This is a genomic window from Pseudaquabacterium pictum, assembly GCF_005403045.1.
Taxonomy (GTDB): Bacteria; Pseudomonadota; Gammaproteobacteria; order Burkholderiales; family Burkholderiaceae_C; genus Pseudaquabacterium; species Pseudaquabacterium pictum.
Window position 1 is genome coordinate 1 of record NZ_BJCL01000012.1, and the last position, 56,232, is coordinate 56,232.

51 protein-coding genes and 1 pseudogene (1 of these 52 only partly in view) are annotated in these 56,232 nt (G+C 71.3%); 36 read left to right on the plus strand and 16 right to left on the minus strand.

The window, feature by feature from the left end; genetic code table 11:
* Positions 1 to 390, plus strand: a pseudogene (locus FFT10_RS27805) (hypothetical protein); the annotation flags it as partial.
* A 21-nt stretch (positions 391 to 411) separates the two neighbouring features.
* On the opposite strand, the gene FFT10_RS19665 reads toward FFT10_RS27805, so the two are convergent.
* The 4 genes from FFT10_RS19665 to FFT10_RS19680 form a co-directional block, all read right to left on the minus strand.
* Positions 412 to 720: a high-potential iron-sulfur protein gene (locus FFT10_RS19665; RefSeq protein WP_228027197.1), complete on the minus strand. Its 309-nt coding sequence runs from the start codon at positions 718 to 720 to the stop codon at positions 412 to 414.
* 138 nt (positions 721 to 858) lie between these two features.
* Positions 859 to 2,052 carry an amidohydrolase family protein gene (locus tag FFT10_RS19670; RefSeq protein ID WP_137734575.1) on the minus strand — a complete coding sequence of 398 codons (1,194 nt, stop codon included), beginning with the start codon at positions 2,050 to 2,052 and terminating at the stop codon, positions 859 to 861.
* 61 nt (positions 2,053 to 2,113) lie between these two features.
* The gene (locus tag FFT10_RS19675; RefSeq protein WP_137734576.1) at positions 2,114 to 2,815 is read right to left on the minus strand and encodes a TetR family transcriptional regulator; all 702 of its coding nucleotides are present in this window, start codon (positions 2,813 to 2,815) and stop codon (positions 2,114 to 2,116) included.
* Positions 2,816 to 2,839: 24 nt separating this feature from the next.
* Positions 2,840 to 3,613 (minus strand): ferredoxin--NADP reductase, encoded by a 774-nt coding sequence (locus FFT10_RS19680; RefSeq protein ID WP_137734577.1) that lies wholly within the window; start codon positions 3,611 to 3,613, stop codon positions 2,840 to 2,842.
* 239 nt (positions 3,614 to 3,852) lie between these two features.
* Here FFT10_RS19680 and FFT10_RS19685 point away from each other — a divergent pair, with 239 nt between their 5' ends.
* From FFT10_RS19685 to FFT10_RS19735, 11 genes are all read left to right on the plus strand, one after another.
* On the plus strand, positions 3,853 to 5,460 hold the full coding sequence (locus tag FFT10_RS19685; protein ID WP_137734578.1) for a 6-hydroxynicotinate reductase: 1,608 nt from the start codon (positions 3,853 to 3,855) through the stop codon (positions 5,458 to 5,460).
* On the plus strand, positions 5,460 to 6,365 hold the full coding sequence (locus FFT10_RS19690; RefSeq protein WP_137734579.1) for a UPF0280 family protein: 906 nt from the start codon (positions 5,460 to 5,462) through the stop codon (positions 6,363 to 6,365). Before FFT10_RS19685 ends, FFT10_RS19690 begins: the two co-directional genes overlap by 1 nt.
* A gap of 23 nt (positions 6,366 to 6,388) precedes the next feature.
* Positions 6,389 to 7,030, plus strand: a complete 642-nt coding sequence (locus FFT10_RS19695) for an amino acid synthesis family protein (protein WP_137734580.1) — start codon at positions 6,389 to 6,391, stop codon at positions 7,028 to 7,030.
* A gap of 21 nt (positions 7,031 to 7,051) precedes the next feature.
* On the plus strand, positions 7,052 to 7,636 hold the full coding sequence (locus FFT10_RS19700; RefSeq protein WP_137734581.1) for an amino acid synthesis family protein: 585 nt from the start codon (positions 7,052 to 7,054) through the stop codon (positions 7,634 to 7,636).
* 43 nt (positions 7,637 to 7,679) lie between these two features.
* Positions 7,680 to 8,885, plus strand: a complete 1,206-nt coding sequence (locus FFT10_RS19705; RefSeq protein ID WP_137734582.1) for an ABC transporter substrate-binding protein — start codon at positions 7,680 to 7,682, stop codon at positions 8,883 to 8,885.
* 129 nt (positions 8,886 to 9,014) lie between these two features.
* Positions 9,015 to 10,898, plus strand: a complete 1,884-nt coding sequence (locus FFT10_RS19710) for an ABC transporter permease (RefSeq protein ID WP_137734583.1) — start codon at positions 9,015 to 9,017, stop codon at positions 10,896 to 10,898.
* Positions 10,898 to 11,665, plus strand: coding sequence for an ABC transporter ATP-binding protein (locus FFT10_RS19715; RefSeq protein WP_137734584.1), 768 nt, complete (start codon positions 10,898 to 10,900; stop codon positions 11,663 to 11,665). Before FFT10_RS19710 ends, FFT10_RS19715 begins: the two co-directional genes overlap by 1 nt.
* A complete protein-coding gene (locus FFT10_RS19720) occupies positions 11,662 to 12,390 on the plus strand; it encodes an ABC transporter ATP-binding protein (protein ID WP_137734585.1) in 729 nt (242 codons plus the stop codon). The genes FFT10_RS19715 and FFT10_RS19720 overlap by 4 nt, the downstream gene beginning before the upstream one ends.
* 17 nt (positions 12,391 to 12,407) lie before the next feature.
* A complete protein-coding gene (locus tag FFT10_RS19725; protein ID WP_137734586.1) occupies positions 12,408 to 12,890 on the plus strand; it encodes a (2Fe-2S)-binding protein in 483 nt (160 codons plus the stop codon).
* A complete protein-coding gene (locus FFT10_RS19730) occupies positions 12,887 to 16,513 on the plus strand; it encodes a molybdopterin cofactor-binding domain-containing protein (protein WP_137734587.1) in 3,627 nt (1,208 codons plus the stop codon). Before FFT10_RS19725 ends, FFT10_RS19730 begins: the two co-directional genes overlap by 4 nt.
* Positions 16,513 to 17,424, plus strand: coding sequence for a DMT family transporter (locus FFT10_RS19735; protein ID WP_137734588.1), 912 nt, complete (start codon positions 16,513 to 16,515; stop codon positions 17,422 to 17,424). The genes FFT10_RS19730 and FFT10_RS19735 overlap by 1 nt, the downstream gene beginning before the upstream one ends.
* A gap of 10 nt (positions 17,425 to 17,434) precedes the next feature.
* Here the strand turns inward: FFT10_RS19735 and FFT10_RS19740 are convergent, their stop codons facing one another.
* Complete coding sequence (locus tag FFT10_RS19740; protein ID WP_137734589.1) at positions 17,435 to 18,901, minus strand: hypothetical protein; 1,467 nt, start codon at positions 18,899 to 18,901, stop codon at positions 17,435 to 17,437.
* Positions 18,898 to 19,800 (minus strand): AEC family transporter, encoded by a 903-nt coding sequence (locus tag FFT10_RS19745; protein WP_137734590.1) that lies wholly within the window; start codon positions 19,798 to 19,800, stop codon positions 18,898 to 18,900. Before FFT10_RS19745 ends, FFT10_RS19740 begins: the two co-directional genes overlap by 4 nt.
* A 107-nt stretch (positions 19,801 to 19,907) precedes the next feature.
* Between FFT10_RS19745 and FFT10_RS19750 the strand changes: the two genes are divergently transcribed.
* Together FFT10_RS19750 and xerD are read left to right on the plus strand one after the other, a co-directional pair.
* On the plus strand, positions 19,908 to 20,873 hold the full coding sequence (locus FFT10_RS19750) for a tripartite tricarboxylate transporter substrate binding protein BugE (protein ID WP_137734717.1): 966 nt from the start codon (positions 19,908 to 19,910) through the stop codon (positions 20,871 to 20,873).
* 22 nt (positions 20,874 to 20,895) lie between these two features.
* Positions 20,896 to 21,822, plus strand: a complete 927-nt coding sequence (gene xerD, locus FFT10_RS19755; RefSeq protein ID WP_137734591.1) for a site-specific tyrosine recombinase XerD — start codon at positions 20,896 to 20,898, stop codon at positions 21,820 to 21,822.
* A gap of 80 nt (positions 21,823 to 21,902) precedes the next feature.
* On the opposite strand, the gene FFT10_RS19760 is transcribed toward xerD, so the two are convergent.
* The 4 genes from FFT10_RS19760 to FFT10_RS19775 all read right to left on the minus strand — a co-directional run bounded on the left by FFT10_RS19760 (position 21,903) and on the right by FFT10_RS19775 (position 27,519).
* On the minus strand, positions 21,903 to 24,110 hold the full coding sequence (locus FFT10_RS19760) for a PQQ-dependent sugar dehydrogenase (protein ID WP_162520854.1): 2,208 nt from the start codon (positions 24,108 to 24,110) through the stop codon (positions 21,903 to 21,905).
* A gap of 115 nt (positions 24,111 to 24,225) precedes the next feature.
* Positions 24,226 to 26,430, minus strand: coding sequence for a CHASE2 domain-containing protein (locus FFT10_RS19765; RefSeq protein WP_162520855.1), 2,205 nt, complete (start codon positions 26,428 to 26,430; stop codon positions 24,226 to 24,228).
* On the minus strand, positions 26,408 to 27,025 hold the full coding sequence (locus tag FFT10_RS19770; protein ID WP_137734594.1) for an OmpA family protein: 618 nt from the start codon (positions 27,023 to 27,025) through the stop codon (positions 26,408 to 26,410). Before FFT10_RS19770 ends, FFT10_RS19765 begins: the two co-directional genes overlap by 23 nt.
* The gene (locus FFT10_RS19775; RefSeq protein ID WP_137734595.1) at positions 27,022 to 27,519 is read right to left on the minus strand and encodes a FecR family protein; all 498 of its coding nucleotides are present in this window, start codon (positions 27,517 to 27,519) and stop codon (positions 27,022 to 27,024) included. The genes FFT10_RS19770 and FFT10_RS19775 overlap by 4 nt, the downstream gene beginning before the upstream one ends.
* Before the next feature lie 312 nt (positions 27,520 to 27,831).
* Here FFT10_RS19775 and FFT10_RS19780 point away from each other — a divergent pair, with 312 nt between their 5' ends.
* From FFT10_RS19780 to FFT10_RS19795, 4 genes are all read left to right on the plus strand, one after another.
* Entirely contained in the window at positions 27,832 to 28,671 is an 840-nt protein-coding gene (locus FFT10_RS19780; RefSeq protein WP_137734596.1) for a hypothetical protein, read from the plus strand.
* 78 nt (positions 28,672 to 28,749) lie between these two features.
* Positions 28,750 to 28,995, plus strand: a complete 246-nt coding sequence (locus FFT10_RS19785) for a hypothetical protein (RefSeq protein ID WP_137734597.1) — start codon at positions 28,750 to 28,752, stop codon at positions 28,993 to 28,995.
* Complete coding sequence (locus FFT10_RS19790) at positions 28,988 to 29,920, plus strand: HprK-related kinase A (protein ID WP_137734598.1); 933 nt, start codon at positions 28,988 to 28,990, stop codon at positions 29,918 to 29,920. Before FFT10_RS19785 ends, FFT10_RS19790 begins: the two co-directional genes overlap by 8 nt.
* A gap of 3 nt (positions 29,921 to 29,923) precedes the next feature.
* Positions 29,924 to 31,036, plus strand: coding sequence for a nucleotidyltransferase domain-containing protein (locus FFT10_RS19795; RefSeq protein ID WP_137734599.1), 1,113 nt, complete (start codon positions 29,924 to 29,926; stop codon positions 31,034 to 31,036).
* A gap of 36 nt (positions 31,037 to 31,072) precedes the next feature.
* Here the strand turns inward: FFT10_RS19795 and FFT10_RS19800 are convergent, their stop codons facing one another.
* The gene (locus tag FFT10_RS19800) at positions 31,073 to 31,882 is read right to left on the minus strand and encodes a ferritin-like domain-containing protein (protein WP_306446580.1); all 810 of its coding nucleotides are present in this window, start codon (positions 31,880 to 31,882) and stop codon (positions 31,073 to 31,075) included.
* Positions 31,883 to 31,928: 46 nt separating this feature from the next.
* Here FFT10_RS19800 and FFT10_RS19805 point away from each other — a divergent pair, with 46 nt between their 5' ends.
* Positions 31,929 to 32,453 carry a gamma carbonic anhydrase family protein gene (locus tag FFT10_RS19805; protein ID WP_137734601.1) on the plus strand — a complete coding sequence of 175 codons (525 nt, stop codon included), beginning with the start codon at positions 31,929 to 31,931 and terminating at the stop codon, positions 32,451 to 32,453.
* A 10-nt stretch (positions 32,454 to 32,463) separates the two neighbouring features.
* On the plus strand, positions 32,464 to 33,444 hold the full coding sequence (hslO, locus tag FFT10_RS19810) for an Hsp33 family molecular chaperone HslO (protein WP_137734602.1): 981 nt from the start codon (positions 32,464 to 32,466) through the stop codon (positions 33,442 to 33,444).
* A gap of 27 nt (positions 33,445 to 33,471) precedes the next feature.
* On the opposite strand, the gene FFT10_RS27685 is transcribed toward hslO, so the two are convergent.
* The 3 genes from FFT10_RS27685 to flgA all read right to left on the minus strand — a co-directional run bounded on the left by FFT10_RS27685 (position 33,472) and on the right by flgA (position 35,232).
* Positions 33,472 to 33,894: a hypothetical protein gene (locus tag FFT10_RS27685; protein WP_154694093.1), complete on the minus strand. Its 423-nt coding sequence runs from the start codon at positions 33,892 to 33,894 to the stop codon at positions 33,472 to 33,474.
* Between the two features lie 14 nt (positions 33,895 to 33,908).
* Entirely contained in the window at positions 33,909 to 34,211 is a 303-nt protein-coding gene (gene flgM / locus FFT10_RS19820) for a flagellar biosynthesis anti-sigma factor FlgM (RefSeq protein ID WP_137734603.1), read from the minus strand.
* 145 nt (positions 34,212 to 34,356) lie between these two features.
* Positions 34,357 to 35,232 carry a flagellar basal body P-ring formation chaperone FlgA gene (flgA, locus tag FFT10_RS19825; RefSeq protein ID WP_228027198.1) on the minus strand — a complete coding sequence of 292 codons (876 nt, stop codon included), beginning with the start codon at positions 35,230 to 35,232 and terminating at the stop codon, positions 34,357 to 34,359.
* A gap of 76 nt (positions 35,233 to 35,308) precedes the next feature.
* Here flgA and flgB point away from each other — a divergent pair, with 76 nt between their 5' ends.
* The 14 genes from flgB to FFT10_RS19895 all read left to right on the plus strand — a co-directional run bounded on the left by flgB (position 35,309) and on the right by FFT10_RS19895 (position 51,507).
* Positions 35,309 to 35,728: a flagellar basal body rod protein FlgB gene (gene flgB, locus FFT10_RS19830; RefSeq protein ID WP_137734604.1), complete on the plus strand. Its 420-nt coding sequence runs from the start codon at positions 35,309 to 35,311 to the stop codon at positions 35,726 to 35,728.
* Between the two features lie 37 nt (positions 35,729 to 35,765).
* Entirely contained in the window at positions 35,766 to 36,173 is a 408-nt protein-coding gene (gene flgC / locus FFT10_RS19835; RefSeq protein WP_137734605.1) for a flagellar basal body rod protein FlgC, read from the plus strand.
* A gap of 28 nt (positions 36,174 to 36,201) precedes the next feature.
* Positions 36,202 to 36,879, plus strand: a complete 678-nt coding sequence (locus FFT10_RS19840) for a flagellar hook assembly protein FlgD (RefSeq protein WP_137734606.1) — start codon at positions 36,202 to 36,204, stop codon at positions 36,877 to 36,879.
* Positions 36,880 to 36,955: 76 nt separating this feature from the next.
* Positions 36,956 to 38,239, plus strand: coding sequence for a flagellar hook protein FlgE (gene flgE, locus FFT10_RS19845; protein ID WP_137734607.1), 1,284 nt, complete (start codon positions 36,956 to 36,958; stop codon positions 38,237 to 38,239).
* Between the two features lie 20 nt (positions 38,240 to 38,259).
* A complete protein-coding gene (locus tag FFT10_RS19850; protein WP_137734608.1) occupies positions 38,260 to 38,988 on the plus strand; it encodes a flagellar basal body rod protein FlgF in 729 nt (242 codons plus the stop codon).
* A gap of 115 nt (positions 38,989 to 39,103) precedes the next feature.
* Complete coding sequence (gene flgG, locus FFT10_RS19855; protein WP_137734609.1) at positions 39,104 to 39,889, plus strand: flagellar basal-body rod protein FlgG; 786 nt, start codon at positions 39,104 to 39,106, stop codon at positions 39,887 to 39,889.
* Entirely contained in the window at positions 39,886 to 40,608 is a 723-nt protein-coding gene (locus FFT10_RS19860; RefSeq protein WP_137734610.1) for a flagellar basal body L-ring protein FlgH, read from the plus strand. Before flgG ends, FFT10_RS19860 begins: the two co-directional genes overlap by 4 nt.
* 10 nt (positions 40,609 to 40,618) lie before the next feature.
* The gene (locus FFT10_RS19865) at positions 40,619 to 41,767 is read left to right on the plus strand and encodes a flagellar basal body P-ring protein FlgI (RefSeq protein ID WP_137734611.1); all 1,149 of its coding nucleotides are present in this window, start codon (positions 40,619 to 40,621) and stop codon (positions 41,765 to 41,767) included.
* Positions 41,768 to 41,769: 2 nt separating this feature from the next.
* On the plus strand, positions 41,770 to 42,663 hold the full coding sequence (gene flgJ, locus FFT10_RS19870; RefSeq protein ID WP_228027199.1) for a flagellar assembly peptidoglycan hydrolase FlgJ: 894 nt from the start codon (positions 41,770 to 41,772) through the stop codon (positions 42,661 to 42,663).
* Positions 42,664 to 42,691: 28 nt separating this feature from the next.
* Positions 42,692 to 44,611, plus strand: a complete 1,920-nt coding sequence (gene flgK / locus FFT10_RS19875) for a flagellar hook-associated protein FlgK (protein WP_137734612.1) — start codon at positions 42,692 to 42,694, stop codon at positions 44,609 to 44,611.
* Between the two features lie 19 nt (positions 44,612 to 44,630).
* Positions 44,631 to 45,827: a flagellar hook-associated protein FlgL gene (gene flgL, locus FFT10_RS19880; protein ID WP_137734613.1), complete on the plus strand. Its 1,197-nt coding sequence runs from the start codon at positions 44,631 to 44,633 to the stop codon at positions 45,825 to 45,827.
* Between the two features lie 43 nt (positions 45,828 to 45,870).
* Entirely contained in the window at positions 45,871 to 47,070 is a 1,200-nt protein-coding gene (locus FFT10_RS19885; RefSeq protein ID WP_137734614.1) for an EAL and HDOD domain-containing protein, read from the plus strand.
* Positions 47,071 to 47,117: 47 nt separating this feature from the next.
* Positions 47,118 to 50,855, plus strand: coding sequence for a PAS domain S-box protein (locus FFT10_RS19890; RefSeq protein WP_137734615.1), 3,738 nt, complete (start codon positions 47,118 to 47,120; stop codon positions 50,853 to 50,855).
* Between the two features lie 49 nt (positions 50,856 to 50,904).
* Complete coding sequence (locus FFT10_RS19895; protein ID WP_137734616.1) at positions 50,905 to 51,507, plus strand: response regulator; 603 nt, start codon at positions 50,905 to 50,907, stop codon at positions 51,505 to 51,507.
* On the opposite strand, the gene FFT10_RS19900 is transcribed toward FFT10_RS19895, so the two are convergent.
* Together FFT10_RS19900 and FFT10_RS19905 are read right to left on the minus strand one after the other, a co-directional pair.
* Entirely contained in the window at positions 51,508 to 52,533 is a 1,026-nt protein-coding gene (locus tag FFT10_RS19900) for an alpha/beta hydrolase (protein ID WP_137734617.1), read from the minus strand.
* A gap of 52 nt (positions 52,534 to 52,585) precedes the next feature.
* Positions 52,586 to 54,208 (minus strand): sensor histidine kinase, encoded by a 1,623-nt coding sequence (locus tag FFT10_RS19905; protein ID WP_154694094.1) that lies wholly within the window; start codon positions 54,206 to 54,208, stop codon positions 52,586 to 52,588.
* A gap of 327 nt (positions 54,209 to 54,535) precedes the next feature.
* Between FFT10_RS19905 and FFT10_RS19915 the strand changes: the two genes are divergently transcribed.
* Together FFT10_RS19915 and FFT10_RS19920 are read left to right on the plus strand one after the other, a co-directional pair.
* Positions 54,536 to 55,012: an Hpt domain-containing protein gene (locus FFT10_RS19915; RefSeq protein WP_137734620.1), complete on the plus strand. Its 477-nt coding sequence runs from the start codon at positions 54,536 to 54,538 to the stop codon at positions 55,010 to 55,012.
* 12 nt (positions 55,013 to 55,024) lie between these two features.
* Positions 55,025 to 56,232, plus strand: the 5' portion of a protein-coding gene (locus tag FFT10_RS19920; RefSeq protein ID WP_137734621.1) for a two-component system response regulator. The gene runs 1,045 nt beyond the window's last position; the window shows 1,208 of its 2,253 coding nt (coding positions 1–1,208); it begins with the start codon at positions 55,025 to 55,027; the stop codon falls past the right edge of the window.

Sequence of the window (56,232 nt, forward strand, 5' to 3'; positions counted from 1 at the left end):
GCCGTGGCCGCCGCGCCGCCGCGCGCGCCGGCGCCGGCCAGCGGTCAGCCCGCGGCCGAGATCGCCGCCGCCACCGCCACGCTGGTGGCCGATGCCGACTGCATCCAGCTGGCGCTGGTGGCGCTGGAGAAGGGCAAGCCGGTGCCGGCGGCCGCGGCCGGCCAGCAGGTCACCGGCAGCGGACGGCTGCAGTTCCACGCCGCGCCCGATGCCAATTGCCGCATGCAGGGCGTGTTCATCCTGCCGGGCGAGCCGGTGGAGGCCGACCGTGAACTGGGTGGCTTCACGGCGGTGTGGTACCGCAACCCGCGCACTGGCGGCGAGGCCACCGGCTGGGTGCGCAGCAGCCGCCTCGCGGCAGGTGCGGCACCCGCCACCCAGCGGCCCTGAGCGCGGGCCGGCGGCGCTGGATCAGGTCTTGACGTAGGAGCTGCACCAGCCGCCATTGGCCACCAGGCGGTCGGCGGTCAGGTCGCACTCGGCCCAGGCATCCGTCGGCTTGCCCAGCCAGGCCATGCAGTTGTTGCACTTCTCCGCCGGCGTGTGCTTGGGGAAGCGGGCCTTGTCGACCTGCGCCGAATCATGCTTGTAGCCGAGCGACACGGCCTTGGCCTCGCTCTCCTCGAACCGCTTCGGGGCGGCCATGGCGCGGCCGCAGGCGAGGGCACCGCCGGCGGCGGCCACGTGGATGACGAAACTGCGACGACTGGATGGCTTCATGGACAGGGCTCCTGCAGAGGATGGGGCGCTGGCCGCTGCAGTCTCCGGTGGATCCGGCTGATCGCGACCATGCGGTGGGACTGCTGCAGGAGGTTTCGGCCCTGACGTGCCGAACTTGAGCGCCTGCCCGGCGCCCGGTCAGTGGCCGACCACCACCGGCACCTCCGCCGCTGGCGGCGTGTTGCGGCTGCGGCCGCAGCGCACGATGCCGTCGATCACCACCATGCCCACGCCCGGGATGTCGCCGAGCTGCACGCTCTCCAGCAGCGTGCGGCCGGCGGTGTGCTGGGCGCGGTCGAGGAAGACGAAATCGGCATCGCGGCCGGGCTCGATCAGGCCGCAGTTCAGGCTGCGCAGCCGGGCGGTGTTGCCGGTGGCGAAGCAGAACACCAGCTCGGCCGGGATGTTGCCCAGCGACGAGAGCAGGGCGATCATCCGCAGCATGCCCAGGGGCTGCACGCCCGAGCCGGCCGGCCCGTCGGTGCCCAGGATCACCCGGTGCGGGCATTTCAGCTGCATGGCGGCCTGGGCCGCGGCGATGGCCACCTTCTCGTTGCCGTTGTGCACGATCTCGATGGCGCGCGGGCTCTTCTCGCACAGGTCGCACACATCCCGCTCGGGCAGGCTGGTGTGGCCGCCGTTGATGTGGCCGATGACGTCGGCATCGGCCTCCAGCACCACGTCCTTGTCGATCAGGCCCGAGCCGGGGATGCTGGGCCCACCGGTGTGGATGGTGCTCTGGATGCCATGCTTGCGCGCCCAGGCCACCATCTCCTTCGCTTCGTAGCCGGCCTTGACCGAGCCCAGGCCCACTTCGCCCAGCAGCTTGACGCCGGCGGCGGCCAGCTCGGCGAAGTCGCCCTCGACCATGCCCTTCTCGATGACGGGCGCGCCGGCCAGCACCTTCACGCCGCCGGGGCGGAAGTTGTCGAAGGCGCGCTGGGCGGTGATGGCCAGGGCCTTCAGGCCGACGATGTCCTTGGGCCGACCGGGCAGGTGCACCTCACCGGCGGAGATCATCGTCGTCACGCCGCCGTGCATGGTGCTGTCGATCCAGCCGATCTGGTTCTGCCGCGGTGTCCAGTCGCCGAAGACCGGGTGCACATGGCTGTCGATCAGGCCCGGCGCCACACAGGTGCCGCGGGCGTCGATCAGGGTGGTGGGAAGGGCGGTGTCGCAGTCCTTCTCGCGGCCCACCTGGGTGATGATGCCGTCGACCACCACGATGGTGTCGGCGTCCAGGATCGGCCGCTCCAGATCACCTGACAGCAGCAGCCCGATGTTGCGGATCACCACCTTGCCCGACTTGCCACCTGCTGCCACATCTGCCATCGCTGCGCTCCGAAAGTTGATGTAGCAAAGGCTACATGAAGCGGCGTGCCTGCTCAAGCGCTCAGGTGGCAGGCGGCGACAGGCAGACGGCGCGGCGCACCGCGTCGATGACGAACGCCTCCCAGTGCGCCAGTGCGGTGGGCGCCTCCAGGTTCTCGCCCAGGAAGGAGCTCAGCGTGAAGCGGTTGCTGAGGTAGAAGTAGGCCATCGACGCGATCATCAGGTACACGTCGCGCGCGTTCAGCGTGGGCCGGAACAGGCCCTGGGCGATGCCGGCCTGCAGCACGCTGTCGGTGATGGCCAGGGCGGGGGACGAATAGTCCTTGGCCCGCACGCTCTTGGCGATGTGCTTGCCGCGCAGCAGGTTCTCGCTGTTGAGCAAGGTGATGAACTCGGGGTTCTTCTGGTAGTAGGTCCAGACGAAGCGGATCATCGCGTCCAGCGCGGCCAGCGGCTGCGTGGTGTCCAGCACCAGGCCCTGCTCGGCCTCGTTGAAGCGGCGGTAGGTGTCCTCGATGACCGCGATGAACAACCCTTCCTTGCTGCCGAAGTAGTAGTAGATCATCCGGTCGTAGGACTTGGCCGCCTTGCTGATCTGCTCGACGCGGCCACCGGCAAAGCCGTGGCGGGCGAACACCTTGGTGGCCGCGCGCAGGATGGCATCACGGGTGGCCTGCGCGGCCAGCGCACGCACGCCGGGTGCGCGGCTGCCATCGGCCCGGGCGGGCCGGGCAGCGGGCTTCTTCCGGGCGGCGGTGGCCATGCGGTCAGCGCGGGCCGGCGGGTCTCACTGCTCGACGAAGGCGCGCTCGATCACGTACTCGCCGGGCGTGGTGGTGTTGCCTTCCTTGAAGTGGCGGGCTTCCAGCAGGGCCTTCAGGTCCTTCAGCAGCGCCGGGCTGCCGCAGATCATCACCCGGTCTTCGGCCGGGTTGATGTTGGGCAGGCCGAGGTCGCTGAACATCTTGCCGCTGTCGAGCAGATCGGTGATGCGGCCCATGTTGCGGTAGGTCTCGCGGGTGACCGTGGGGTAGTACAGCAGCTGCTGGCTGATCATCTCGCCCAGGAACTCGTGCTTGGGCAGTTCCTGCGTGATGTAGTCGTGGTAGGCCAGCTCGTTGACCTGGCGCACGCCGTGCACCAGCACCACCTGCTCGAACTTCTCATAGGTCTCGGGGTCGCGGATGATGCTCATGAACGGCGCCAGGCCGGTGCCGCTGCCCATCAGGTACAGGCGCTTGGCCGGCAGCAGGTAGTCGATCAGCAGCGTGCCGGTGGGCTTGTTGCCGACGATGACCTTGTCGCCTGGCTGGATGTGCTGCAGCCGGCTGGTCAGCGGGCCGTCCTGCACCTTGATGCTGAGGAACTCCAGCGTCTCTTCGTAGTTGGCGCTGACCACGCTGTAGGCACGCAGCAGCGGCTTGCCGTCCACCCGCAGGCCGATCATCGTGAAATGGCCGTTCTTGAACCGCAGCGTGGTGCCGCGGGTGGTGGTGAAGCTGAACAACCGGTCGGTCCAGTGGTGGACGGTGAGGACGGTTTCTTCGTTGAAGGCGCTCATGGTGGTGCGGCAGTGTTCGGAAAGGGTGCGGTCCGGGCACCAGGCCGGCGCGGCGGTGGACGCCCCCCGCTGCGCTTGCATGGCCTGCGGCCTGAATGTAGCATCGGCTACACATTGGTTTAGCAGGCACTACATGAATTTCCGGCCTGCCGAGCTGGCCCGCATTGTGCCTCAGGCACCGGGTTGTCCCTGGGATGAAGGGTTGCAGGGGCTTGTCGTGGATCAGCCGGAGGGCAGGCATGTCGGAGCATGAGCACACCAAGACCGATGGTCTGGGTGAATCGTTGGCGGTGGCGCCGGCGGCCCCGGTGGCCGACTGGCGTGCCGCGCCACGCAACCAGCGCATGGCCGCGCACAAGATCGAATGCAATGCCTGCCCGGTGCTGTGCCAGATCAGCGAGGGCAAGGTGGGCGCCTGCGACCGCTATGCCAACCACGGCGGCACCCTGGTGCGCGTGGACCCGGTGCTGCTCGTGCGCCAGCGGTTGGATGCCGCGGCCGGTGATGCTGCTTCAGCCGATCTGGTGCCCTTCCTGCCGCAGGGCGCGCCGGCCGAGGCACTGGATGCCGATGCCCCGTCGCTGTTCGTCACCGCGGTGGGTGCCGGCACCACCTACCCCGACTACAAGCCGGCGCCGTTCATCGTGTCCAGCCAGCTGCAGGGTGTGGACATGGTGACCGTGGTCACCGAGGGCATCTTCAGCTACTGCAGCCTGAAGCTGAAGATCGACACCGACCGCTGGCTGGGCCCCGAGCAGGCCAACGTGCGCTGCAACGGCGAGGTGGTGGGCCATGTCACCACCGCCGAGTACGGCAGCCAGATGCTGAGCCTGGGCGGTGTGCACCACATCACCGGCGGCAGCAAGAAGGAAGGCCGCGTCACCGTCGACATGCTGTGCGCGATGGGCAACCACCAGGCGGTGGATCTCAGCATCGACGGCGGCGCCCAGGTGCGGGTGCAGGCCGGCCAGCCGCCCATCGTCAACGGCGTGCCCGAGCAGCGCATGCGGCTGGGTTGCGGCTCGGCCACCATCGGCATCTTCGCCCAGCAGTTCGCCGGGCTGGTGGACGAGGTGGTGGTGGTCGACGACCACATCACCGGCGTGCTCACCGAGCACCAGGCCGGCCGCTGCCTCAGCCTGAGGCCGTCGGGCCTGAAGATCCGTGGCCGCAAGAGCACGCCGGGCCGCTACTTCCAGGTGGCCAACCCCGGCACCGGCTGGGGCGGCACCGACATCGCCGACCCGCTGTCGATCCTGGAGCCCTGGGATGCCGACGAAGCCTGGCCGGGCCAGCGCCTGCTGATGGTCAGCACCACCGGCGAGCATGCGGCCTGGTTCGAGCTGGACGCGGCGCTGCAGCCGCAGCCCGCGGCCATGCCGGCGGCGGTGCAGGCCATCGTCGACCGCATCGGCGAGAACTGCGAGCCGGCGCTGTGCACCGTGCTGTTCCTCGCCGGCGCGGGCGGCAGCCTGCGCGCCGGCGTGACCGACAACCCGGTGCGCCTCACGCAAGCCATCAAGCAGAGCCTGGTCAACGTGACCTGCGGCGGCGCGCCGGCCTATGTGTGGCCCGGCGGCGGCATCACCGTGATGGTGGATGTGCTGCGCATGCCGGCCCACAGCTTCGGCACCGTGCCCACGCCGGCCATCGTGGCGCCGATCGAGTTCAGCATGCGGCTGGGCGACTACCAGCGCCTGGGCGGCCACATGGCCTATGTGCGCACGCTGGGACAGACGCTGGCCACCGGTGCGTGGCATGGCGATGGGGCACCCGTGGCCCGCCGCATCGCCGATGCGGCACCGGCCAACCCCTGGCCGCTGGGGCGCGCCCCGCTGCTGGGCTGATGCCGATGTGGCAGGCGCAACGCGCAGTGCTGCCAGGCGGGCGCTGGCACTTCCAGCATGGCCCGATCGACATCGTGATCGCCGCCGAAGGCGCCGCCGATGCGGTGGCCGCGGCGCATGCAGCTGCCTGGGCCTGCTTCCAGCCGCTGCTGACCGATCTGGTGGCCGAGCTGCCATTGCTGCGCCAGCCGGTGGCCGCAGCAGGCACCAACCCGTTGCAGGGTGCTGTGGCGCGGCGCATGTGGGCCGCCTGTGCGCCGCTGCGCGCTGCGGCCGACGGCTTCCTCACGCCGATGGCTGCCGTGGCCGGTGCGGTGGCGCAGGAATTGATCACCGCCTACCAGCGGCCGGGCATCACCCGCGCCTGGGTGAACAACGGCGGCGACATCGCGCTGCACCTGGCGCCCGGCCAGTCGGCCCGGGTGGGGCTGGTGGCTGACCTGTCGCGTTTTGATGCCGATGCCCTGGCGCGCACCGCGGCGGGGACGCTGCGCACCGATGCGGGCTTCACCGTGGCGCACGCCAGCCTGGTGCGGGGCGTGGCCACCAGCGGCTGGCGCGGCCGCAGCCACTCGCTGGGCATCGCCGACAGCGTGACGGTGCTGGCGGCCACCGCGGCGCAGGCCGATGCCGCCGCCACGGTGATCGCCAATGCGGTCAATCTGGACGATGCCCGCATCCAGCGTGCGCCCGCCAGCAGCCTGCGCGACGACAGCGACCTGGGCGAGCGGCTGGTCACCGTGGCCGTGCCGCCCTTGCCGGCCGCTGCGGTGCAGCAGGCCTTGCAGGCCGGCCTGCAACTGGCGCAGCGGCTGCAGGCGCAGGGCCTGGTGCAGGCGGCGCTGCTGGCCTGTCAGGGTTCTCTCGCTCGGCTGGCGCCGGTGGGCGCGCTAGAGTTGGTGTAGTAATTGCTAAACGAATTGCAGCCATGAACCTCATCGACATTCGACGTGTCTTCACCCAGGTGGAAGACATCCACCATGAAGGCGGTCCACGCGCCGCGCAGCCGCTGCGGCGCGGCGCCATCGCCGCGGTGCTGACCAACCCGTATGCCGGTCGCTACGAGCCCGACATCCTGCCGATGATGGAGGCGCTGAACCGCGTGGGCCTGGACATGGCGCGCCGCCTGCTGGCCGCCATGGCGGTGCCGGTGGAGGCGATCCAGGGCTACGGCAAGGGCGCGATCATCGGCGCCGCGGGTGAACTGGAGCACGGTGCGCTGTGGCATGTGCCCGGCGGCTATGCCATGCGCGAGCTGCTGGGCTGGAAGGGCGACGCCGCGGCCTACAAGCGTGGCGAAGGCAGCAGCGGCCAGAGCGGCAACGCGCTGGCCATCGTGCCCAGCACCAAGAAGGTGGGCGCGCCCGGCACCGCGCTGGACGTGCCGCTGACCCACATCAACGCCAGCTATGTGCGCAGCCATTTCGACGCGATGGAAGTGCGTGTGCCCGGCGCGCCCAAGCCCGACGAGCTGGTCGTGATCCTGGCGATGAGCTGCGGCGCGCGGGTGCATGCCCGGGTCGGCGGCCTGGCGGCCGACGCCATCGCCAAGTGGGATGGACAACGCTGAATATCACCAGGAGAGCAAGCCATGCCCGCCGAGATCCGCAAGCTGATTGTCCAGGTCGACGAAACCCGCCGCGAGATGGGCCGCGACGTGAACCCGCCCACCCGCCGCGCGCTGGCGATGGCGGTGATCACCAACCCGTTCGCTGGCCGCTATGAAGACAACCTCGATGCGCTGATCGCCATCGGCGAGGAACTGGGCGCGCTGCTGGGTGACAAATGCGTGCAGGCCCTGGGCATCCAGCCCGGCCAGGCGCAGAGCTACGGCAAGGCCGCCATCGTCGGCGAGGCCGGCGAGCTGGAGCATGCCGCCGCCATCCTGCACCCCAAGCTCGGCGCGCCGCTGCGCAAGGCGGTGGAGAAGGGCGCCGCCCTGGTGCCCAGCGCCAAGAAGCAGGGCGGCGTGGGCACCGCGGTGGACGTGCCGCTGGGCCACAAGGATGCCGCCTTCGTGCGCAGCCACTTCGATGCCATCGAGGCCCGCGTGGCCGATGCCCCCCGCGCCAACGAGATCGTGGTGGCGGTGGCTGTCACCGACAGCGGCCGGCCGCTGCCCCGCGTTGGTGGCCTGCAGGCGCATGAGGTCATCGGCCAGGACGGCCTGCGCTAGCCGTTATCGTTCCACCCGTTTCCACTCCGTCGAGGACCCCCGCATGAACCGCAAGCACTTCCTGGCTGCCCTGGCCACCCTGACCGCCGGCCTGGCGTCCACCGGCGCCCAGGCCCAGGGCGGACCGATCAAGATCGGCGAGGTCAACAGCTACAAGGTGCAGCCCGCCTTCCTGGAGCCCTACAAGAAGGGCATGGAGCTGGCCGTCGAGGAGATCAACGCCGCCGGCGGCCTGCTGGGCCGCAAGGTGGAACTGATCACCCGTGACGACAACGGCAACCCGGGTGATGCGGTGCGCGCCGCCGAAGAGCTGGTCTCGCGCGAGAAGGTGGACGTGCTGACCGGCGCGTTCCTCAGCAACATCGGCCTGGCGCTGACCGATTTCGCCAAGCAGAAGAAGTTCTTCTACCTGGCCAGCGAGCCGCTGACCGACAAGATCGTCTGGCAGAACGGCAACCGCTACACCTACCGGCTGCGGCCCAGCACCTACATGCAGTCGGCCATGCTGGTGCCTGAAGCTGCCAAACTGAAGAAGAAGCGCTGGGCCATCGTCTACCCCAACTACGAATACGGCCAGAGCGCCGCGGCCACCTTCAAGCAACTGCTGAAGGCGGCCCAGCCGGATGTGGAGTTCGTCGCCGAGCAGGCGCCGCCGCTGGGCAAGCTGGACGCCGGCAGCGTGGTGCAGGCCCTGGCCGACGCCAAGCCCGATGCGATCATGAACGTGCTGTTCGGCGCCGACCTGGCCAAGTTCGTGCGCGAGGGCAACACCCGCGGCCTGTTCCAGGGCCGCGAGGTGGTCAGCATGCTGACCGGTGAGCCGGAGTATCTGGATCCGCTGAAGGACGAGACACCCAATGGCTGGATCGTCACCGGCTACCCCTGGTACGGCATCCAGACGCCGGAGCACAAGGCCTTCTACCTGGCCTACCACCGCAAGTTCAACGACTACCCGCGCCTGGGCTCGGTGGTGGGCTATTCGGCCATCAAGAGCCTGGCCGCCGGCATCACCAAGGCCAAGAGCACCGACACCGAGAAGCTGATCGCCGCCTTCAAGGGCCTGGAGCTGATGACGCCGTTCGGCAAGGCGGTGTACCGCCCGCAGGACAACCAGAGCACCATGGGCGCCTTTGTCGGCAAGACCAAGAACGACAAGGGCCGCGGCACGATGGTCGACTACGTCTACCTCGACGGCGCCAAGTTCCAGCCGACGGATGCAGAGGTCAAGAAGCTCCGCCCGGCTGAATGACCCCCCCCGAAGCGCCTGCGGCGCTCCCCCCCAGGGGGGCGCACCCAGCGGCCCGGCGAAGCCGGTTCCGCGGCTGCCGCTGGGTTGGTCGGCATCCAGAAGTTCTGCCAACGTGATCACGCCGCGTTCATGACCTTTTCAGCTTTCATCGTCCAGCTGCTCAACGGGCTGGCCGGTGCCTCGTCGCTGTTCCTGGTGGCTGCGGGCCTGTCGCTGATCTTCGGCGTCACCCGCATCGTCAACTTCGCCCACGGCTCGTTCTTCATGCTGGGCGTGTACATCGCGTACACGCTGGTGGAGAAGCTGGGCGCTGGCCTGGGCTTCTGGCCGGCGCTGCTGCTGTCGGCGCTGGCGGTGGGCGCCATCGGCGCGGCGGTGGAGGTGTTGCTGCTGCGCCGCATCTACCGCGCGCCCGAGCTGTTCCAGCTGCTGGCCACCTTTGCCCTGGTGCTGGTGATCAAGGACGCGGCGCTGTGGCTGTGGGGGGCGGAAGACCTGCTGGGCCCTCGGGCGCCGGGCCTGCAGGGCTCGGTCGACATCCTGGGGCGGCGCTTCCCCACCTACGACCTGTTCCTGATCGTGGTGGGCCCGGCCGTGCTGGGCCTGCTGTGGCTGCTGCTCACCCGCACCCGCTGGGGCACGCTGGTGCGTGCCGCCACGCAGGACCGCGAGATGGTCGGCGCGCTGGGCGTCAACCAGGCCTGGCTGTTCACCAGCGTGTTCGCGCTGGGCGCGATGCTGGCCGGCCTGGGCGGCGCGCTGCAGCTGCCGCGTGAGCCGGCCTCGCTCAACCTGGATCTGCTGACCATCGGCGATGCCTTCGTGGTGGTGGTGGTCGGCGGCATGGGCTCGATCCCCGGCGCCTATGTGGCCGCGCTGCTGATCGCCGAGATCAAGGCGCTGTGCGTCGGCATCGGCAATGTCAGCGCCTTCGGCATCGAGTTCAACTTCAGCAAGCTCACCCTGGTCGCCGAGTTCCTGGTGATGGCGGTGGTGCTGGTGTGGCGGCCCTGGGGCCTGCTGGGCAGGCCACAGGCGGCCACCCGCAACAACGCGGCGGTGGAGCCGCCGCTGCGCGCCGCCGGCAAGCCGCTGCTGATGGCCGCCGCCGCGCTGGCCATCGCCCTGGTGGCGCTGCCGGTGGCCACTGCCGGCAGCCCGTACGTCACCGTGCTGGCCATCGACCTGCTGACGGCCGCGCTGTTCGCCGCCAGCCTGCACTTCATCATGGGCCCGGCGGGCATGCACAGCTTCGGCCATGCGGCCTACTTCGGCTTGGGCGCCTATGCCGCCGCGCTGCTGATGCTGAAGGCCGGCTGGCCGATGGAGGCCGCGCTGCTGGGCGCGCCGCTGGTGGCCGGCCTGGGGGCGGTGGTGTTCGGCTGGTTCTGCGTGCGGCTGTCGGGTGTGTACCTGGCGATGCTGACGCTGGCGTTCGCCCAGATCGTCTGGTCCATCACCTTCCAGTGGGACGACTTCACCGGCGGCAGCAACGGCCTCACCGGCGTGTGGCCGGCTGAATGGCTGACCGACAAGACGGCCTACTACTTCGCCACGCTGGTGCTGGTGGCTGGTGGTGTGCTGGCGCTGCGCCGGGTGCTGTTCTCGCCCTTCGGCCTGGCCATGCGCGCCGGGCGCGATTCGCCGCTGCGGGCCGATGCCATCGGCATCGACATCAAGCAGATCCAGTGGCTGGCCTTCGTGCTGGCGGCGGTGGCCGCCGGCCTGGCGGGCAGCCTGTACGCCTTCAGCAAGGGCAGCATCTCGCCCGACAGCATGGCCGTGGGCAAGAGCGTCGACGGCCTGGTGATGGTGCTGCTGGGCGGCGTGCAGACGTTGACCGGCCCGGTGGTCGGCGCCGTCAGCTTCACCTGGCTGCAGGACACCGTGGCCCGCAGCACCGACTACTGGCGCGCGTTGCTGGGCGGCATCATCCTGCTGCTGGTGCTGGCCTTCCCGCAAGGCATCGCCGGGTTCGTGGGCCAGCTGTTCGACCGCCGGAAGGCCGTGTGATGAGCCTTCTGAATGTCACCAACCTGGGCAAGCGCTTCGGCGGCAACGTGGCGGTCGATGGCGTCAGCTTCAGCGTGGCGCCTGGCGAGCTGCTGGCGTTGATCGGGCCCAACGGCGCCGGCAAGAGCACCACCTTCAACATGGTCAACGGCCAGCTGGCGGCCGACAGCGGCAGCATCACCCTGGCCGGCCAGGAGCTGACCGGTCTGAAGCCGCGGCAGATCTGGAAGCAGGGCGTGGGCCGCACCTTCCAGATCGCCGAGACCTTCGCCTCGCTGACGGTGCTGGAGAACGTGCAGATGGCGCTGATCTCGGCCGACAACCGGCTGTTCAGCCTGTGGCGCCGCGCGGCCGACCACAAGGCCGACGAGGCCATGGACCTGCTGCGCCAGGTGGGCATGGCCGCCCAGGCCGACCGGCCCTGCAGCGTGCTGGCCTATGGCGACGTCAAGCGTGTCGAGCTGGCCATCGCCCTGGCCAACAGACCGAAGCTGCTGCTGATGGACGAACCCACCGCCGGCATGGCGCCCAAGGAACGCAACGAGCTGATGGCCCTGACCAAGCAGCTGGTGCTGCAGCGCGGCCTGGCCGTGCTGTTCACCGAGCACAGCATGGATGTGGTCTTCGCCTATGCCGACCGGCTGATCGTGCTGGCCCGCGGCCGGCTGATCGCCGAAGGCACGCCGGCCGAGATCCGCGACAACCCGCAGGTGCAGGCGGTCTACTTCGGCACCGGCAAGACATTCGAGAAGAAGGCGCACGCATGACCGATGCGTTGTTGCAGGTCGACGGCCTGAATGCCTGGTACGGTGCCGCGCAGATCCTCTTCGGCGTCGGCCTGGAAGTGCGCCGCGGCGAGGTGGTGGCACTGATGGGCCGCAACGGTGCCGGCAAGAGCACCACGCTGAAGGCCACCATGGGCATGCTGCAGCGGCGCAGCGGGCAGGTGAGTTTCATGGGCCGCGACATCGCCCGCGCCGAGCCGCATGCCATCGCCCGCGCCGGCCTGGGCTATGTGCCGGAGGACCGCCGCATCTTCAGCGACCTGACGGTGCTGGAGAACCTCGACGTCGGCCGCCAGCCAGCCCGCACCTGGCCCGATGGCACCGCAGCGCCCACCTGGACGCCGGAGGCGCTGTTCCAGCTGTTCCCCAACCTGGGCGAGATGCCGCACCGCCCCGGCGGCCGCATGAGCGGCGGCGAGCAGCAGATGCTGACCGTCGCCCGCACGCTGATGGGCAACCCCTTCCTGGTGCTGCTGGATGAGCCCAGCGAGGGCGTGGCGCCGCTGATCGTCGAGCAGATGGCGCAGATGATCATCGCGCTCAAGCGCCAGGGCGTCAGCATCCTGCTGTGCGAGCAGAACATGCACTTCGCCGAGCTGGTCAGCGACCGCGCCTATGTGCTGGAGAAGGGCCAGATCCGCTACACCGGCACCATGGCCGAGCTGGCTGCCGACGACGCGGTGCGTCGGGCCTACCTGTCGATGTGAGCGTCTCGAAAGCCGCCATGCCTCAGGCCGTTGAACTGCGGGTGAACGGCCGGGTGCAGACGCTGGCGGTCGACGGCCGCGTGCCGCTGCTGCAGGTGCTGCGCAACGACCTGGGCCTGAACGGCCCCAAGTACGGCTGCGGCCTGGGCGAGTGCGGCGCCTGCGCGGTGCTGATCGACGGTGTGGCCGCGCGGTCCTGCAGCATCCCGCTGGATGGCGTGGCCGGCCGTGCCGTCACCACGCTGGAAGGCCTGGGCACGGCCGAGCGCTTGCACCCGGTGCAGCAGGCCTTCATCGACACCCAGGCCGCCCAGTGCGGCTACTGCCTCAACGGCATGCTGATGGCCACCGTGGCGCTGTTGCAGCGCCATCCGCGGCCCACCGATGCCCAGGCCCGCACAGCACTGCAGCACCATTTGTGCCGTTGCGGCACGCACCTCGAGATCCTGGCCGCGGTGCAGCGGGCGGCCGATCTGATGTCAGCCGGCGCCCCACCATGAGCTTCCGCGCGGCTGCCTGGCGCACCCGGGCCGACTTCCGTGCCGCCACCGGCGTGCTGCTGGTGCTGCGTGATCCACCGCCACCGCCGCCGCCCGCCAGGGGCCAGCCGCCGGCGGTACCGGCCAACCCGGCCGAAGGACAGGAAGTGCTGCTGGCCCTGGTCGACGAGGGCGACGGCCGGCTGACCGCCACCGCGCTGGCCGGCCATGTCGACCTGGGCACCGGCATCCGCACCGCCTACGGCCAGATCGTGGCCGAGGAACTGGGCCTGCCGATGGCTGCCGTGCAGGTGCTCCTGGGCGACACCGCCCGCGCGCCCAACCAGGGCCCGACCATCGCCAGCAGCTCGCTGCAGCTGCATGCCCAGCCGCTGCGGGCGGCGGCGGCGCAGGCCCGGGCCTGGCTGCTGGCGCAGGCAGCAGCGCAGTGGGGCGTGCCGGCCGACCAGCTGCGCAGCAATGGCGACGCCTGGCTGGCGCCCGATGGGCAGCGCTTGCCGATGGCCCAGCTGGTGGCCGGCAGCCATGCCGAGTTGCTGCTCGACCTGGCCACGCCCACCAAGCCGCCGGCCGAGTACACCGTGGTCGGCATCAGCGCGCCGCGGGTCGACCTCACCGCCAAGGCCACCGGTGGCGAGGTCTATGTGCACGATGTGCGCCGCCCCGGCATGCTGCACGGCCGGGTGGTGCGCCCGCCTTATGCCGGGCTGGACGCCGGCCCCTTCGTCGGCACCAGCCTGCTGGCGGTGGACGAGGCCTCGATCGCCCAGGTGCCCGGCATCGTGAAGCTGGTGGTGCAGGGCGACTTCATCGGCATCGTCGCCGAGCGGGAAGACCAGGCCGAGGCGGCGATGCACGCGCTGCGGGTGCAGTGGCAGCCGCACATGCCCACCGCACTGCCGCTGGACGACATGGCGGCCGCCCTCAGCGCCCATCCGTCCACGCCGCGTGTGGTCTCCGAGAGCGGCGACGTGGATGCCGCCATCGACGCCAGCAGCCGCGCCTTTGCGCGCACCTACGTCTGGCCCTACCAGCTGCATGCCTCCATCGGCCCCAGCTGCGCGGTGGCCGAATGGCATGGTGACCGCGCGACCGTCTGGGCCGGCACCCAGAACCCGCATGCGCTGCGGGCCGACCTGGCCAAGCTGACCGGCCTGCCCGACACCGCCATCGACGTGGTGCGGCTGGAAGCCTCGGGCTGCTACGGCCGCAACAGTGCCGACGACGTGGCTGCCGACGCGCTGCTGCTGGCCCGCGCCGCCGGCGCGCCGGTGCGGGTGCAGCTCACGCGGGAACAGGAACACGCCTGGGAGCCCAAGGGCGCCGCCCAGCTGATGACGGTGCGCGGTGGCCTGGCCGACGACGGCACGCCGCTGGGCTATGACTTTTCCACCAGCTACCCCAGCAACGGCGCGCCCACGCTGGCCCTGCTGCTCACCGGCACGGTGCCGGCGGTGGCCCAGGCCTTCGAGATGGGCGACCGCACGTCGGTGCCACCGTACGCCTATGCCGACCAGCGCATCACCGTGCACGACATGGCGCCCATCCTGCGCGCCAGCTGGCTGCGCGGCGTGTCGGCCCTGCCCAACAGCTTTGCCCACGAGAGCTACATCGACGAGCTGGCCACCGCCGCCGGTGTCGACCCGGTGGCCTACCGCCTGCGCCACCTGCCAGACCAGCGCGCCGCCGAGCTGCTGCGCGCCACCGCCGACAAGGCGGGCTGGAAGCCGCACACCGCGCCGCAGCAGCAGCCACCCGACGGTGACTGGCTGCGCGGGCAGGGCGTGGCCTATGCCCGCTACATCCACAGCAAGTTTCCCGGCTACGGTGCCGCCTGGGCCGCCTGGGTGGCCGATGTGCAGGTGCACAAGGTCACCGGCGAGGTGCATGTCAGCCGGGTGGTGGTGGGCCACGACGCCGGCCTGATGGTCAACCCCAAGGGCGTGGAACAGCAGGTGCACGGCAATGTGCTGCAGACCACCAGCCGGGCGCTGAAGGAGCAACTGCGGGTGGACACCACCACCGGCACCGTGGCCACGCGGGACTGGGGCAGCTACCCCATCCTCAGCTTCCGCGAGGTGCCGGTGGTCGAGGTGCTGCTGATGCCGCGCCCTGGCGAGCCGCCGCTGGGTGCTGGTGAATCCGCCTCGGTGCCCGGCACCGCGGCCATCGCCAATGCGATCTTCGATGCCACCGGCGTGCGCTTCCGTAACCCGCCGTTCACGCCCGAGGTGGTGCGTGCCGCGATCAACCCGCTGCCGGCGCCGCCGCCGGTGGCCGCTCCGGCGCCACCACCGCCGCCCGTGGTGGCCGATCCGCAGCGCCGCCGCAAGCCGGTGTGGGCCATCGCCGGCGCCCTTGCCACTGCGGCGCTGGGCCTGGGCGCTGCGCTGCTGGGCCTGCGGCCGGGCGCCATCGCACCGGTGCAGGCCAGCGCTGCCGGCCTGTACAGCCCGCAAGTGCTGGAGCGCGGCCGCCAACTGGCTGCGCTGGGCAACTGCGTGGCCTGCCACACCGCAGAGGGCGGCGTGCCCAACGCCGGCGGCCGGCCGATGGCCACGCCCTTCGGCACCATCCACAGCACCAACCTCACGCCCGATCCGGCCACCGGCATCGGCGCCTGGAGCTTCAGCGCCTTCCAGCGGGCGATGCGAGAGGGCATCTCGCGCGACGGCCACCACCTCTACCCGGCCTTCCCCTATACGGCCTTCACCCAGGCCAGCGACGACGACCTTCAGGCGCTCTATGCCCACCTGATGGCCCAGCCGGCGGTGGTCAACGCCGTGCCCGAGACACGCCTGGCCTTCCCCTACAACATCCGCCCGCTGATGGGCCTGTGGAACGCGCTGCACCACCAGAGCGGCCCGGTGGCGCCGGTGGCCGGGCAGAGTGCGCTGTGGAACCGCGGCGCCGCCCTGGTCAACGGCCTGGGCCACTGCACCGCCTGCCACACCCCGCGCGATGCGCGGGGTGGCGAGCTGGCCCGCAGCGCCTACCTGGGTGGCGCCCTGGTCGACGGCTGGGAGGCGCCGCCGCTGGGCGCGCTCAGCCGCGGCCCGGTGCCCTGGACCGAAGACGCGATGGCCCAGTACCTGCGCACCGGCCACCATGCCCACCACGGCATCGCCGGCGGGCCGATGGCGCCGGTGGTGCAGGCCCTGGCCCAGGCCGATGAGGCCGACGTGCGGGCGATGGCGCACTACCTGGTGGCATTGCAGCCGCCGGCGCCGGCTGTGGATGCCCAGGCGCTGGTGCGGCAAGCCGCCGCCCAGCCCGGCCTGCTGCCTGGCCCGGCGCAGCGGCTGTTCACCACCGCCTGCGGCGCCTGCCACCATGATGGTGACGGCCCGCCCGTGCTGGGGCTGAACCAGCCGCTGGCGCTGAATGCCAACCTGCACAGCACCCGGCCCGACAACCTGCTGCGCACCATCGTCGAGGGCCTGCAGAGGCCGGCCTTCCCGGCCATCGGCCACATGCCGGCCTTCGGCCAGGCACTGGACGACCGGCAACTGGTGGAGCTGGCCGCCTGGATGCGCCAGCGCTTCGCGCCGCAGCAGCCGCCCTGGGCCGACCTGCCAGCTGCGGTGGCGCGGGTGCGGGCCGCGGTGGCCCACACGCCTTGATGACGCCTGCCAGCCGCGGCCTCTGGCTGGGCGTGGCCGCGATGGCCATGTTCGGCATGACGCTGCCGATGACCCAGCTGGCCACCGGCACCGCCGCCGCACCGCAGTTCACGCCGCTGTTCGTCACCTGTGCCCGGGCGGTGGTGGCGGCCGGGCTGTCGGCGCTGTGGCTGTGGCATGCGCGGGCGCCGTGGCCCACGCTGGCGCAGTGGTGGCTGCTGGCCGTGGCTGCTGCCGGCAATGCGCTGGCCTATCCGCTGACCCTGGCCTGGGCCCTGCGCACCGAGACCAGCCAGCATGCCGCGGTGGTCACCGCGCTGGCGCCGCTGGCCACGTCGGCGGTGGCGGCGCTGGTGCTGCGACAGCGGGTCGGTCGCGGCTTCTGGGCGTGCGCCGTGGCCGGTTGCGCGCTGGTGGTGGCCTTCAGCCTCTGGCGGGCGCAGCGGGCCGGGCTGGGCTGGCAGCCATCACCGGCCGATGCCTGGCTGGCGCTGGGTGTGCTGGCGGCATCGGTGGGTTATGTGGCCGGCGCCCGCATCACGCCGGCGCTGGGCGCCGAGCGGGTGATCTGCTGGGTGACGCTGGCCGCGCTGCCGGTCACTTTGCCGCTGGCGCTGCAGCAGTGGCCCGACCAGCCGGCATTGCACACCGTGCCATGGACTGCCTGGCTGGGCTTCGCCTACGTCAGCCTGTTCTCGATGTGGATCGCCTTCTTCGCCTGGTACCGGGCGCTGGCGCAGGGTGATGCGGTGCGCGTCAGCCAGGTGCAACTGCTGCAGCCGTTCTTCGCGATGGCCTTTGCCTGGCCCATCCACGGCCAGCCGGTGGCGCCGTCCAGCCTGGGCTTCGGTGCGGCGGTGGTGGCCACGGTGTGGCTGGGCCGGCGCTTCGGCAGCGCGCCGGCGCGCTGAATCGGGCCGCTCAGGGCCCCACCTGGCCGAACGCCACCTGCCAGGTGGCCGAGGCCACCGGCCGCGCGCCGCCGCCACCCGATCCGGCCAGCGCACCCAGGCCGATGCGCAGGCGCTGCGTGCCGTCGCCCAGCGGCAGCGCCGCCCAGCCCTGGGCCAGGGCCACCGCGCCGGCCGCGCCGCGCACGCCACCGCCGCCGGCACCGCCGGCCAGCAGTTCGGCGCCCAGCTGCCAGCGTGCCGGCCCGGCGGCCGTGGCCACGCCGGCGCCCACCAGGCCGATGGAGTAGCCGCCGGCATTGCCGCCCAGCGCGCTGTGGGCCTGGCCGGTCAGGTAGGTGTGCGGGCTGGTCCAGCGTTCCAGCACCAGGCTGGCGGCTTGCAGGCTCTGGCGGCTGCCGTCGGCGCGCGGTACCTGGGCGGCATGCAGCAGGCCGCCGCCCCAGGTGGTGCGCACCACCGTGCCGGCGCGGCCCGGGCTGCCCGGTCGGGCCAGCGGTTCCAGGTCCATGGCCAGCCACAGCTCGCGCCGCTCGGCCTTCATCGCCGGCGTGCGGCCCTGGGTGCGGCCCCAGGCGCCACCGATCTGCCAGCCCGGTGCCAGATCCCAGGCCAAGGTTGCATCGGCGCGCAGCAGGCTGCCGCCGCCTGTCAGCACGGCGCCACCGCCGCCCAGGCCGGCCGCGCCGCGCAGTCCCAGCTTCAGGGACGGCAACGGCCGCCAGCCCAGGCCGGCATGGGCCAGGATCTCCATGTAGCCGGCGGCGCGGCCCTGGGCGGCCGCGGCGGCTTCCAGGCCCCAGCTGCCGTCCAGGCCGTCGAAGTGGCGCTCCAGCCGGGCGCCCACCAACTGGAACGGCGCGGTGCCACCGCCATCGCCGCGTGGCTGGTGACGGGCCACGGTCAGCGCAAACTGGTCCAGACCCAGGCCGCTGCGCTGGGGCGCGGCCCGGCGCTGGCCGACAGCGGCCACCGGCAGGCGGTCGAAGGTGCCGGTCCAGCCCAGCACCAGGCCGGCCTGCCGGCTGCGGATCTCGGTGCCTGGGAACTGCACCTGCGACAGCGTCAACCCCGCTTGCAGCGGCCCCCACTGGCGCACCAGGCCCAGCGCGGCGCGCAGCATCAGGCCGTCGCCCACCGGCGCACCGGCGCCGCCGCCGCCGCCGGCCGACAGGCTGCTGGCCAGGTGCAGGCCGCCGCCCAGCGGCCACTGGTGCTGCACCGCCAGACCGCCGACGAAGAAGCCGCCGCGCGCGCCGGTGGCCGCGCCATGCACCACCGGGCCCAGCCACCATGCGCCGCCGACGTTGAACAGCAGCTGGCCCGTGGCCAGGCCCATGCGCTCCTGGCCGGGCAGGCGGATGCGTTCCACGCCCAGGCTGGCCTGCACCGGCAGCGGCGCATCGGGCGTCTCCGCTGCCATGGCCACCTGGGCAGCCATGGCCAGCAGCCCGGTGGTGATGCGCCGGCGGCTCATCGCAGCCATCCCAGGGCCAGCAGCGCGGCCGGCAGCCCGACCATCGCCAGCAGTGTCGACACCGTGACCAGCCCGGCCACGTAGGCGCCGTTGCCGCCCATGCGGGCGGCCAGCACATAGGCGCTGGCGGCCGTGGGCATGGCGGCAAAGGCCACGATCACCGCCTGCTGGGCCGGCGGCAACTGCAGCCACAGCACCAGGGCGATGCCCACCACCGGCAGCACCAGGTGGCGGATGGACATCAGGCCGGCGGCCAGCCACGGTGCCTCGCGCAGGGCGCCGAAGCGCAGACCGGCGCCCACCGCCATCAGGCCCAGCGGCAAGGCCGCCGCGCCGATGCGCGACAGCGTGGTGCCCGCCAGCTCGGGCAGCCGCACGCCGGCCAGGTTGCAGGCCAGGCCCGACAGCGTGGCCAGGATCAGCGGGTTGCGCGCCAGCTCCTTCAGGTAGCCCTGCCCGCCCTGGCGGGCCAGCGGCCACACCGCCGCCACGTTGCACACCGGCACGCACACCGCCATCAGCAGCGCCTGCCAGGCCACGCCCGGCGCACCGGCCAGCCGTTCGGACAGCGCCAGGGCCACATAGCTGTTGAAGCGGAAGGCGGTCTGCGCGCCGCTGGCGTGGGTCATCGGGTCGACACCTGGCGCGCGGCCCAGCGCGTAGGCCAGCACGATGCCGGTGCCCACCACCGCCAGCCCCACGCCGCCCAGCGACACGATCTCGGCCGGCCGGATCGGATTGCGCACAATCGCCTGGAACAACAGGCAGGGGAACAGCAGGTAATACACCAGGCGCTCGGCACTGTCCCAGACCGGGCGGTCCAGGGCGGTGTAGCGGCAGATCAGGTAGCCCAGCGCGATCAGCGCAAAGTCGGGCAGCAGCAGCAGCAAGTCAGGCATGCGGCAGTGTGCCAGCCGTCACGCGGCCGGCCCTGGGCAGCCGGGCACAATGACCGCCGTTCCGTGCAGACACCCAGGAGACACCCGGCATGACCTCTCGCCTGACCATGACCCTGAAGCGTTCCACCTTGCTGCTGGCCCTGGCCGCGGCCCCGTTGGCCGCGCTGGCCCAGGCCTACCCGGCCAAGCCGGTGCGCCTGGTGGTGCCCTTCGCCCCCGGCGGCACCACCGACATCATTGCCCGCGTGCTGGCCGAGAAGATCGGCCCGGCCCTGGGCCAGACCATGGTGGTGGAGAACAAGGCCGGCGGCGGCGGCTCGGTGGGCGCCACCGAGACCGCCCGCGCCACGCCCGACGGCTATGCCCTGGGCATGGCCACGGTGAGCACCACGGCCGCCAACCCGGCCATCAACCCGAAGATCGCCTACAACCCGCTGACCGACTTCACGCCGATCACCAACGTGGCGGCCACGCCCAACGTCATCGCGGTGCATCCCAGCTTCCCGGCGCGCGACTACAAGGGCTTCCTGGCCGAGCTGAAGAAGAGCCCGGGCAAGTACAGCTTTGCCAGCTCGGGCACCGGCGGCATCGGCCACCTGCAGATGGAGCTGTTCAAGAGCCTGTCGGGCACCTTCGTCACCCACATCCCCTACCGCGGCGCCGGCCCGGCGCTGAACGACACCGTGGCCGGCCAGGTGCCGATCATCTTCGACAACATGCCCTCGGCGCTGCCCTTCATCAAGGAGGGCCGGCTGATCGCCATCGTGGTGGCCGCGCCGCAGCGCCTGACCCAGCTGCCCAACGTGCCCACCTTCAAGGAAGTCGGCCTGGAGCCGGTCAACCGCATGGCCTACTACGGCATCTACGGCCCCAAGGGCCTGCCGAAGGAGGTGGTCGACAAGGTGCATGCCGCCGTCAAGACCACGGTGGCGCTGCCCGATGTGCGCGCCCGCATCGAAGGCACGGGCTCGCTGGTGGTGGCCAATGCGCCGGCCGAGTTCGGCGCCCAGATCGCCGCCGAGTTCGACGTCTACAAGAAGGTGGTGGCGGCGCAGAAGCTGTCGCTGGACTGAGCCTCCGGCCCGGCCGCCCGCCATGCCGCTGGACGAGCCCGGCCCGGTGCCGCTGCCGGCGGCCAGCCGGGCCGTGCTGCAGCGCTTCGTCGACGCGCTGTGGATCGAGGACGGCCTGGCGAAGCTGACGCTGGAGGCCTACCGGCGCGACCTGACGCTGTACGCCCACTGGCTGGCCGACCGCAGCGGCCGCGCCATCACCAGCAGCAGCGAGAGCGACCTGCTGGCCTACATCGCCCACCGCCATGCCGGCACCCGCGCCACCACCGCCAACCGGCGGCTGACGGTGTTCAAGCGCTTCTTCCGCTGGGCACTGCGCGAACGGCTGGTGACGGAGGATGCCACCCTGCGCCTGGGCCATGCCCGCCAGCCGCTGCGCGTGCCCCAGGTGCTGAGCGAGGCCCAGGTGGAAGCGCTGCTGGCCGCGCCCGACGTGGCCACGCCGCTGGGCCTGCGCGACCGCGCCATGCTGGAGCTGCTGTACGCCAGCGGCCTGCGGGTGAGCGAGCTGGTGACGATTGCCAGCGTGCGGGTGGACCTGCGCGCCGGCGTGCTGCGGGTGGTGGGCAAGGGCAGCAAGGAGCGCCTGGTGCCCTTTGGTGCCGAGGCGCAGGACTGGATCACCCGCTACCTGGCCGAAGGGCGTGCGGCCATCCTGGCCGGCCAGCAGAGCGATGCCCTGTTCGTCACCGCCCGCGGCGCGGCGATGACGCGGCAGATGTTCTGGGCCCTGGTCAAGCGCCATGCGGCGACCGCCGGCATCACCGCGCCGCTGTCACCGCACACCCTGCGCCATGCTTTCGCCACCCACCTGCTGAACCACGGCGCCGACCTGCGCGCGGTGCAGCTGCTGCTGGGCCACGCCGACATCTCCACCACCACCATCTACACCCATGTGGCGCGCGAGCGGCTGCGCGCGCTGCATGCGGCGCACCATCCGCGTGGCTGAGCCTGGACGCATGACAGGACCTGCGTCCTGGCATGCGCCTGGCGAAGCGGCGGAGCTCTGCGACGCCGTGGGAGAGCGGCTCAGGGCGCCGCGCTGATGCGGTAGATGGCGTTGTCGGTGAGGGAGACGACGTAGAGGCTGCCGTCCGGGCCTTGCTGGATGTCGGTGACCGTGCCGAAGCCGCGCCCGATGACCATGGTCTCGGTCTCGGTGCCCTCGAATTTCTGGGCGCGGAACTGGTTGTCGATCACCTTGTCGGCCAGGCGCGGGTCGGCGCTGGTGTCCACGCCCAGGCGGTCGGCCGTGAGCCGCAGGCGGTACAGGCTGCCGCCATTGGCGCCCACCGCCTGGAAGGCGCGTGCCGAGCCGAACCAGAACGTGCCGTTGTAGGCCGGGCCCAGCCCATTGCCGTCGACAAAGGCAGCGCCCGACGGGCCGATCTCGTAGCGTGCGCTCAGCTCCGGATCCTTGTAGACAGCCCCGGGCAGCATGAACAGCCGCGATCCCGCGGCCGCCGGCGTGTAGGACGCCCGGGTCGGCGGGTAGCGCCGCTGCTGCAGCGCCAGGCCGAACTGCGTGGCCTCGATGGTGCGCCAGTCGCGGATGCGGCTGATCGGGCCGGCGAACTGGATCCAGCCGCCGTTCATGCCGGGCACCAGGCGGTTGATCTCGGAGTAGGCGTCGTCGGCGTTCTCGGTCAGCCACAGGTAGCCGGTCAGCGGGTCGAAGGCCATGCCGAAGCCGTTGCGGTGGCCGTAGGAGTACAGCTTCTGGATGTTGGCGCCGACCTCGCCGCCCAGGCTGGCACCCACCCCGAAGAACGGGTTGTCGGGGGGTGTGGTGCCGTCGGTGTTGAGCCGCAGCACCACGCCGGCCAGGTGGTTGTCGTCGGGCGACGGACCACCGAAGGTGTCGTCCACGAAGGGCGCCACCAGGAAGGGACCGTTGACCAGGTTCTGCAGCCAGCCGCGGCGGCCCTGGTCGCCGAAGAAGATGTAGAGCTTGCCGTCCGGGCCGATGCGCACCGTGCCGCCGTTGTGGTTGCCCTGGGGGTTGGCATTGGCGGTGGTGGTGGGCTGGCCCGGCACCGTGGTGTTGTCGGTCTGCAGCGACCGCAGCTTGATGATGTTCTGCCCGAAGGTCAGCGCATTGCCGTCCCAGATGAACATGTCCACCCGGTTGCCCCGCAGCGGCACGTTCAGCACCACCGGGTTGTCGGCCCCGGTGCTGCTTTCGGTCCAGAAGATGTACACCCGGCCGTTGGCCGAGAACTGCGGGTCCAGCGCCATGCTCAGCAGGCCGCGTTCGGATGCGGAATTCACTGCCAGGTCCAGCACCGGCGTGGGCAGCAGCGTGCCATTGAGCACCCGCTTGACCTGGCCCGAGGCCTTCTCGAGCACCAGATAGTCGTTGCGGCCGATGAACACCATGCCGATGGGCTGGCTGACGCCGGTGCCGAGCACCGTGGTCACCTGGAGCGACGGGTCCAGCAGCGTCAGCGGGGTGGTGTCGGCCAGTGCCGGCCCGGTCAGGCAGGCGGCCACGGCTGCTCCGGCCAGCGCACGGCGCCGCCGGGTGGCGGCCAGGCCGAGCAGCGCCAGGCCGGCCAGCGTCCAGCTGGCGGGCTCGGGCACCGGCTTGCCCGCGTCCACGAAGCGCACGTTGTCCACGCCCATCTGGAATTCACCCAGGTTGTCGGTCTCGGCGAAGCGCAGCCGCAGCGACTGGCCGGCATAGGTGGTCATCAGGCTGCTGACATCGACGCTGAAGCTGACATAGCCGTCGGGCAGGGCCGCGCCATTGGGCGTCTGGTAGAGGTTGAGCAGCACATCGGTGGTCGACACGCTGAAGTCATCGGCGACGCTGTCGAGCAGGATGTCGATGCGGGCCTGCTGGTTCGGCGCGCCGCTGAAATCCAGTGTGTCCGGACTCGGCACGACCGGCACTGACCAGAAGCTCTTCAGCAGCAGGTCGAACTTCAACAGCACGTTGGTGCCGGAGGCCGTGAAGCGTTGCCACAACAGGTGGGCGCCCGGGTCGCCGGCGGAATCCGACATGGCCGCCTGGGTGCCTTCGGTGGGGGCCGCGACCGTGGTGCCGCTCAGGGGGCTGGTGGTGCCGGTCTGGACGCCGAAGCTGCCGCCGTTCACATCGGCGGTCGACCAGCCATTCAGCCCGCTCTCGAAGCCGCCGTTGGTGAGGACCGGTGTGGCGCCGGCGGGCAGGGCCAGTCCGATGGCCGTGGCCAGCGTGGCGGCCGACAGGGTGACGCGGTGCAAGGTCTGCATGGCAAGGCTCCTCCAGGGCGTGCCTGGCAATGTGGCACGCGAGGCCGCCACCGGTCCATACCCCCCCAGTTTGCAGACCCTGTCCGCGGGGCGGGAGAACCCGCACCCGAGCGGATCAGTCCGCCGCTGGCGCGCCCGGCTGACCGGCCAGCACCTGGCGCTGCCATCGGCACAGGCCGGCCAGGCCCGGCTGCTGCTGGAGGACATCCAGCAGTGCATGGGCCTCGACCGGCCGGCCGGCCTGCACGGCCGCCAGCAGCTGCGCCCAACGGGTCGCCACCCCGCCCGCATCGGCCGGCCCCTGCGGTGGCGGCGCCAGCGGCGCCCAGGCCGGCAGGCCGGTGGCGCGGCCGCGCACCGGCAGGGTGCCCAGGGGCAGGCAGGGCGCGTCGCCCAGCGCGGTTTGCGTGGCCTCGCCCACCACCAGCCCGAGACCGTAGCGGCTGCTGAAGGCCTGCAGGCGGGCAGCCAGGTTCACCACGTCGCCCATCACCGTGTAGGCACGGCGGTGGCGCGAACCCATGTCGCCCACCACCACCACGCCGGTGTTGATGCCGATGTTCAGCTGCAGTGCAGGCCAGCCGCGCGCGGCCAGCTCGGCGTGGATCTGCGGGAGCCGGGCCTGCATCGCCAGCGCGGCATCCACCGCATGGCGGGCATGGGCGGGGTCGTCCAGCGGCGCGCCCCAGAAGGCCATCACCGCATCGCCGATGTACTTGTCCAGCGTGCCGCGGTGGGCGCGCACCACGTCGGTCAGGTGCGAGAACAGCAGGTTCATCATCGCGCCCAGCTCGGCCGGCGGCATGCGCTCGGCCACCGCGGAGAAGCCCGAGACATCGGCGAACAGCACCGTCAGCTCGGCGCTGCGGCTGCCCATGGTGTGCCGCTCGGGCGCCAGGCTCATCTCGTCAACCAGCTCGGGCGGCACGTACTGGCCGAACAGCTGGGCCAGCTGCCGCCGCGCGCCGGTGGCCCGCCGGTAGGCCAGCACGCCGTGCAGCACCAGCAGCAGCGGCGGCACCAGCAGGCTGGCGGCCAGCGGCAGCACCCAGCCCTGCTGCGACCAGGCCCACAGGTTCAAAGCCACCGTGCCGGCCACCAGGCCGGCCGCCAGCAGGCAGCCCTGCCACAACGGCCGCCGCGGCAGCTGCCACAGCAGCACGGCCGCCAGCAGCGCCAGACCCGCCACCTGCATCGCCGGCGCCCAGGCCGGCACCACGGCCACCCGCTGCTGCAGCATCCCCGACAGCAACTCGGCATGCACCAGGGTCCCGAGCATGGCGTCGTCCACCGGCGTGCGGTGCTGGTCGATCAGGCCCGGGGCGCTGACGCCCACCAGCACCGCCTTGCCGCGCAGTGCATCGGCCGGCAGCCGGCCGGCCAGCAGATCAGCGGCCGACACCCGGGTGCTGGGCACCGCGCTGAACGGCACCAGGGCCTGGGCCTGCGCATCCACCGGCACCCGCAGTGCACCGGCCGCGCCGCGCAAGTGCAGGGCGCGCAGCGGGCCGTCGGCCGGCTCCAGCGACAGCGCGGCCAGTGCGCCGGGCCCGCCCAGCAGCACCCGGGCCATGGCCAGCGACAGCGTGGGCTGCACGCCTTGCTGGTGCTGCACCAGCAATGGCACCCGGCGCACGGTGCCATCGCTGTCCAGGCTGGCGTTCAGGTGACCGCCGCCCAGCGTGGCGGCCTGCTGCAGCTGGGCCAGGTTGCCACCATGGCCGACCCAGGCCGGCAGCGACGCGGCGGCGGGGCCCAGCATGGCCACCGGCAGCAGCGGCGTCGGCAGCGCGCCCACCTGCGCAGCGCCGGCCTCGTTGGACAGGTGGAAGCCCAGCACCACCGGCAGCCGCTGCAGTGCCGCGGCGAGCTGGCCATCGTCGTCCAGCTGTGGCCGCAGCGTCTGCCAGGCGGCCTGGAAGCCGGCGTCATCACGCAGCGCGCCCTGGGCCAGCCGGTCCACCGCCGCCAGACCGGAGCTCTGGTCGGGCTGGGCCAGCACCAGGTCCAGCCCGACCAGGCGGGCACCGCCGTCCTGCACGGCAGCCTGCAGCAGCGCTGCCAGCTGCCGACGCGGCCAGGGCCAACGGCCATGGTCCGCCAGCGCGCGCTCGTCGATGTCGACCACCACCACCTGGGCATCGGCCTGGGGCGGTGCCAGCATCCGCAGGCGCGCGTCGTACAGGCTGTCGTCCAGCGCCTGCAGCGGCGAACCTGGCCACCAGGCCAGGGCGATCACCAGCAGCACCAGGGCGGCGCCCCAGCGCAGGCCGGATGTGCCGGCCGCTGCGGACAGCTCAGCGGATCTTGATCTCGACACGGCGGTTGCGTGCCTCGGCCACCTCGTCGGCCGTGGGCACGGCCGGTTCGCGCTCACCGCGGCCGGCCACCGTGATCGCCGCGGCCGGCACGCCGCCGCGCACCAGGATCTCGCGCACCGCCTCGGCACGGACGAGTGACAGGCGGTCATTCGCCTCGACCGTGCCCACCCGGTCGGTGTGGCCGGTGACCACCACCTCGGGCGCCGGCAGCTGCGCCAGCGCAGCACGCATGTCCGCCAGCACCGCATCCGCACCGGCCGCCAGCCGGTTGCCGTTGGGCTCGAACTGGACGGTGAACAGCCGGGGACGTGCGGGCAATTGGGACAGCAGCGCACCGTAGGCTTGCTGGACGGCCTGCGCGGTGGTCGTGCCGGGCGCCAGGCGGCCGTCACGCAGGTCGGCCGTGGCATAGGGCGTCTCGAGCTGCAGCCGCTGGCTGCCGGCGGTCACCTCGACGGCGCTGGGACTGCCGTCGGGCTGCGGCAGCAGGATCACCCGGTCACCGGGTGTGCTGCTGCAGCCGGCGACAACGGCCAGCACCGCTGCAGCGCCCAGGCGGCGCCAGGTGCCGAACCTGCAAGCGACGGCTGTCACGGCGCGCCCCGCCCGGCGTCGACGATGAACTCGGTGCCCCGCACCCCGAGGACCACCGTGCGGGTCTGGACCCGCACGTTCGTGGGTGCACGCTTGGCGATCAGGCCCGTGACGAAGGCGGCTGTTCCACGCCACACCGAGGCGAGCATCTGACCGTCCTGGGTGGTGGAGTCGAAGCTGAACGCGGTCACCTGCAGTTCGCTGTCGGGCCCGACGGACAGCAGCGTGTCATCGGCCAGGGCCAGCGCGATGGCGCCGTCGGCGCCGGTGCGGAAGCCGTCACCCACCAGGACGGCCAGTCCTGGTTGGACGGGCGACAGCACGCCGTCCCGCACCAGCGACACCGCACCTGCCACGCGCTTGACCATTCCTGCGGCCGGGGTGGCGGTGGCCACCTGTGCGGTTGCGGGGCTGCTGGTCAAGCCGAGACAGACGGCGATGCACCACACCACCAGGGCGTGACGCAGGAGCTGGAAGCGGGTGTTCCCTGGCATGGATCCAGTGTATCGGCCGGCGGCGTGGCACCGCAGCCGCTTCCGGGCCTGGCGCGCCATGGCAGCCAGCCCGCCATGGCTGCCACATCCACAATGGACAGGACAAACCAGCGGTGGCATGCAAGAGACGGCGGAGGGCTCTGCACGAGGGAGGAATTGGCTGCCCCCGGGCATTTGTTCACACCTCAGATCGGGGGGCAGAGCGCGTCCGTTCATGGGAATACCGTGTCTTTGCTGCTATCTTCGCCGCATTGCGGAACGCGGCGTGCTGTTGGCTGCCTCCGGTTGCACCATAAAGATTCAGGAAGTGACATGAACACCACCCCCCCGCCTGACACCGGCAGCCCGACCCCTTCAACGGAAGACGCGGCGGTGTCCGCACGGCGTCAGGCCATCCTGCGCGGTCTGGGCAAGGGCGGCGCGGCGCTGGCAGCGCTGTCGCCAGTGGTGAGCCATGCCACGCGGGATTTCAAGCTCAAGAATGACGCGCTGCCGGCGCCGGGTTTTGGCTATTGCACCGTGTCCGGTTTTCAATCTGCCGCCATGTCCGGCAGCCCGGCGCCCGCTGTCTGCGGCGCGCTGGAGCCGAAGGACTTCATCGAGCCGTTGACTTCGCTGGACTATGACGCGCTCGTCGGCACGCATGCTTCGGGTGTCACGGGGAGCCCCAAAAAGAAGCTGGCTGCCGCGCTGAACAGCTATTTCGGTGCTGGTGCCAACCTGACCGAGGACGAGGTCGGGCGCACACTGCTCAACAACCCGCCGGCGAAGCTGCTCATCAACGCCACGTCCAAGAAGGCCGTGATCGTCCCCGGTGTGCTGGGTGGCGCAGCATCGCGGACGTCCGGCACCGAACTGCGTTCGACGACGAACTTCCCATCCGACATCAATCCGACCGGGGCGTTCAATTCGCTCTTTTCCACGAGCGCAGAGACCCGCACGCTGCTGGAGGTGCTGCAGGATGGCGTGGCCAGTGCCGCGCCGGCCTCCGCGAACTCCTATGTGCTGGCGGCCTACCTGTCGGTGGCGGCCCCCGGTTCGTCACTGCCGCCATCGCTGAACCGCGGCTACATCCAGCGGCAGTACACCGCGTCCAGCTACGGGCCGGCGAGCAACCTGTACAAGTTCTTCCAGGCGCTGTGCATCGGTTGACCGACCGTCTGTCGCGCCGCCCGGCGCGTGACTGCTGAGACGCCACCGCCCGACAGGCGGTATGCGCTCGCTGGCCCATTGAACTGGCGTTTGCTGGACAGCACCTGGCTGGTGCACAGCAGCGCGAGCGGAGCCACGCTGGCCGCAGACGCGGTGGACGCGGTGTTGCTCGAATTCCTGGGCGACGGCCCGGCGTCGGTGGCAGACCTGACTGCACAGTTGGCAGGCGCATCCGATGCCGTGCTTCCACCCGACGCCGCCCAGGGCATCGAGGCCCGGCTGCTGGCCTGGGTGCAGCAGGGACTGGTCGTGCTGGATGACTGAGGCCGGCGTGCAGGGCCCTGTTCTGACGAACACGTGGGAGGAACGCCTGCGTTCCGGTGGCTTGGTGCTGCAGACCGGACCGTTCACATTCAGCATCCGGTCGCCGCACGCGGGCGTTGCCCGCAATCTGCGCCTTCTCTACGCCAACCACGCCCTACCGGCGGACGACACGCCGGCTGATTTTGCGCTGGAGATTGCAGACGGCGCCGCCTGGCGCCGGTTCTGGCGGCGGCAGGCCTGCTTCGTGTTCGACGGCCGGGCCGTGTTCGAGCCACTGCCCGCAGCCCATGCGTTTGCGTTGCTGGAGTGGTCCATGAACTGGTGCATCTCCAGCCATGCCCACCAGTACCTGATCGTCCATGCGGCCGTGCTGGCGCATGGCGACCGGGCGCTGATCCTCCCGGCGCCGCCCGGATCGGGGAAAAGCACGCTGTGTGCGGCGCTCACCCACAGCGGTTGGCGCCTGTTGTCCGACGAGCTGACCTTGATCGACATGCGGGACGGCCGCATCTGGCCGCTGTGCCGGCCGGTCAGCCTGAAGAATGCGTCGATCCCGGTGATCCGGCAGTTCGCGCCGCAGGCGGTGTTCGGCGAGGTCACGCGTGACACCACCAAGGGCGACGTGATCCACATGGCCGTGCCGCCGGACCACCTGCGGCAGGTGCAGCAGCCGGCACGGGCGCGCTGGATCGTCTACCCACGCTACGTGTCCGGTGCCGACACCCAGTTGCAACCACGGCCGCGCGCCGGGGCCGTGGTGGACCTGGCGCGCAACGCCTTCAATTACCACTTCCAGGGCAAGGCCGGTTTTGACCTGCTGTGCGATGTGGTCGAGGGCTGTGACTGCTTCGATTTCCGCTACAGCCGGCTGCCCGAGGCGATGGCAGCCTTCAACGCGCTGGCCGGCGCAGCGCCTGCAGGCTGAGCCATGCAGCGCGACGCCCTGCAACACCCCGATCTGCTGGCGCAAGTGCTCACCGGCCGTTGCGCGCCGCCGGCGTCGGACGCGGGCTGGCTGGTGCTGCTGTCGCAGGCGCGGCGCGCCAATCTGGCGGCGCGCCTGGCCAGTCACCTGGACGCTGCCGGCATCGCCGTGCCGCCACAGGCACGCTGGCAGCTCGACGGGGCGGTGAAGGCGCAGCGCCACGTCGCGCGGCTGATGGACCTGGAACTGCGCCGCGTGGCGCAGGCGCTGCGGGGCGACGGCGTCGAATTCGTCCTGCTCAAGGGGGCCGCCTACCAGGCCGCAGGCCTGCCGGCTGCCAGCGCACGGCAGTTCGGCGACATCGACCTGCTGGTGCGACGGGCCGATCTCGCCGCGGCCGAGGCCGCCCTGATGGGCGGTGGCTGGGTCAACCTCGACGCCTCCGCCTATGACCAGCGTTACTACCGCGAGTGGATGCACGAGATTCCGCCGCTGACCCACATCGGCCGCGGCTCGGTGATCGACCTGCACCACACGATCGTGCCGCCAACCTCGGTGTTCCGCGTCGACGGTGGCGCGCTGCTGGCCAACGCCTTGCCGGTGGCGGGCAGGCCGGGCCTGCAGGTGCTGCAGCCCGAGGACATGGTGCTGCACAGCATGGTGCATCTGTTCACCGACGGTGAGTTCGACAACGGGCTGCGCGATCTGCTCGATCTGTGGGACCTGGTGCGGCACTTCAGCGCGCGCGATGCCGGCTTCTGGGACAGGCTGCTGGTGCGCGCGGGTCAGCTTGGTCTGGAGCGGCCCCTGCACCATGCGCTGCAACACCTGGAGCGGCTTGCCGGCCCGACCATGCCCGAACGCCTGCGCCCGCAGGTGCGGCGTCTGCAACCACCACTGCCAGTGCGCGGGATGATGCAGTGGCTGCTGGGTGTCGGGTTGCGGCCGCAGCACCCTGCTTGCCGCCAGACAGGTGACGGCCTGGCGCGCTGGCTGCTCTATGTGCGCTCGCACTGGTTGCGCATGCCGCTGCGCCTGCTGTTGCCGCACCTGTTGCGCAAGGCGTGGGTGCAGCGCTTTCCTGCCAAGGCGAGCCCGCAGGCGCCTGCTGCCTGAGGGCGGATCAGCGTTGCGGTGCGGCGGCAACGCCCCTCAGGTGGCGTCGATCAGCCAGCGCAGTTCCCCCTCGCTGAACCCCGCCGCCCGCCGCGCGTCCAGGTTGAACGGCCCGCGCAGCCGCGGCGCTGCGTACCGTGCCACCAGCTGCGGGTACAGCGCCTCGGCATCCAGCCCATCCCGCCGGCACAGCCAGGCGTACCAGTGGTTGCCGATGGCCACATGGCCGATCTCGTCGCGCAGGATCACGTCGAGGATGGCCACGGCGGCCTGATCGCCGGCCTTGCGCAGCTTGGCCTGGATCGGCGGCGTGGCGTCCAGGCCGCGGGCCTCCAGCGTGCGCGGCACCAGGGCCATGCGGGCGACGATGTCATGCGCGGTGGCGGCGGTCATGCGCCACAGGCCATCGTGGGCGTCGAAGTCGCCGTAGTCGTGGCCCAGGGTCTGCAAGTGGGCGCGCAGCAGGCTGAAGTGCAGCGCTTCTTCGCCAGCCACGCGCAGCCAGTCGCGGTAGAAGGCCCCGGGCATGCCGGCAAAGCGCCAGACGGCATCCAGCGCCAGGTTGATGGCGTTGAACTCGATGTGGCAGATGGCATGCAGCAGCGCCGCCCGGCCCGCCGGCGTGAATGGCGAGCGGGTGGGCACCTGGTCGGCCGGCACCAGCCGGGGCAGGGCGGGGCGGCCGGGCAGGTCCGGCGGCGCGCTCAGCGCGGTGTCGGGGTCGATGGCCAGCGCACCGGACTGCAGCGCCTGCCACAGGGCCTGGGTCTGGGCGGCCTTGGTGGCCGGATCGGCCTGCTGCAGCGTGGCCAGCGCGGCAGGGCGGAGCAGGGGGATGGTCGGCATCCCTAGAATCATAGGCTTCGCTCCACGCATCCCACCGCAGCAGCCCATGGCCATCTACCAGCTCGAAGACGACATCCCCGACGTGCACCCCACCGCCTGGGTGGCCGAGAGTGCCGAGGTCGTCGGCCGCGTGACGCTGGGCGAGCAGGCCAGCGTCTGGTACGGCGCCGTGCTGCGCGGCGACAACGACCGCATCACCATCGGCGCCCACAGCAATGTGCAGGACGGCAGCGTGCTGCACACCGACACCGGCGTGCCGCTGACCATCGGCGCCAACGTCACCATCGGCCACCAGGTGATGCTGCATGGCTGCACCATCGGTGACGGCAGCCTGGTGGGCATCCAGAGCATCGTGCTCAACGGCGCGAAGATCGGCCGCAACAGCCTGGTGGGTGCCGGCTCGCTGGTCACCGAGGGCAGGGAGTTTCCCGACGGCGTGCTGATCATGGGCCGCCCGGCCAAGGTGGTGCGTGAGCTCACCCCGGAGCAGATCGCCAACCTGCAGGGCAGTGCCGAGCACTATGTGCACCAGCAGCAGCGCCACGCCAAGCAGCGCAAGCGCATCGGCTGATCGGCCGCCCATGGACCAGCTCCACAAGTTCCTGTTCGAAGGCCTGCCGGTGCGCGGCATGCTGGTGCGCCTGGAAGGCAGCTGGCGCGACGTGCTGGCCCGCCGCACCAGCGCCAGCGACGGCGGCCACGCCTTTCCCGCACCGGTGCGGGCCCTGCTGGGCGAGATGGCCGCCGCCGCCGTGCTGATGCAGGGCAGTCTGAAGTTCAACGGCGCGCTGATCCTGCAGATGCAGGGCGATGGTCCGGTGCGCCTGGCGGTGGCCGAGGTGCAGTCCGACCTGAGCTTCCGCGTGACGGCCAAGGTGGTGGGCGAGGTGCCCGCCGATGCCCGGCTGGAGGCGATGCTGAATGTGCAGGGCCAGGGCCGCTGCGCGATCACGCTGGACCCGCAGGACCGCCAGCCCGGCCAGCAGCCCTACCAGGGCGTGGTGCCGCTGCATGGCGACCGGCGTGAGCCGCTGCAGCAGCTGAGCGACGTGCTGGAGCACTACATGCTGCAGAGCGAGCAGCTCGACACCCGCCTGGTGCTGGCCGCCAACGACGACGTGGCCGCCGGCCTGCTGATCCAGCGGCTGCCGATGGCCGGCGGCGCCAACCTGGCCGGCGAGGTGCTGGTCAGCGCCGACGAGGACCAGATCGGCCGCAGCGAGGACTACAACCGCATCGCGATGCTGGCCGGCACGCTGACGGCCGACGAGTTGCTCACGCTGCCGCCCGAGCAGCTGATGCACCGGCTGTTCTGGGAGGAGACGCTGCGTGTCTTCGAGCCGCAGCCGGCGCGCTTTGCCTGCCGCTGTTCGCGCGAGCGGGTGGGCAACATGCTGCTCGGGTTGGGTGCCGAGGAGATCAACGGCCTGATCGCCGAGCGCGGCGAGGCCGAGGTGGGCTGCGATTTCTGCGGTGCGGTCTACCGCTTCGATCCGGTGGATGTGGGCAGCCTGTTCAGCGCCGGGCGCGAGGCGCCGCCGGCATCGGGCAACCTGCACTGAGCGGCATGCCGCCGGTGCGCGCCGTGCTCAGGCGTTGAGGTTGGTGTTGCTGCGCAGCGGCGCGCTCAGGCCGCTGGCGGTGTAGACGCGGCCGACCGGCGCGGCGGTGCCGGGCATCAGCACGTCGATGGCGCGGTCCAGCGCCGCGGTGGCGCGCGACAGCGCCTCGCGCTGGCGGGCCAGCTGCGCGCTGGCACGGGCCAGACGCAGGCGCATGGCCTCGGGCACGCCGCCATGGCGGGCGGCATGCATGAAGGATTCGACCGCCCGGGCCAGCGCCCGGTGCAGTTCCTGGGCCTGCAGCTCGATGGCCTGGACGTCGCGCTCGCGCAGCGAATCGGCCAGGGCGCCCAGGCGCTGCTCGACATGGGCCACCAGCGGCTCCAGGTCGTCGGCGGGCGTGGCCGGGTCCAGGCGCACATCCACCTCCATGGGCTGCAATCCCGCCACGGGATCCGCCAGGTTCAGCGCTTGCCCACCGCGCCCAGCAACTCCTGGGCGTTGGCGATGAGCTTGTCGGCGATGGCGTCGGCGTTGACGCTGAACTTGCCGTCGCGGATGGCTTCGGAGATGCGCTGCACCTTGTCGGCATCGAACACACCTTCCTGGCTGCCTGCGGCCAGCTGCGACACCGTGGGCGACAGTGCCACCTGGGCACTGGGCTCCACGCCGCTGCCGGCCGCTGGCGCCGGCGTTGCCGCCGGGCCGGGCTTGCGTTCGTTGACGGCCGGTGTGGCCGCATTGTTTTCGAGATGACCGATCTTCATGATGGACTCCAGCAGAGTGGGCCTGAGTACCCGACCCTGAGACATGTTCGGGGTATCGGCGCCGGCTGCGCGGACTTTAGGGCCTGCGCACCGAAATTCATTGTGTCCCCTTGTTCAAGGGGGGTCCATCGGTGGCACGGCCGTGTCACAGCGCCACCTCCACCCGGCGCACGGCCGTGGCCGTGCCGGTGACGATGCGGCCGCTGTCGGTGCGCACCCGGGCGTTCTGGCCTTCCAGCCCCGGGCCCATGGCCTGGCCCTCGCTGCTGATGGCATAGCCCGCGCCGACGGCGACGATGCGCACGGTGTCGCCGGCGGCGAACAGCTGCCGCGCCCGCAGATCGCCCCGGCGCAGGGCCTCGCCGCCGGCCAGACCGCGTTGCAGTGTGCGGCCCACGGCCAGGTCGACCTGGCCGATGGCCGGATCGGGCCGCTCGGCCAGGTCCACCTCGGCGGTGTGCAGGTGCCGGGCCTCCAGCAGGGTGCCGGCCGGCAGTGCGCCGTTGGCCACCAGTGACGGTGCCCACAGCCGCACGGTGACCGGCACGAAGACATTCCAGCGTGTCGTGCCCTGGGCGCAGCGCAGGCCGAGCCGGCTGCGGCCCAGTGGCCGCACGCCATTGGGAAGGTAGGGCACGACCTGGCTGCAGGGCGCCAGCTTCAGCTGCGCCGGCAGGTTGCCCACCGCCACCTCCACCCTCGGCGCGGGCGTGGCCTGGCCCCACAGCACCAGCGCGGCATCCTGCGCCATGCGCTGCAGTTCCACCCGCAGCGCCTCGCTCAGCGGGCTCTCGGCCGGGGCAACGGGCGCCCCTTGCGCCCCTTGCGCCCCTTGCGCCCCTTGCGCCTGCGCGCCCGCAGCCAGCACAAGCGCCAGCAGCGCGGCGGCGGCCGGCGCGGCACGGCGCAGCCGGGGCAGGGGATGGAGTGGCGGGCAGTTGAGCACGGCGTGATCTTGCAGCCACTGCGCGCTGCCCATGGGCCGGAAATGCCCGGTCTTGCCGTCGTTGTTCCCGCTCATGTTGGCGACTTGGCTGCCCACAATCGCCACGACCCGAACCCCTGGCCGATGTGCCAGCCTTCACAAGGGGCCGTGCATGCAGAACCGATTGACCCAAGCGCTCGACTTCCAGTCCCAGGCCCTGGTGCTGCGGGCCGAGCGCCAGCGGCTGATCGCCAGCAACATCGCCAACAGCGACACGCCCGGCTACCAGGCCCGCGAGATGGACTTCGCCAAGGCGCTGCGCCAGGCCACCGGCACCCGCGAGGCCGGCAGCCAGCCGCTGGCCCTGGCCACCACCCAAGCCGGCCACGAGGCCGCCACCGTGAACCTGCTCGGTGACAACGGTCTGCTGTACGCGCGCCACAGCCAGGATGCCATCGACCGCAACACCGTTGACATGGACCGCGAGCGCGCCAGCTTCACCGACAACACGGTGAAGTACGAGGCCACGCTGCGCTTCATCAACGGCAGCGTGCGCTCCCTGCTCGACGCCATGAAGAGCCACAACCAATGACCCCGGCCGGATTCGCCGGTGGACAAGGAGAACTGTCATGAGCATGTTGAGGATCTTCGACGTGTCGGGCAGCGCCGCCAGTGCGCAGACCCAGCGCCTGAACGTGGTGGCCAGCAACGTGGCCAATGCCGACACCGTGGCCGGGCCCGACGGCCAGGCCTACAAGGCGCGGCATGTGGTGTTCCAGTCGCTGCTGATGGGCGAGGCCACCTCCACCGGCGTGCAGGTCAGCCAGGTGGTCGAGAGCGACAAGGAAGGCCGCAAGGTGCACGACCCCAACAACCAGGCCGCCGACGCCCAGGGTTACGTCACCTACAGCAACGTGAACCCGATCGAGGAGATGGTGGACATGATCTCCGCCTCGCGCTCGTACCAGAACAACGTGGAGGTGATGAACACCGCCAAAGGCCTGCTGTTGAAGACGCTGCAGCTGGGCCAGTCGTGATGCACTACCCCCACTCCAGGAGCACTGCATGAGCACCGTCAGTTCCACCGGCAGCAATGCCTTCCTCGACAGCCTGAGCGGCAGCAGCACCGCGGCCAAGGCCGTCAGCGAGGGTGCGGCCACCGCCAAGGAGGCCAGCGAGCGCTTCCTGAAGCTGCTGGTCACCCAGTTGCAGAACCAGGATCCGATGAACCCGGTGGACAACGCGCAGATGACCTCGCAGATGGCGCAGATCAGCACCGTCAGCGGCATCGAGAAGCTCAACACCACGGTCGAGCGGCTGAACGGCCAGTTCGTGCAGATGCAGGCGGTGCAGGGCGCCGGACTGGTCGGCAAGGATGTGCTGATCCAGGGCGACCGGCTGTCGGTGGTCGATGGCACGCCGCAGGCCACCTTCGAGATCGGCAGCCCTGCCAGCCGGGTGAAGCTGGAGGTGCTGAGCCCGGCTGGCCGACTGGTCGACACCATCAACCTGGCCACCACCGCCGCCGGCCGGCACGATGTGCCATGGGCCGCCGGCAAGGACCTGCCCGACGTGGCCAGCTACCGCTTCCGCGTCAGCGCGGCCACCGGCTCGACGCCGATCGACGCGGTGTCGCTCACCCGCGACAGGGTCGACGCGGTCAACACCGGCGGCAGCTCGCTGACGGTGGAGCTGGAGCGCGCCGGCCGCGTGCCCTACAACCAGATCACGGCGCTGGACTGAACCCGGCCACGCCAACGTTTCCCCACCCGGGCGGCTGCCACGGCCGGCCCGGCTCCGTGTCCCCAGGAGAGAGTCCATGAGTTTCCAGCAAGGTGTATCCGGCCTGACCGCCTCGGCCCGCAATCTCGAGGTGATCGGCAACAACGTGGCCAATGCCAGCACCGTGGGCGCCAAGGTTGCGCGCGCGGAGTTCGCCGATGTCTATGCACGCGCCATCTCCGGCGGTGCCAGCTCCATCGGTCTGGGCGTCAGCCAGACGGCGGTGACGCAGCAGTTCTCCCAGGGCAGCTTCAAGTCCACCGACGGCCCGCTGGACATGGCCATCAACGGCGGCGGCTTCTTCCAGTTGAAGGACCTGAGCGGCAACAGCCAGTTCACCCGCAACGGCCAGTTCAAGGTCGACCGCGACGGCTTCATCACCAACACCCAGGGCGCCCGCCTGCTGGGCTACCCGGCCAACGACCAGGGCGTGCTGGTGCCCGGCCAGGCCCAGCCCCTGGTGCTGCCCACCGCCGGCATCAAGCCCAGCGTGACCACCGCCGTGACGCTGGAGCTGAACCTGGATGCACGGGCGTCGAGCCTGTACGACGAGACCGTCACGCCGCTGATCGACTTCAACGACGCCAAGACCTACAACAACGCCACGTCGGTCAACGTCTACGACAGCAAGGGCCAGGAAGTCTCGCTGACCTACTACTTCCAGAAAGCGGCCGCCGACACCTGGAACGTCTATGCCGCGGCCAACGGCGCGGTGGTCAACCCCGACGGCGAAGGCCTGCCGCAGCCGATCAGCACCATCACCTTCCCGCCCAACGGCACGGCGCCGATCAACCTGGAGGACGACACCCTGCCGCTGGCGCCGATCGCGTTCGACGTGCCGGCGACCAGCAACTTCCAGGGCGCGGTGACCGAGCCCATCCCCGGCGTGGAACTGGACATGTCGACGCTGACCCAGTACGGCGCCATCTTCGGCGTCACCAACGTCACCCAGGACGGCTTCCCGCCCGGCCAGCTCAACGCCATCAAGATCCAGCCCAACGGCATCGTGCTGGCCACCTATTCCAGCGGCCAGAGCACGCCGGTGGGCCAGGTGGAACTGGTCACCTTCCGCAACGTGCAGGGCCTGCAGCCCCTGGGTGGCAATGTGTGGGGCGCCACCTTTGAATCCGGTGATGCGGTGCCGGGCACGCCGGGCAGCGGCAACCTGGGCGTGCTGCAGGCCGGCGTGGTGGAGGAGAGCAACGTCGACCTCACCCAGGAGCTGGTGGCCATGATGGTGGCCCAGCGCATCTACCAGGCCAACGCGCAGACCATCAAGACGCAGGACTCGGTGCTGCAGACCCTGGTCAACCTGCGCTGATCCTGAACGGCTGACCCACCATGGACCGCGTGATCTACCTGGCCATGGCCGGGGCCAAGGCCAACATGCAGCGGCAGGACGTGCTGGCCAACAACCTGGCCAATGCGTCTACCACCGGCTTCCGCGCCGAGATGATGGCCTTCCGTGCCGTGCCGGTGCTGGGCGACGGCGCCAGCACGCGGGTCTATGCCATCGAGACCACGCCCGGCTACAACCCGGCGCCCGGCCCGGTGGCGGCCACCGGCCGCAACCTGGACGTGGCGATGAAGGGCAATGCCTGGCTGGCGGTGCAGTCGGCCGACGGCACCGAGGCCTACACCCGCGGCGGCGCGCTGGACGTCAACACCGAGGGCGTGCTGGTCACCCGCGGCGGCCTGCCGGTGGTGGGCGACGGTGGGCCGATCACCATCCCGCCGAATGCGCGGGTGCTGATCGGCGGCGATGGCACGGTGACGGCCACCGTGGGCACCGGCGCGCCGCAGGGCGTGGGCCGCATCAAGCTGGTGACGCCCGAGGCGCCGATGGTGCGCGGCACCGATGGTCTGTTCCGCGCTGCCGAGGGGGACGACCTGCCGGCCGATGCCACGGCCGGCCTGCAGACCGAGGCGCTGGAGGGCAGCAATGTCAGCCCGGTCGAATCGATGGTGGCGATGATCTCGGCCGCGCGCCAGTTCGAGCAGCAGATGAAGATGCTGCAGACCGCGCAGGAGCGCGAGCAGTCGGCCACGCGCCTGTTGTCCGGCAGCTGACCGCCAGCCTCCGCCCACCCGAGAGAAGCACCGCCCGCGCGGTGCTTTTTGCTTGTTGGGCGGCCTCAAGTTGCCGCGATCATCGTCCACGAGACCAGGCAACCGAAGGCGCCGCATGATCCGATCACTCTGGATATCGAAGACCGGGATGGAAGCCCAGCAGACCGCGCTGGACGCCATCTCCAACAACCTGGCCAACACCGCCACCACCGGCTACAAGCGCAGCCACGCGGTGTTCGAGGACCTGATGTACCAGAACCTGCGCCAGGTGGGTGCCAACAACGCCGAGCAGGCGCAGCTGCCCACCGGCCTGCAGCTGGGCCTGGGCGTCAAGCCCGTCGGCACGGCGCGCAACTTCGCCCAGGGCAACCTGCAGCAGACCGGCGGCGCCTACGACCTGGCGGTGCTGGGCCACGGCTTCTTCCAGGTGACCATGCCCGACGGCACCACCGGCTACACCCGCGACGGCAGCTTCAAGACCAACGCCCAGGGCCAGCTGGTGACCAACGGCGGATACCTGCTGCAGCCGGGCATCACCATCCCGGTGAATGCGCTGTCGATCAACGTCACCAAGGACGGCATCGTCGAGGTGACCACGGCGGCCAACCAGACCGCGCCCACCCAGCTGGGCCAGATCCAGCTGGCCGGCTTCGTCAACCCCGGGGGCCTGGAGCCGCGCGGCGAGAACCTGTATGCCGAGAGCGCCGCGTCCGGCGCGCCGCAGGCCGGCGCGCCCGATGCCGGCGGGTTGGGCTCCATCGCCTACGGCAGCCTGGAGACCAGCAACGTCAACGTGGTCGAGGAGCTGGTGACGATGATCCAGACGCAGCGTGCCTACGAGATGAATTCCAAGGCCGTGCAGACCTCCGATCAGATGCTGCAGAAATTGTCCCAGCTATGAGTCGCCTGACCGTGTTGTCACCACGCATGCTGCTGGCGGCTGGCCTGCTGGCGCTGTTGTCCGGCTGTGCCGGATGGAGCGAGCGCATCCAGCAGGTGCCGGTGGTCGATCTGGTGCAGCCCAGTGCGGCGATGCCGGTGGCCGAGCCGCTGGCGCCGCAGGGCAGCGAGCCGCCGGTGCTGACCGGCTCGATCTTCCAGGCCGACCGCTACCGGCCGTTGTTCGAGAACCACCGCGCCCGCATCGTCGGCGACACGCTGCAGATCACCATCACCGAGAAGGTCAGCGCGGTGCAGAAGAGCACCAGCAGCGTCAACCGCAAGAGCGCGGTGGATGCCGGCGTCAGCGCGCTGCCGTTCCTCAAGAGCAGTGCGCTCACCCGCGCCAGCGCCACCGGCAACGGCAACAGCGAGTTCTCGGGCAACGGCACCACCGAGAACAGCAACGACTTCTCCGGCGTGATCACCGCCACCGTGGTGCAGGTGCTGCCCAACGGCCACCTGGTCGTCTCGGCCGAGAAGCAGATCGGCGTCAATGCCAATGTCGACGTGCTGCGCTTCTCCGGCCAGGTCGATCCGCGGGCCATCGCCCCGGGCAACACCATCGCCAGCACCCAGATCGCCAACGTGCGGGTGATGCAGCGCGGCCGCGGCCAGGCTGCCGAAGCCCAGTCCATCGGCTGGCTGGGCCGCTTCTTCCTGAACGTGCTTCCCATCTGACGCTTCTGCCATGCGCCCGCGCCTCAAGCCCATCAAATCCAACCCCGACCGCCTGCTGCGCCTGGTGGTGCTGGTCAGCCTGTTCGCCGCCAGCGCGGCCGTGTGGTGGCCGGTGCAGGCCGCGCGGCTGAAGGAGGTGGCCAAGGTGCAGGGCGTGCGGCCCAACCAGCTCACCGGCTTCGGCCTGGTGTTCGGGCTGGATGGCACCGGCGACCAGTCCACCCAGGCGCCGTTCACGCCCCAGGCGCTGGCCGCCTTCCTGCAGCAGAACGGCATCACCCTGCCGCCGGGCATGACCATGCAGCCGCGCAACCTGGCGGCGGTGGTGGTCACCGCCGAGCTGCCGCCGTTTGCCCAGCCCGGCCAGCGCATCGATGTCAACGTGTCGTCGGCCGGCAATGCCAAGAGCCTGCGCGGCGGCCTGCTGCTGCAGACGGCGCTGAAAGGTGTCGACGGCCAGATCTATGCCATCGCCCAGGGCAACCTGATCGTCGGCGGCGCTGGTGCGTCGGCTGGTGGCGCCAAGGTGCAGATCAACCACCTGGCCGCCGGCCGCGTGCCCGAGGGCGCCACGGTGGAGCGCAGCGTGCCGATGTCGGTGGGCCACAACGGTCTGCTGCAGCTCGACCTGCAGAGCAACGACTTCGCCACCGCCCGCGCGGTGGCCGATGCCATCAACGGCGCCAAGGGCCCGGGCACGGCCCAGGCCATCGATGGCCGGGTGGTGCGGGTGCGCATGCCGGCCCAGCCGGCCGAGCATGTGGCCTTCGTGGCCGATCTGGAGAACCTCGAGGTCGGCCTGCAGCGGCCGTCGGCACGGGTGGTGATCAATGCCCGCACCGGCTCGGTGGTGATGAACGAGGCGGTCACGCTGGGCAGCTGTGCGGTGGCGCATGGCTCGCTCACCGTCACCGTCAATTCCACGCCCCAGGTCAGCCAGCCCAATGCGCTAGCCGGCGGGCAGACGGTGCAGTCGGAGAAGAACGACATCGCCATCACCCAGCAGGGCGGCCAGCTGATGCACCTGCCGGCAGGCGCCAAGCTGGCCGATGTGGTGCGGGCGCTCAACACCCTGGGTGCCACGCCGCAGGACCTGCACGCCATCCTGCAGGCGATGAAGACCGCAGGCGCACTCAATGCCGAGATCGAGGTGATCTGACCATGGGAACCCTGTCGAACATGTCGCTGCAGTCGCCCAGCGCGTCCGACGTCAAGCTGGCCAGCGATGGCCGCACGCTCGACGGCCTGAAGCGCGATGCGACCGGCAACCCCAAGGGCGCCGCCAGGGAGGCGGCCAAGCAGTTCGAGTCGCTGTTCATGGGCGAGCTGCTCAAGAGCATGCGCGCGGCCACCGAGACCAGCGGCCTGATGGACAACCCCGGCACCAAGCTGGGCACCGAGATGCTGGACGCCCAGCTGGCGGCCAAGTCCGCCGGCCGCCCGGGCAGCCTGTCCGAGGTGATCGAGAAGCAGCTGGAACGCCAGATGGGCCTGGTGCCAGGCCCCATCCCCAGCACCCGCCGCGCCAACGAGAGCCTGCCGACGGTGCAGGAGACGACCGCCGCGCCCAAGGTGCCCGAGAAGAGCGCCGCCGGCTTCGTGCGCCAGCACACCGCGGCGGCCGAGAGCGCGGCCAGCGAGACCGGCATCCCGGCGCCCTTCATGCTGGCCCAGGCGGCGCTGGAGACCGGCTGGGGCAAACGCGAGATCATCGGCCGCGATGGCACCAACAGCCACAACCTGTTCGGCATCAAGGCCGGCGGCAGCTGGAACGGCCCCACGGTGGAGGTGACCACCACCGAGTACATCGGCGGCCAGCCGCGCAAGATGATCCAGAAGTTCCGTGCCTATGCGAACGAGGCCGAGTCCTTCGCCGACTATGCCCGCCTGATGAAGGAGAGCCCGCGCTACGCCAAGGTGGTCGAACGCGCCGCCGATGCCAAGGCCTTCGCCATGGGCCTGCAGAAGGCCGGCTACGCCACCGATCCGCTGTATGGCCAGAAGCTCGGTCAGGTGATCAACACCACCCTCCGCTTGCAGCGGGACATGGCCTGAGCCTCCGCATGCGCAGGGCTGAGCCGGCATGACCACCACTTCCTTGCTGTCGCTGGGCAGCTCGGCGCTGTACGCCGCCAATGCCCAGCTGCTGACCACCAGCAACAACATCGCCAATGCCAACACGCCGGGCTATTCACGCCAGTCGGTGGAGCTGGCCACGGCGGGCAGCGCCTACAACGGCTCGGGCTACTTCGGCCGCGGTGTCACCGTGTCCACCGTCACCCGCGCGGCCAACATGTTCCTCAGCCAGCAGGCCGTGGCCACCGGCTCGGCCGCGGCCGCCGATGGTGTGCGCCGCGACATGCTGCAGCAGCTGGAGAAGGTGTTCGCCGGTGGCGAGGCCGGCCTGGGCCACGCCGCCACGCAGATCTTCAATGCCTTTGCCGACGTGGCGGCCAACCCGTCGGACCTGGCCGCGCGCCAGGCGGTGCTGGGCCGGCTGGAGGACTTTGCCTCGCTGGTGCGCTCGTCGTCCGACCAGATCGAGGCGTTGCAGGCCAACCTGGTGCATGACGTGCAGGGCGGCCTGTCCGAGGTGAACACCCTGGCCAGGGAAATGGCCAGTCTGAACCTGTCGATCGCCGCCGCCACCAACCGCGGCCATTCGCCCAACGAGCTGCTGGACCAGCGCGATGAACTGGTGCGCCGCATCGGCGCACAGATGCAGGTGCAGACGGTGCTGGCGCCCGACCAGACGATGGCGGTCTACGTCGGCAGCGGCCAGACCCTGGTGCTGGGCGGTGCGTCGTTCAAGCTGGTGCCCCAGGCCGACACGCACGACTCCAGCCGCATCGGCGTGGCCATCGACATCAACGGCCAGCTGACCCAGCTGCCCACCGAGGCCATCGGCGAGGGCCAGGTGGCCGGGCTGCTGCGCTTCCAGCGCGACGACCTGGCGGAGGCGCGCAGCCGCCTGGGCCAGCTGGTGTCCGGCCTGGGCCTGGCGCTGAACGACCAGCAGGCCCTGGGCCTGGACCTGAGCGGCCAGCCCGGCAGCCCGCTGTTCAGGATCCAGGGTCCGCAGGTGCTGCCGGCCGGCACCAATGCCCGCGATGGCGGCGGCGGCTTCGTGGCCGATGTCGGCATCAGCATCGCCGACCCCAGCGCGCTGGTGGCCAGCGAGTACCTGCTGGAGCCCGACCCCGCCAGTGACGGCCAGTACACCCTGACCCGCCTGGTCGACGGCAAGGTGTTCCCGCCGCTGTACAACGGCGACACCGTCGACGGCTTCGCCCTGGCCATCGGCGACAACGCGCCGGCGGCGGGTGAATCCTTCCTGCTCAAGCCGGTGTCCAATGCCGCCGCGGGCATCACCGTGGTGCTGAAGAACCCGCGCGGCCTGGCAGCCGCCAACCCGCTGACCGGCGTGGTCAACCCGGCCAACACCGGCACCGCCACCATCGCCGCGCTGACGGTGGAAGCACCGCCGGCCGCCGGCTACCAGCCGCTGACGCTGCGCTTCACCGACGACGCCGGCAACTACGAGCTGCTGGACGCAGACAGCACCCCGCTGGCCACCGGCACCCACACGGCCGGCGTGCCCATCCGCCACGATGGGGTGGCGCTGTCGCTCAACGGCCTGCCGCGCAGCGGCGACCGCATCAGCCTGTCGCCCACCAGCCACCCGGCGGCCAGCAACGGCAACGCACTGCGTTTCGACAACCTGGCCAACCGCGGCCTGATCGACGGCGTGACCGTCGGTGACGCCTATGCCAACGTGCTGGCCGACGTGGGCGTGCGGGTGCAGGGTGCGGTGGCCTCGGCCGACAACACCGCCACCGTGGCGGCCCGCGCCCGCGCCGAGCTGAGCACCGATGTCGGCGTCAACCTCGACGAGGAAGCCGCCCGGCTGATCCAGTTCCAGCAGAGCTACCAGGCGGCAGCCAAGATGCTGCAGACCGCGCAGACCCTGTTCGACGCACTCCTCGCGAGCGTGTCGCGCTGATTCCACCCGAGGCTGACCCATGCGAGTCTCCACCGCCAACCGCTATGAAGCGGCCGTCGACACCCTGCAGCAGCGCCAGCGCGACATGGCCGAGGCGCAGACGGCCATGACCAACGGCAAGCGCATCAACAAGCCCAGCGACGACCCGACCGGCGCCGCCCGCGCCGAGCGCGCCTACCTGAGCGGCCAGCGCATCGCCAGCGAGCAGCGCTCGGTCGACGCCAGCCGCAGTGCGATGACGCTGGCCGAAGCGGCGCTGGGCCAGGCCGGCGAGCTGATGCAGACCGCCCGCGAGACCCTGGTGGCCGCCGGCAACGGCAGCTACAGCCCGTCGGAGCGCCAGGCCCAGGCCAACGCGCTGAGCAACCTGCGCAGCCAGCTGCTGGCGCTGGCCAACCAGGGCAACGGCGCCGGCGGTTTCCTGTTCGGCGGGCAGGGCGCCACCACCGTGCCCTTCCTCGACACGCCGGCCGGCGTGGTGCCCGGTGCGGCCGGCGGCCAGTCGCTGCTGTCGTCCACCGAGCTGATGCCCAGCACCGTCGACGGCCAGGCCATCTGGCTGTCGGCGCGCAGCGGCAACGGCGTGTTCACCACTGCCGCCAACCCGGCCAACACCGGGACGGGTTGGATCGACGCCGGCACCGTCAGCGACCCCGCGGCCATCACCGGCGGCAGCTACGAGGTCGAGGTGGTCGACAACGCCGGCGTGCTCAGCATCAGCGTGCTGAACGGCGGCAGCGCCACCGCCATCGACAACCAGCCCTACCGGGCCGGCCAGGCCATCACCGTCGACGGCATGACCCTGCACCTGAAGGGCACGCCGGTGGTGGGCGACCGCTTCAGCATCACGCCCTCGCAGCCCGACCTGGATGTCTTCGCCGCGCTGGACCGCAGCATCGCCATCCTGAAGGACCCGACGACCAACAGCGGCCAGATCGCCCAGGCCGTCAACAGCGGCCTGCGCGACATGGATGCGGTGATGGGCCACATGCAGGCCGCCCGCGCCGAGGCCGGCGCCATGCTCAACCGGCTGGACGCGCTGGATGGCCGCAACCAGGACCGCGCGCTGTGGGCCAAGACGGTGCAGGCCGATGCCGAGGACCTGGACATGCTGCAGGCCATCAGCAACTTCCAGAACCAGCAGACCGGCTACCAGGCGGCGCTGCAGAGCTACGCGATGGTGCAGCGCATGTCGCTGTTCGACTACGTCAAGTGATCTCCAGGTGCTTGGCAACGCCTCACGCGCACACAATCCCCCGATGACCGACCTCTCCGTGCTGGGCCAGGTGGCCCTGGGTTATTCGCCGATGATCGACCGCCACAAGGCGATCACCGCGCTGCGACTGACCGTGTTCCCGATCCGCCCGGAGGCCAAGCCCGAGGTGCCGGCGCTGCTGGAGGCGCTGGCCGCCGCCTGGCCCGATGCGGCGCACCGGGTGTCGCTGAACATCGTCGGCGAGATGCTGCTCGATGCCGTGCTGCGCACCGACCTGCCGCTGAACATGATGCTGGAGGTGCCGGCCTTCATGGCCAGCGACCTGGCCTGCACCGATGCGCTGGCCGCGCTGCACACCCGCGGCAACACCCTGCTGATCAAGGGCCGGCCGCTGCAGCCGCTGCCGCGCGAGGTGCTGCCGTGCTTTGCCTATTCCATCATCGACCTGGCCGACGAGCGCCGCGACGGCATGCCGCCACCCGGCGGCGTGTCGCGCAACATCCCGCATGTGCAGGCCGGCGTGCAGACCAATGCGCAGATGGCCGACGCCTTCGGCCGCGGCGCCATCGCGGTGCTGGGCTGGCCGATCGACGACCCCGCGCCGCCGCGCCCGGGCAGCAGCCGCGGTGCCCAGCCCGAGCTGAGCGCCATCGTCGAGCTGATCAACCGGGTCGACCGCCAGGAGAGCGCCGACCGGCTGGAAGCGGTGATGAAGAACGACCCGACCATGGCGTTCAAGCTGATGCGCTACATCAACTCGCCGGCCTTCGGGCTGGCCGTGGAGGTGACCAGTTTCCGCCACGCCATCATGCTGCTGGGCTACCAGCGCCTCAAGCGCTGGCTGGCCCTGCTGCTGGCCGCCGGCAGCCGCGATGCCAGCATGAAGCCGGTGATCTACGCCGCCGTGCGCCGCGGCCTGCTGATGGAAGAGCTGGGCCGCGACAGCGGCTGCGACGACGAGCGCCGCGGCGAGCTGTTCATCTGCGGCGTGTTCTCGCTGCTCGACCGGCTGATGCACCAGCCGTTTGCCGAGCTGCTCAAGGGCATCCCCACCACCGAGGCGGTGCGCGACGCCCTGCTGCACCAGACCGGCCCGCACCAGCCCTACCTCAGCCTGGTGCTGGCCATCGAGGCCGCGTCGCTGCTGGACATCCGCGAGGCCAGCGATGCGCTGATGATGACGCCCCAGGCCGTCAACCAGGCCGTGCTGCGGGCGCTGGTGGCTGCCCGCCAGCTCGACTGACCGACCCGCCGGCCGGGAGCGGCCCACCCGGCCGCTAAACTGGGCCGATGTCCCTGCTGCCGCGCGCTGCCACGCTGCCGTCCAACGCCCAGCTGTCGGCCCTGCTCGATGGCGTGGACGACACCCTGCTGCTGCTGCTCGACCAGCGCCAGCGCGTCAGCTACCGCAATCCGGCGGCACAACGCCTGCTGGGCTGCGAGGCCGGCCAGCCGCTGGACCAGGCCCTGGCCTGGCTGGATGCCGATGCCCGCCGGGCCCTGACGCAGGCCCTGACCCAGCCGCAGCCGGCCACGCCGCTGGACATCCGCCTCACCGATGGCCCGCTGCGCGGCGCCCGTCTGCCGCTGACGCTGACGCGTGCCGGTGGTGGTGGCTGGGCCCTGCGCGCCCCGGCCGTGCTGCCGCCGCCACCGCAGCCGCCGCTGGCCGCCGGCACCACCAGCGAGCTGGTGCGCCTGCTCTGGGATGCCCCCCAGCCACTGACGGTGCAGGACCGCCGCTTCGTCATCGTGGCGGCCAACCGCGCCTACTTCGACGCGGTGGGCCGCAGCCCGGAGCAGGTGCTGGGCCATGATCCGCTGGGCTACGTCGGCAGCGAGGACCATGCCGACGTGCACCAGTCGCGCCAGGACTGGCTGGCCGCGCTGCAGGCCGGCCGCCAGCCCGAGCGCCAGGTGGAGCGGCGGATCGTCGACGCCCAGGGCCGGCTGCGCTTCTTCCGCTTTGCGCCGCGCTGGGTCAGTGCCGACGATGGCGCACCGCTGCTGCTGGCCATCCTGCAGGATGTGACGCTGGAGCACCAGGCGCGCGATGCCGCCGCCCAGTCGGGCCATGAGCTGGACCAGTGGTTCGACCTGAGCCCGGTGGGCATGCTGGTCTACGACAGCCATGGCCAGGTGCTGCGCAGCAATGGCGCCTTCGCCGCGCTGGCCGGCCCGGTGCCGGCGCAGCTGCCCGACGCGCCGGCCGACCTGTGCCAGCTGCTGGCCTGGGCCGATGGCGGGCCGCAGGCGGCGCTGCAGCCTGGCGCCGCGCCGCTCGAAACCCTGGGCACCCTGGCCCTGGCCGACGGCCGCCGCCTCCGCCTGCGCGCGCGCCTGCGGGCCTTTGCCGGCGCCCAAGGCGGCCAGCGGGTGATGGCGGTGGTGGAAGACCGCAGCCTGGAGGACGAGCACGACCTGGCCCAGCTGGAGATCGGCGCACTGATGGACACCGCCAGCGTCGGCGTGGCCACCTACGAGGCCTCGCGCGGCTGGCTGCAGACCCGGCCGGTGCGCAGCAGTGCCGGTGGTGGCGGCACACCGTCGGGCGGTGCACCGGCCGGCCTGGCGGCCGGCCTGCAGTCGATCGGTCGCGACCAGGTCGAACCCGGCTCGCGCGAGGAGTTCGAGCGCCTGCAGCGGGCGCTGCGCGAGGGCCAGCGGGCCCAGGTGCGCTATGCGGTGCAGGTGCCCGACCTGGGCATCCGCTGGCTGCTCACCCGCGTCGAGCCCGGTGAGCTGACCGGCGGCCGCGCCGCGCTGTCGGTGGTGACGCTGGACATCACCGAGCAGGAGGAAGCCCACCGCCGCAGCGCCCAGCTGCTGCGCGAACTCTCGGGCATCCTGGACGGCACCAGCGCCGGCATCGCCTACCTGCGCGGCGACCGCCTGGTGCGCTGCAACCGCAGCTTCGAGGCCATGCTGGGCCTGCGCCCCGGCCGGGCCGTCGGGGCGCCGCCGGCCGACTGGTTGGCCGACCAGCCGGCCGTGCAGGCCCTGCTGGCCCGGGCGCTGGCCGACGAGCCCGGCGATGCGCCACCCGAGCGCCGCCACGAGACCGAGTTCTCCCGCCCGGGCCCCGGCGGCCAGCCGGTGTGGTATGCGCTGTCGGCCAGCCGGGCGCCGGCCGGCGGCGTGCCCGAGCTGGTGGTGGTGCTCACCGATGTCTCGCGGCTGAAGGCGCAGCAGGCCGAGCTGGAGGCGCTGGCCCGCGAGCGCGAGCTGATGTTCAGCCTGAGCGACGTCGGCCTGGCCTACCTGCGCGGCACCACCATCGAGCGTGCCAACGAGGCCCTGGCCCGGCTGACCGGCTATGCCGTGGGCGAGCTGCTGGGCATGCACCTGGCCGTGCTGGCCGTCGACGCGCAGGACCATGACCAGCTCTGGCAGCAGCAGCGCCTGGCGCTGACTTCGGCCGGGCGCTGGCAGGGTGAACGGCGGCTGCGCCGGCGTGACGGCCGGGCGCTGTGGGTGCAGGTGAGCAAGCGGCTGGTCGACGAGGCCCAGCCCGAGGCCGGCATGATCTGCAGCTATGTCGACGTGGACGAGCGCCGCCGTGCCCGCGAGGCGGTGCAGCTGCAGGCCGAGCGCACCCGCGCCATCCTCGATTCGGTGCTGGTGGGCATCGTCACCGTGGGCGATGGCGGCATCGAATGGATGAACCGTTCGGCCCGGCGCATGTTCGGCGGCGAGCTGGCCGACTTCGTCGGCGAGCCCATCGCCATCGTCGCCACCGCCGATCCCGACCACCCGCTGCGCGCCACCCACTACCGCCAGCACCTGGCCGACGGCCAGGCCGAAACCTTCGAATGCCGGCTGCGCGGGCGCGACGGCCGCGAATTCTGGGTGGTCGGCAATGCCGTGGTCACCGGCCGCGGTGCGGATGGCGGGCTGCCCGGCGCCGATGCGGCCCGCGGCAGCGGCAGCCAGATCACCTTTGCGCTGCTGGACATCGAACGCCGCCGCCAGGCCGAGGTCAGCATCGCCCAGGCGCAGGATTCGCTGCAGCGCATCATCGACACCGCGCCGCTGGCCATCGCGCTGTTCGACGCTGCCAGCGGCGCGGTGCTGCGGCTCAACCAGATGGCGGCGATGTTCTTCGACCGGCCGGTGGAGGCGGTGCTGGGCCGCCGGCCCGAGGACTGGTTCAGCCCCGACGATGCCGCCGCCTTGCGCGACGACCTGCAGGCCGCCCAGCAGCAGACCGACGTGCTGCGCCGCGAGCTGCCGCGCCCGGTGCGCGCCGGCAGCACACCCGGTGCGGTGGAGACGCGGATGTGGGACGTGCGCATCGTCTCGCTGCAGACCGGCCCTGCCGGCCAGGCCGGCGCGGCCGAGGCCCAGCTGCTGCTGGTGGCCAGCGACGTGACCGAGCAGCGCGCCGCCGAGCAGGCCCGCTTCGACGCCGCGGTGTCGCAGCGCGAGATGCTGGTCAAGGAAGTGCACCACCGCATCAAGAACAACCTGCAGGGTGTGGCCGGCCTGCTGCAGCAGACGGCGGCGCGCCGGCCCGAGGTGGCGGCGCTGATCAGCGAGGCGGTGGGCCAGGTGCAGGCCATCGCCCAGGTGCACGGCCTGCAGGTGGGGGTGAGCGGCCCGCTGCGCATCCAGCCGCTGGTCGAGGCCATCACCGCCAGTGTGCAGCGCACCTTCGGCCGGCCGATCAGCGTCAGCGTGGAGGGCACGCCGGCGCACCGCTTCGCGCTGCCCGAGGCCGAGTCCATCCCGATCGCGCTGACCGTCAACGAGCTGCTGACCAATGCCATCAAGCACAGCGCGCCCGGCGACATCCGCTGCGTGCTGCACTGCGACGAGGCCCGGCTGGCCATCCAGATCCTGAGCCCCGGCCAGCTGCGGCCCGGCTTCAGCCTGGCCCAGGTGCCGCCGGGCGTCTCCGGCCTGGGCCTGGTGCGGGCGCTGCTGCCGCGGCGCACCGCCACCCTCACGCTCACCCAGCTGGGCGTGCAGGTGGAGGCCAAGGTGGTGCTGGTGCCGCCCAGCATCCACCTGCTGGAGCCGCTGTAGCCCGGCGGGCCACGGCACAATCCACCCCATCCGACGGAAGGCGAGCCGCATGGCCGAGCAAGGCAAGATCCTGGTGGTGGACGACGACCGGCTGGTGCTGGCCACCGTCACCCACGGCCTGGCCCAGGCGGGCTACGACGTCATCGATGCCGACAACGGCGACGAGGCCATTCTGCTGGCGCGCCAGCACAAGCCCGACCTGGCCCTGCTGGACATCCGCATGGAAGGCATGAGCGGCTTCGACGTGGCCGCCTACCTGCGCGACCACCTGCATGTGCCGTTCATGTTCCTGTCGGCCTTTGCCGACGACGACACGGTGCAGAAGGTCAAGGCGCTGGGCGCGGTGGCCTACCTGGTCAAGCCGCTGGACATCGGCCAGATCCTGCCCACGGTGGCCGCGGCGCTGGCCCAGCTGCCGGCACGGGCCGACCGTGCGGCAGCGCCGGCAGCCGCGCCCGCCATGTCCGACAGCGCCGCGGCGCTGGATCTGGTGCCGCTGGCCGTGGGCGTGCTGATGCACCGCTACAGCCTGCAGCGCGCCACCGCGCTGGAGCGGCTGCGCCGCATGGCCGCCGACGAGCAGCGCAGCCTGGCCGACCAGGCCGGGCGGCTGGTCGATGCGGTGGAGCTGCTGTCGCGCGGTCAGGCCTGATCAGGCCTTTTTCAGCCGGTAGGTGCGCAGCTCCGGCAGGTACTTGCGGGTCTTGATGTCGACCGGCGCCTGGCCGGACAGCAGGGCCAGCACATCCTGGCGCACCGTCTCGTTCAGGCAGTAGTAGCCGTGGCCGTCCGGGTCCAGCTTGCGGCTGGTGACCGGTTCGCAGTCGACCACGTTCACCTTGTCGGGCAGGGCGCGGGCATTGCGCGGGCCGGCGGCGCCCAGGCGGTCGGGGTTGCCCTTGGTCACGTCGCTGGTCACCAGGGCCAGGTCGCCGGCGTTGTGGTAGAGGCTCAGCCTGCGGGCCATGTCGGGCAGGGCCTGCAGCTTGTGCTCCAGCTCGAAGGCATCGTCGTCTTCGTCCGGCGCGAACATCAGGATGTGCTCCAGCAGCCGGCGCAGGTTGCCGCCGCTGCCGCCGCGGATCGACTGGAAGGCCCAGCGCAGCGCGTAGCCGCCCATGCTGTGCGTCATCAGGTGCACGCTCTGGCCGCAGTAGTCTTCGGGCCGGGTGCCGCTGAGGAAGCCGGCCAGCTTCTGCAGGCCGCGGCCCAGGGCCACGCCGGAGGCGCGGGCGTCATCGCGGTCGCTGGCATAGGCCTTGAACGGCAGCATCGACCCATCGGACGGCCAGGTGAACACCAGCCAGGTCATCGGCCGGCCGGCATAGAAGTGCTTGAGCTGGGCGCAGCGCTGCAGCGCCTGCTTGAAGCTGACGTTGAAGCCGTGGATGAAGACCATGCAGTCCTGCTTGTTGACCACCATCTCGGCGCGCATCTCCTCGAACACCTTGCGGCTGCCCAGCACCTGGCCGCTCAGGTCCTTGACCAGGGCCTTGTCGAGGCCGACGTCGAGCTTCTCGGGCGCCACGTCCAGCACGTACTTGTCGAACTTGCTGCCGGTGACCTCGGCGCTGCCGAAGCGCAGGTCGGTCAGGCCGCTGGCGGAGAAGCGGCTGCCGAAGTCGGTGGGCGCGGCGGCCTTGTTCGGATCGCGGTTGGTGGCGAAGTAGATCTTCATCGGGGCTCCTCGTTGTGGTGGGCCCCGAAGCTAGGCGCCAGGACGTGCGGCGTCAATCCTTCAGGCGGAAGTGGAAACGCGCCCCCTGGCCGACGGCGCTTTCGGCCCAGATCTCGCCGCCATGGCGCCGGACGATGCGCCGCACCGAGGCCAGGCCGATGCCGGTGCCCTGGAAGTCGCTGCTGCTGTGCAGGCGCTGGAACACACCGAACAGCCGGTCGGCAAAACGCATGTCGAAGCCGGCGCCGTTGTCGCTGACGACGAAGCCGGGCCGGCCGCTCTGCACCTCGGGCTCGAAGCGCACCACCGCCTGCGCCACCTTGGCGCTGTACTTCCAGGCATTGCCCAGCAGGTTCTCCAGCGCCATGCGCAGCAGCGTCGGGTCGCCCTGGGCCACCATGCCGGGGGCGATGTGCACCGCCACCTGGCGCTCCGGCGCGCTGCGACGCAGCTCGTCCACCACGAAGCCCGCCAGCTGCGACAGGTCCACCGGCTGGCGCACCAGCGGCTGGCTGGACAGGCGCGACAGCGACAGCAGCGCGTCGATCATGTGGTTCATGCGGGCGGCGGCGGCCATCACCCGGTCGATGTGGTCGCGGCCGACCCGGTCGAGCGCCGTGCCGTAGTCTTCCTTGAGGATGCGGCCGAAGCCCTCGACCACCCGGATCGGCGCCCGCAGGTCGTGCGAGATGGTGTAGCTGAAGGCCGCATGCTCGGCGGCCAGTGCCTGGGTGGCGGTGTCGGCCACGGCCGCGGTGGGCGCCAGCGCCAGCAGCAGCTGGCCCTGGCAGGGCGTGTTGGCAGCGGCATCCGCGGGGCTGATCACCTGCAGGCAGGCCTGCCAGCCATCGGCTTCGGCCGTGCCGCCGGGCTGCAGACCCAGCACCTGCTGGCGCAAGCCGTCGGGCAGGGCGGCCAGGGCCTGGTCCCAGGGCAGGGCAGGCGCGTCGGGGCCGTCGGCTGCCGAGGCAGGCAGGCCCAGCAGCTGGCGCGCCGCCGGGCTGGCGCGCTGCAGCTGCCAGCCCTGACCGTCGGCATCCGGCACGGCCAGGCACAGCGCGGCCGGTCCCTGGGTCAGCAGCGCGTCCAGGGCCTGGCGGGCAGCGGCGGCCTGGTCGTCGGCATCGGACGGCCAGGCCACGCCGGTGTAGCCGGCAAAACGGCCGCGGCCGTCCAGCCGTGGCAAGCCGCGCAGACGCCAGCGCCGTGGCGGTGCGCCAGCCACCGCGGGGGCCTGCAGCACCCGCAGCTCGCCCAAGGGTGCCTGGGCCTGCATGCGCGGCTGCAGGCTGTGGGCGGCATCGTCGAATCGCTGCCACAGGCAGTCACCGCTGAAGGCGCCGGCCACCCAGGCCGACGACGGTGCGCCCTGCGGCGGCTGCAGCTTCACCAGCCGGTGGCCGGCATCGGTCTGCCAGCACCACACATCGACCAGCTGGCCCAGCAGCTGGGCCTGCTGGCGGGCCTCGTGCAGGTGGTCCAGCTGGCGCTGGCGGCTCCACAGTGCGCCGGCCAGCAGCGCGGCAGTGGTGGCCAGCAGCAGCGCTAGCGCCAGCAGCCAGCCCGGCAGCAGGCCCTGGCCGGCCAGCAAGCCTGCCAGCAGCGCGGCCAGGCCCAGCAGCGTCGGCATCCAGCCGGTCGACATCCAGGACGGCATCCGCATCAGCGCCGGCATGGCGGTCGCGCGGGCGGCCGGAGGGGGGGGAGTTGCTGGCGAGCGTCGTGGCGCCAGCGGCGCGGGTGCACGACATGTCAAACATTGTACGAAAGCGGCCTTTGCTCCAGCGTCCGGTGGATGCCGCCGCTCAAGACCGCCGCTGGGTGGCCGACAGTGCTGGTGGATCACCGGCACCAGTGGCCGGTCACTGTCGGCATGAACGGTTACATGCGGTCACCTGCTGTTGCACGCGCACCCCACCCGGGGGGCGCGCGGGCGTTTTCCAGCGGCAGGCTGTCAGGCAATCTTGATTGACGCGGCCAGGACGGCGCGCCATGCTCAGCCATGGCTGTCAAGGAGGAATCGTTCGCGCGGACACCCCGTTCCTTTTCAGGGTGCACCCCGATGACTTTGCCATTCACTCCCGCCAACGGACCGCAGGCCAGCCCCGATGGCAGCACCTCCGGAGACACCGTGCTGGATGCCGATGCCCTGGCCAACCTGGCGCAGCTCGATCCCACCGGCGCCAACCGGCTGATGCAGCGGGTGCTGACGACCTACCGCAGCTCGATGGCGCGCCTGCTGGCGCAACTGACACAGGCGCGGGCGCAGCCTGACCCTGCAAGTCAGCGGCTGGTGGCGCACACCCTAAAATCGAGTTCGGCGAGCGTGGGTGCGCTGGTGCTGTCCCAGTTGTGTGGTGATGCCGAGAAGGCATTGCGCGAAGGGCGGCTGGACGATGTGCCCGCCTTGCTGGACCAGTTGGTGGCCGAAGCCGCAAGGGTGGACGCCGCTGTTCTTCAACTCCTCGCCGACACGTAGTTCGCGCCATCGATGACCCTGCCGCACAGCCTGGATGCCGACGACTCGCCTGAGCGGCCGAAGGTATTGCTGGTCGATGACGACGACCTGGCGCTGATGCTGACGGCGGAGGCCCTGCGCGGCCGCGGCTTCGAGATCACCGAGTCCAGCAGCGGTGAGCAGGCGCTGGCCATGCTCAGCGACTGGACCCCCGACATCATCGTGCTCGACGCGGTGATGCCCGGCCTCGACGGCTTCGACACCTGCCGCGAGCTGCGTGAATCGCCCGGCTTCGAGAACATGCCGGTGCTGATGCTGACCGGCCTGGACGACGAGGTCTCGATCAACCGCGCCTACCAGGTCGGCGCCACCGATTTTTTCGTCAAGAGCACGCAGTGGAGCCTGCTGGCCGGCCGCCTGCGCCATGTGCTGCGCTCGGCCCGCACCCGGCAGGAGCTCGAGCGCCACAAGAGCAAGCTGGCCCGTGCCCAGGACCTGGCCCGCATGGGCAGCTTCGACTGGCGCAAGCCCAGTGCCAGCCACCACCCCACCGGCGGTCTGACGCTGGCGCCGGAGACCCTGCGGGTGTTCGGGTTCACCACCCAGGACCGGGTGTCGATGCGCCGCCTGGTGCGCATGGTGCCGTTGCCCGAGCGCCGCGCGATGACCCGGGTGCTGGCCGAGGTGCAGGCGCAGAACACGGTGCTGGCCATCGATGTACCGGTCACCTTGCCCGACGGCCGCATGCGCATCGTGCATGTCGAGGCCGAGCCCGAGTTCAACGAGCATGGCCACGGCATCGGCTACACCGGCATCGTGCAGGACGTGACCGACCGCCGCGTGGCCGAGGACCGCATCCGCCACCTGGCCAACTTCGACGCGCTGACCGGCCTGCCCAACCGCCGCCAGCTGATCTGGCGCACCGAGCGGGCGCTGGACCACGCCCGCCGCCTGGGCCACCTGGCCGCGCTCCTGCTGATCGACCTCGACCGCTTCAAGGTCATCAATGACACCCTGGGCCATGCCTCGGGCGACGAGTTGCTGGTGGAGGTGGCGCGCCGCCTGCGCGGCTGCGTGCGCCACTCCGACCAGGTGATGGACAGCGCGCTGGAATCGGCCGGCGCCCGCAGCCACCGCACGCTGGAGGCGGTGGGCCGGCTGGGCGGCGATGAATTCGTCGCCCTGCTGCCCGAGGTGGCCGACGAGGACGATGCCGAGCGTGTCTCGGCCCGCATCCTGGA

Coding starts and splice junctions, on each gene's coding strand:
- FFT10_RS19740 (WP_137734589.1), bottom strand. CDS start 18,901: ATGAGCCGCCGGCGCATCACCACCGGGCTGCTGGCCATGGCTGCCCAG.
- FFT10_RS19850 (WP_137734608.1), top strand. CDS start 38,260: ATGGACCGCGTGATCTACCTGGCCATGGCCGGGGCCAAGGCCAACATG.
- FFT10_RS19840 (WP_137734606.1), top strand. CDS start 36,202: ATGAGCACCGTCAGTTCCACCGGCAGCAATGCCTTCCTCGACAGCCTG.
- flgJ (WP_228027199.1), top strand. CDS start 41,770: ATGGGAACCCTGTCGAACATGTCGCTGCAGTCGCCCAGCGCGTCCGAC.
- FFT10_RS19745 (WP_137734590.1), bottom strand. CDS start 19,800: ATGCCTGACTTGCTGCTGCTGCTGCCCGACTTTGCGCTGATCGCGCTG.
- FFT10_RS19805 (WP_137734601.1), top strand. CDS start 31,929: ATGGCCATCTACCAGCTCGAAGACGACATCCCCGACGTGCACCCCACC.
- FFT10_RS19865 (WP_137734611.1), top strand. CDS start 40,619: ATGCGCCCGCGCCTCAAGCCCATCAAATCCAACCCCGACCGCCTGCTG.
- flgM (WP_137734603.1), bottom strand. CDS start 34,211: ATGAAGATCGGTCATCTCGAAAACAATGCGGCCACACCGGCCGTCAAC.
- FFT10_RS19780 (WP_137734596.1), top strand. CDS start 27,832: ATGAACACCACCCCCCCGCCTGACACCGGCAGCCCGACCCCTTCAACG.
- flgE (WP_137734607.1), top strand. CDS start 36,956: ATGAGTTTCCAGCAAGGTGTATCCGGCCTGACCGCCTCGGCCCGCAAT.
- FFT10_RS19885 (WP_137734614.1), top strand. CDS start 45,871: ATGACCGACCTCTCCGTGCTGGGCCAGGTGGCCCTGGGTTATTCGCCG.
- FFT10_RS19715 (WP_137734584.1), top strand. CDS start 10,898: ATGAGCCTTCTGAATGTCACCAACCTGGGCAAGCGCTTCGGCGGCAAC.
- xerD (WP_137734591.1), top strand. CDS start 20,896: ATGCCGCTGGACGAGCCCGGCCCGGTGCCGCTGCCGGCGGCCAGCCGG.
- FFT10_RS19795 (WP_137734599.1), top strand. CDS start 29,924: ATGCAGCGCGACGCCCTGCAACACCCCGATCTGCTGGCGCAAGTGCTC.
- FFT10_RS19775 (WP_137734595.1), bottom strand. CDS start 27,519: ATGCCAGGGAACACCCGCTTCCAGCTCCTGCGTCACGCCCTGGTGGTG.
- FFT10_RS19680 (WP_137734577.1), bottom strand. CDS start 3,613: ATGAGCGCCTTCAACGAAGAAACCGTCCTCACCGTCCACCACTGGACC.
- FFT10_RS19690 (WP_137734579.1), top strand. CDS start 5,460: ATGCCGATGTGGCAGGCGCAACGCGCAGTGCTGCCAGGCGGGCGCTGG.
- FFT10_RS19735 (WP_137734588.1), top strand. CDS start 16,513: ATGACGCCTGCCAGCCGCGGCCTCTGGCTGGGCGTGGCCGCGATGGCC.
- FFT10_RS19700 (WP_137734581.1), top strand. CDS start 7,052: ATGCCCGCCGAGATCCGCAAGCTGATTGTCCAGGTCGACGAAACCCGC.
- flgA (WP_228027198.1), bottom strand. CDS start 35,232: ATGAGCGGGAACAACGACGGCAAGACCGGGCATTTCCGGCCCATGGGC.
- FFT10_RS19695 (WP_137734580.1), top strand. CDS start 6,389: ATGAACCTCATCGACATTCGACGTGTCTTCACCCAGGTGGAAGACATC.
- FFT10_RS19710 (WP_137734583.1), top strand. CDS start 9,015: ATGACCTTTTCAGCTTTCATCGTCCAGCTGCTCAACGGGCTGGCCGGT.
- FFT10_RS19670 (WP_137734575.1), bottom strand. CDS start 2,052: ATGGCAGATGTGGCAGCAGGTGGCAAGTCGGGCAAGGTGGTGATCCGC.
- FFT10_RS19750 (WP_137734717.1), top strand. CDS start 19,908: ATGACCCTGAAGCGTTCCACCTTGCTGCTGGCCCTGGCCGCGGCCCCG.
- FFT10_RS19730 (WP_137734587.1), top strand. CDS start 12,887: ATGAGCTTCCGCGCGGCTGCCTGGCGCACCCGGGCCGACTTCCGTGCC.
- FFT10_RS19895 (WP_137734616.1), top strand. CDS start 50,905: ATGGCCGAGCAAGGCAAGATCCTGGTGGTGGACGACGACCGGCTGGTG.
- FFT10_RS19720 (WP_137734585.1), top strand. CDS start 11,662: ATGACCGATGCGTTGTTGCAGGTCGACGGCCTGAATGCCTGGTACGGT.
- flgB (WP_137734604.1), top strand. CDS start 35,309: ATGCAGAACCGATTGACCCAAGCGCTCGACTTCCAGTCCCAGGCCCTG.
- FFT10_RS19675 (WP_137734576.1), bottom strand. CDS start 2,815: ATGGCCACCGCCGCCCGGAAGAAGCCCGCTGCCCGGCCCGCCCGGGCC.
- FFT10_RS19800 (WP_306446580.1), bottom strand. CDS start 31,882: ATGCCGACCATCCCCCTGCTCCGCCCTGCCGCGCTGGCCACGCTGCAG.
- FFT10_RS19905 (WP_154694094.1), bottom strand. CDS start 54,208: ATGCCGGCGCTGATGCGGATGCCGTCCTGGATGTCGACCGGCTGGATG.
- FFT10_RS19760 (WP_162520854.1), bottom strand. CDS start 24,110: ATGCAGACCTTGCACCGCGTCACCCTGTCGGCCGCCACGCTGGCCACG.
- hslO (WP_137734602.1), top strand. CDS start 32,464: ATGGACCAGCTCCACAAGTTCCTGTTCGAAGGCCTGCCGGTGCGCGGC.
- FFT10_RS19890 (WP_137734615.1), top strand. CDS start 47,118: ATGTCCCTGCTGCCGCGCGCTGCCACGCTGCCGTCCAACGCCCAGCTG.
- FFT10_RS19665 (WP_228027197.1), bottom strand. CDS start 720: ATGAAGCCATCCAGTCGTCGCAGTTTCGTCATCCACGTGGCCGCCGCC.
- FFT10_RS19900 (WP_137734617.1), bottom strand. CDS start 52,533: ATGAAGATCTACTTCGCCACCAACCGCGATCCGAACAAGGCCGCCGCG.
- FFT10_RS19705 (WP_137734582.1), top strand. CDS start 7,680: ATGAACCGCAAGCACTTCCTGGCTGCCCTGGCCACCCTGACCGCCGGC.
- FFT10_RS19790 (WP_137734598.1), top strand. CDS start 28,988: ATGACTGAGGCCGGCGTGCAGGGCCCTGTTCTGACGAACACGTGGGAG.
- flgC (WP_137734605.1), top strand. CDS start 35,766: ATGAGCATGTTGAGGATCTTCGACGTGTCGGGCAGCGCCGCCAGTGCG.
- FFT10_RS19725 (WP_137734586.1), top strand. CDS start 12,408: ATGCCTCAGGCCGTTGAACTGCGGGTGAACGGCCGGGTGCAGACGCTG.
- FFT10_RS19915 (WP_137734620.1), top strand. CDS start 54,536: ATGGCTGTCAAGGAGGAATCGTTCGCGCGGACACCCCGTTCCTTTTCA.
- flgL (WP_137734613.1), top strand. CDS start 44,631: ATGCGAGTCTCCACCGCCAACCGCTATGAAGCGGCCGTCGACACCCTG.
- FFT10_RS19685 (WP_137734578.1), top strand. CDS start 3,853: ATGTCGGAGCATGAGCACACCAAGACCGATGGTCTGGGTGAATCGTTG.
- flgK (WP_137734612.1), top strand. CDS start 42,692: ATGACCACCACTTCCTTGCTGTCGCTGGGCAGCTCGGCGCTGTACGCC.
- flgG (WP_137734609.1), top strand. CDS start 39,104: ATGATCCGATCACTCTGGATATCGAAGACCGGGATGGAAGCCCAGCAG.
- FFT10_RS19860 (WP_137734610.1), top strand. CDS start 39,886: ATGAGTCGCCTGACCGTGTTGTCACCACGCATGCTGCTGGCGGCTGGC.